The organism is Natronococcus sp. A-GB7 (assembly GCF_029688865.1).
Taxonomy (GTDB): Archaea; Halobacteriota; Halobacteria; order Halobacteriales; family Natrialbaceae; genus Natronococcus.
This window is the reverse complement of record NZ_JARUKV010000012.1, coordinates 1-56,924: the sequence shown is the minus strand read 5'-3', so window position 1 is coordinate 56,924 and position 56,924 is coordinate 1. Positions and strand designations below refer to the sequence as shown.

Below are 56,924 nucleotides of genomic sequence, written 5' to 3'. Positions count from 1 at the left end.
GGGAGTCGGGAGAGCTGTTCGAGACTCGTCTTCTCACCGAGTGCAACGCCCAGATGGAGAAACTCGAGGATGCCGTCTCGGCAGAACGAGGGGTCGGGAATAGTTTTTGCGACCGTTGTGGAGTCGGTACCGAACACGCGAACTCCCGGGGCATCGGTGTAGAAACACTCCCGCGAACGGATCGAATCCGTCGCAACGAACGTCTCTTCGGGCGTGTCGAGAACCGCCAGATAGGAGCCATTGAGCCGGTTTAGCGCCTCGGAACCGTCGCGTTCGTAGGCGTCGAGGAGCCAGCGAGCGGCGTTCGTTTCCTGACCGGGTACGTACACCTCGCCCCAAATAGCACAGCAACCAGTTTCACCGTCGTAGCTCGCCGTCCAGCCGGGGGTTCCGAGACCAAAATCTCTGATCCCGACGGTTATCGACGGCCCAACGAGTACCTCGTCGAACTCGTCCGTCGACCGAAGCCGGGTGAACGCTTCTGTACCGCCAAATACGCCGAAGAGTTCCGTATTCATCTCGAGACCATCTCACTGCGTGACTGTGGCGTGGGGTCGCGACCGGCAACGCCAACCGGAAGGACGTGAGCACGCACACGTCGAACTACAACACACTGGGAGCGAGCCACCATTAACTATAGTTCCACTAAGCGGGTCACAAAGTGAATCAGGTGTGTGCCACCAATAAACAGATCTCGATCGAGACGTCGTCGGGTCGTCTAGTGGCTCTATCAGCAGTATTCGCCGGGGCTAACCCTCATATAAGATTCTCAACTCGAGGATTCCGGGAGCCTATTGGCTCCATAATAATACCATTGCTGTCGCTAGCCGGAGTCAGCAATGACCCAACGACGGAACACCCGACGGCGGTTCCTCGCAGCATCCAGTGCAACGGCGTTCGCAGCGGCTATGGCCGGCTGTACGGATTTCCTCTCCGACGAGGATGACGACGACGGCAACGGTGACGACGACGGTAACGGCGACGACGGTAACGGCGACGACGGTAACGGCGAGAACGGCGACGAGTACGACTCGCCCGAGCTCCAGGTCGAAACCGAGTACAACAGCCGCGAGGAGTTCAGACAACCCGGCGACCAGCTCAACGACTTCGAGACCGACGACGACTGGGCGGTCCTCGAAGGAGAGGCCGAGATGGATGACGAGTTCTCCTTCGACGGCGACCAGAGTATTCGCCTCATGGCCGAGGACGAGGACAACGCCGTCGTCGCGACGGAGCTGGACGAGGCGACCGACATGGAAGACCTCGACCTCTCGGTGGCCGTCCAGACGACTACGCCCCACAACATTGCTCTCGAGATCCAGGTTCGAGACATCTACGGGGGGTACGCGAGCTACATGCTCCAGTCGATCTCCTACGGTGACGAGAACCCCGGCTGGTTCCGGATGTGTCCCGGCTTCGCCGACGAAAGTACGACGCCGGTCGAACAGGACGCGATCGACGAGGTCCGACTCGTCGTCCACAACACCGGCGACGAAGCCGAAGTGTGGTTCGACGACCTGCGTACCCACGAGAAAGCCGACGAGGGATACGTCATCCTCTGCTGGGACGACGGGTTCGACGACTTCTACGAGCCGGCCGGTGATCTCCACGACGAGTACGACGTCAACGCCGTCCAGGCGGCCGTCCGTCAGTGGACCAGAGACCAACGCGACGGGATCATGACGATCGATCAACTCCTCGAGCGCCAGGAGGCCGGTGATCAGATCGTCGCCCACGGAACGCACACCAGCTGGACCGATATCGACGACGAGGAGCTCGATGACACCCTGAATACGGACAAGAACTGGGCCGTCAACAGCGAACTCGAGGGCGGACACTACCTCGTCTTCCCCCACAACGACTTCGACCAGCGGGTTCTCGATATCGCCTCGAACTACTACTACGCCGGCGGATTCAACCAGTCCGGGAGTCCGAACCTCACGGGCGTCCACGGTTTCGACCCGCTGGTGATGCCCCGGACGATCGGCCACGACCTCGACATCGCGATGCAGTGTGTCGACGCAGCGGCCGAACACAACCAGTGTACGATTCTGAACTTCCACGCCTTCGATCTGGACAACACCATGGACGTCGACGACTACGAGGAACTGCTCGAGTACATCAACGAGTCGGACGTCGAGGTCATCGACTTCGACGACCTCTGGACGATGCGCCGGAACGGCCACTGATCGGCGACGGCGATCGCTCTTTGTGTCTCTTCTCTATTGCTTTTCCGACGCCGAGAGCACTCTCTCGCGTACGATCCGACCGACATCGATTACGCGCTACGAGTGACCGAACTCCCCGTAGCCGCGGCCGATACGACTGCGCACCTGTCCTCACCAGCTCTCGAAAGCGTGCGAACCGGTGAGCTGACCACCGTCTCGAGCAGTCACCAGAAACGCGAAAACCGAGAGACTCTTCGAACTGATTCGTCGAGACGGCGGAAATGTGTTCGTCCTCAGGAACGAAGGCCGATCCACCCAGCGATCAGGGCGACCGTGAGGACGAAGGCGGTAGCGAGAAACGGGAACGGACGCCGTCGGGCTCCGGAGACGGCCGACCAGAGGACGCCCGGTACGTGACGCAGTTCGGGCCCTGCACGGAGGAGGTGCCAGCAGCCGCGAGCCGGACGCCCCTCGCTGAAGTAGCTCTTCGCGAGCACCAGGTGGTGGCTCGAGCGGATCTCGTACCCCTCGTCTTCGAACCGGTCGACTTCCTCGGCGTACAGCGACAGATACTGTTCGTCGGCTCGTCTGATCGTATCAGCGGGTGGCGTCCCGGTCTCCTCGCGGACGACGAGCGGTTCGTCGACGTAGGCGAGCTTTCCGACCTCGAGGATCCGCAGGACGAACTCGGGGTCCTGGAACCGGTCGAGCGTCTCGTCGAACCCGCCGACCTCTCGCGCAACGTCGGTTCGAACGATCAGCGTCGAGCCAGCGCCCGTGTGAACGTTGTCGGCGAGAATCTCGCCGACGAGTTCCTCCCCACCCTCCATGCGCGGCCGGTCGTCCGCCTGGGAGAGAACGCTGGCGGCTAGACCGCGGAACCTGTCGGAGGCGCTGGTGAGTTCGAACGCGAACCCACAGTAGGCCGCGACCCACTCCGCGGAGCGCTGCTCGAGAACCTCGAGCTGGGCCTCGAGTTTCTCCGGGCGCCACTCGTCGTCGGAGTCGAGGAAGGCGATGTACTTTCCCCGGGCGTGTTCGATGCCCGTGTTCCGCGCGACGTTCGCCCCCTGATTCGTCTCGTGGCAGATCGGCCGCACCCGGTCGTCGTCGTAGGATTCGAGAACCGACGCGGTTTCGTCGGTCGATCCGTCGTCGACCACGAGCACCTCGAGGTCGTCGTGTGTCTGTTCGAGGACGCTGTCGATCGCTCTCGAAACCGTCTCCTCCCGGTTGTACGTCGGAATAATGACGCTAACCAGTGCCATTTCGTTCGACACGGGCCTACCCGCGCTTTATTATCGACGGACTAACCGCGTTTCGATCGGCTCGAGAGGGATCGAGCAACCGTTCGGCTACGGTTTCCGACAGGATCGGCTTCCGCCGGGGTCGGACGGTTCCTACCCGAAGATTGGGACTCCCGTATCCGGCCCGAACGTCGCGAGGAGAACACCCGATAATAAAAGCGTCACGCCGGCCAGAAACAGCATGCTCTGGAACCAGCCCACGACGGTCAGGTCACCGTTGACGCCCTCGAGCCGCTCGCGGATGGGTGCCGCTCGGGACCCTACCGGTGACGGAAGCTCGGCGAGAAGCTCGAACGGCTCGGCGGGTTCTATCGAACCCGTGAGGACGGCGAAGACGAGGTGAACGAGAAGCCCGAACGGAGGGACGAGAAGCAGCGCCAGCCACGGGTTCGTTACGACCGTCGCGAGGGCGAACGTCGGTACTGCAGCGAAAGCGGTCGTCGCCGCTACTCGGCCGAGTCGCGCGTCGGCGAGTGGGTCGAAACCGATCCGCTGTGCCGAAAGCCAGTGAAAGACGAACATCGATCCGTAGCCGACAGTGGTCGCGAACGCCGCACCGTGCATTCCGTACCGCGGGATCAGCAGGTAGTTGAGCGCGACGTTGATCCCCGCGGCGCCGGCGGTCGCAAGAACCGGATACCGGGGCGTGCCCCGGTCCTGCGAAATCACGAGGATGGGCCGTGCGAGAGCGAATCCGAGCGCGCCGGGCAACAGCAACAGCGCCGGACCGATCGCCGGCGTCGCGTCGGGACCGAAGTAGATCGGGACCACGACGTCGGCCAGTGCCGCGATTACGACCGCCACGACCGCAGTCAGCAAGAGCGTGTAGCGGGTCGTCTTCGACGCGAGGGCGGTGATTTCGTCGAGCCGGTTTCGCGACCATAGCTCGGACGTCGGGAGGGCGTAAACAGTCTGGAGGGCGATCGGGACGAACCAGAGGAATTCGGCCAGGAACAGCGCCGCTCGATAGTTGCCGACCGCCGAGCTCTCGCGGAACTGCTGGAGCATCACGATATCGACGTGGTAGAGCGAGGCGAGCAGAAAGAGGAGCGCGACGCTCGTCGAGGTGGACGTTAGCAGCTTCGTTCGCGGGAACTCCCGCGGGGGTATTCGAAACACGCTCGAGAGCGACACGCGCTGGTGGATCACCGTCAGTCCGGCGATGCCACAAACGATGCTCGAGACCGCGTGACCGGCCAGGGCACCCGGAACGCCGAAACCGAGGTAGACGAGCGGGACCGAGACGCCGACGAACACGACTTTGTCGAGAGCGCCGAGGAAGCCCGAATAGCGCTCGAGACCGAATCCCTGGAGTGTCTTTCGCGAGTAGGTCTGGAACTGGACGGAGAGCACCAGCAGCGCGAGCCCGTAGAAGTAGCTCGTGTACTCCTCGCCGAACAGCGCCGAAACGAATCCGTTCCGAGAGCCCAGAAACAGGACGAAGGCGCCCGTAAGCGCGGACAACACCGCGAGTCGCAGGTAGTAGCCAACCACATACGGCTCCCAGTCGGGCGTCGAGCGATCCTCCGTCAGGAACGTCCGGACGCCGTCTGCGATCCAGGAGCTGACGAAGATCATGTAGATCGCGAACACCGACATCAGAAACGCGTAGTCGCCGAACCCGGCCGGACCGAGCAGCCGGAACAGAACCGGTATCGAGACGAATCCCACGAGAAGAGCGACTACGTTAGCAGTACCGACAGAGAGATCCTCGGCGGGGTAGTTTCGGTTCACAGATACCCCCGAGAGCGACGTCGTCTGACGGCTCCCACAGCTAGTAGTAGACCGGTGACACCCACAGTGTTCGGAACTCTGGGTCGGGATGGCCTTATTATAACCGCATTAAGATCAGGTCAGCTACCGTACGAGAACGACTGGTAGCGGGCTCGAGAAGCGTCAGCTTCCCTCACGCTGTCGGAACGTCTCGAGCGAATTCCACCGGGCGAGCAGACACTGCAGTTAACCGAGAGATAAATAGGTGGGTAGAACTATCAACTCTCACCGATGAACGAGAAGGCAACGCGCCGAGTGCTCCTCGGCACCATCGGTGCCGGCACGCTCGGAGCGACCGCGGGCTGTCTCGACAGCCTCGGCGGAGACGAAGGTGATGAACCGGACGAGGACGACGAGAACGGTTCGAACGGAGACGACGACACGGACCAGCCCGACGAGGGTGGCGAGACGGAGGAACAGGAGGAAGGGGAGGACGTTCCGGACATCGACGGTGGGGCCGTGGTGTTTACCTACGACGACGGACCGATGGAGGACTACGAGCAGGCGTTTCCCGTCCACCAGGAGTTCGACGCTCCCGCGAGCGCGGGCATCGTCACCGAGTGGGTCGGCCGCGAGGACTTCAACGACAACGACTGGATGGACGTCGAGCACCTCGAAGAACTCGCCGAGGCCGGCTGGGAAATCAACTCCCATACGACCGCACATACCGCACTGAGCGAGTTCGAACTCGTCGAAGACGTCGAACCCGACGACGTTCGTATTTATCCCGAGGAGCGAAACCACGGCTTCCATCTGGAGTACGATATCGAAGTTACAGATGGAGAGAACTCCGTAGTGCGAACCGTTGTCGCCTCCGACCACGACGAGACCGGTCCGTACTTAGAGTTCGACGAGCCCGTCGGCGAGTCCTTCGCAGCGGGCGAAACCGTCGAACGGTATCCCGAGGAGCTCATGCACGAATTCCTCGGTGATTCGAAGGCCCAGCTCGAGGAGTGGGGGTTCGAAGTCGACACACTGCTGGCGCCGTACGACGTCTGCGACGAGTGGACGATCGAGTTCGCCAGCGAGTACTACGACGGCATCGCGAACGTCAACCCGGGGTCGCTGGTCAACGAGCGGGAATCGTTCGATCCGTTCGATACCAACCGCGGGTACTTCATCGAGAACGCCGATCCACTGGATATCCAGGCACAGCTCGACGAGGTCGCCGCCCAAGAGGCGATCGGTATCGTCGGCGCCCACACGTTCATGGAAGAGGTCGATCAGGAAGGGATCCGTGAGATGCTCGAGTGGATCGAAGAGCGAGAGCTGACTGTTGTGACGCTTACGGACGCGTTCAGTGCTGTCGACGCCGAGCAGTCGTGACCGTGACCCCGCAGTACCGGAGGGGGCTCCTGCCAGTCACACCTCGTGATCGGTGATCAGGGCGACGCCGATCAGTTCATGTAGCCGAGATCCGCCAGTCGGTCCGTTACTTCCTCGTCGACCTCGGACTGAGTCGGTTCCGCCTCGCCGTCGTAGGCGGGGTACGACGTCGACTCGGTCGGTTCGACGACCGGAATCACGCTCCCGTCCATCCGGTCACTGTAGGGTAGGCCGAACGAAGCCATGATCGTCGGCGCGACGTCGAACAGGTGGGCCCGCTCGAGCGATTCGTCCTCGTCGACGCCCTCGCCCGCAGCCGCGAACACCCCGTCGAGCTTGTGGTTCCAGGGCTCGGCCGGACCGAAGTACTCCTCGCCCAGCTGTTCGGAAATGGCGTGATCGAAGTCGGCTGGAACGGTCACGATGTCGACTGCGTCCTCGGCGTACTCCCCGTGGAAGTACCGCTCGCGCGGCGCGACGGTCTCGAAGATCGGGTCGCCGTCGGGCGTTTCGACGTCCTCGAGTTCGCGGATGAGCTCCTCGCGGACCTGTTCGTAGTCGTCCGGCGAGACCATCCCCTCGGGATCGCGCCCCTCGAGGTTGATCCGGACGCCGAGTTCGGTGCGGGCCCGGACGTAGGCCCGAGAGTTCTCGAAGTCGACCTGTTCGTTCGCGGTCCGTGCAACTCCGCCCGGGGCGAACTTCTTGACGGTCTCGGCCAGACCGACGCGTTCCAGGGCCGCGCCGACGTCCCGTGCAGTAATCCCGAACCGCTCGGCGGCGACTGCCGCAGCGCGCTCGGTGAAACTGGGTTCCCAGGTCTCGGACTCCTCGCCCTCCCGGAGCTTGCGACGCATCGGCGTCCAGGACGGCATTCCCTTCCCGCTCGTCGTCGTCTCGACGTAGCCGCGGTCCTGGAGGAACTCGTTGACGCGGAACTCGTAGCCGTCGTACTCGCCCATTCCGTGGTCACTGGCGACGAACACGTGGTCGGGGTCGAACCGTTCCAGGATCGCTTCGATCTCGTCGTCGGTCGTCTCGTAGACCGATCGGACCTTCTCTTCGTCACCGAAGAACTCGTGGAAGACGGTGTCCGTCTTCTGGAACTGGACGAAGCCGAAGTCGGGATCGTACTCCTCGGCGAGGTATCGAAACGCCGCGCCGCGCATTCGGATCAGATTTCGGTACTCCGTCATCTTCTCGGAGTCGGGGAGCGTGTCGTCGCCACGGGAGTACGACGGGTACACGCGGTAGTCGCCGATCGCGTCGCGGACCTCTTCGAGGAGTCCGTCGGGATGACAGTCCGGATCCTCCGGACCGATAAAGCCGGGGAGCAAGGCGCCGTCGAACTCCTCCGGTGGATGGGTGATCGGCGCGTTAACCACGACACTCGAGTAGCCGTGGCGGTCGAGTAGCGACCAGACGGTGTGTTCGTTGACGTCGTCGGTGCTGGTGACGTGCCAGTCGTAGCCGTCGTAGCCGACAAAACCGAACGCGCCGTGCTTGCCCGGGTTCGCGCCCGTGTACATCGATGGCCAGGCGCTCGGCGTCCACGGCGGAATCTGGGACTCGAGGGGTGCGCTCGTCCCCTCCGTGCAGAGCCGGTGGATCGTCGGGATCTCGGTGTCCGCATCGAGATCGTCGAAGACCGAGAGACTTCCCGCGTCGATCCCAATCAGTAGCGTGTTCATGCCGCTGGATTCGTCGTTCGATTCCGCATCGTCGTGGTGAGAGGTCCGCGCGCTCCGTTCCATGTTCTAATATCGAGGTGTTCGTTCATCGCAGACCGATATCGATCCGGACCACCGTTTCGCTTCGAAGGGTGGATCCGGAACACCTTATTATCTTCCGATTAACAGCGTCTGGCGGGTTGAAATTGTCTTCTACAACAATTTTCATATATAGTGACTGATACGTTAATCGAACTTTTCCAGGAGGTCCGCGTAGAACGATCCCGCTCGAGTCGACGCTCCACCGTCCGACTCTGAGCGGGTCTCCGTCGATTCCTCGGCGAGTTTCTCCACGATCAACTCCGGTGTCGAGCGAGCCAGTCGATCCTTCACCGGGGAACGGTTCACCTCGAGTTCGCCGTCGACCAGTCCGACCGCCTCGATCCCGTCGACGGTCACGTCGAAGCCGGCCATCTCCCGAATCTCGCCCGCGAGGTGCGAGACGAACACCGCCGTCGCGCCGTTCTCGGAGAGCGCCTCGAGGATCCCGGCGATAATCTTCGCGCTGGCGCCGGGCTCGGTGATGCTCTCGAGTTCGTCGACGAGCACGAGCGAGCCCTCGCCGCTCTGGGCCAGCTCCGCGAACTCCCGGACCGTCGACTCGAAGGCGCCGGCGTCGAGGGTCCCCTGGGTCTTGGCGTGGTAGTGGAGGTCGTCGAACCGCTGGACGCGTGCGTTCTCCGCGGGAACCGGTAGCCCCATGTGTGCGAGCACGACGACGCTCGCCACGAGGTCCAGCGTCGACGTCTTCCCCCCGCTGTTGACGCCCGACAGCAGGGCGACGCCGGACACCTCGTAGTCGACGGGATCGATCGCCTCGGTCGGCTCGTCGAGCAGCGGGGAACGTCCCCCTTGGATCGCGAACCCGACCTCATCGTCGACGACCGCCGGCATCGTACACTCGAACTCGCGGGCGAATCGGGCGATCGCGAGCTCGACGTCGAGTTCGAGCGCGTCGCGGACGAGCCGGCGAGCCCCCTCGCGCCGGTCGGCGAGGTCGGCCGCGAGCTCCCGTTTGAGGCGATTCGCGCGCCGTTCCTTGGCCGTCGTCAGCTCGGTTCGAAGCCGACCGAGCGCGTCCTCGTCGCGTTCGACCGGAAACGTCGGCTCGTCGGTGAAGAGTCGACGGGCCAGCTCGTCCTCCCCGGACTCGAGGGCGAGCGCGTCGATCACGTGGTCGCGGGCGGCCTCGACGGCCGCGGCGTGCTCGTCCGCCAGCTCCCGGGACAAAAGCGAGTCGACGCCCGCTCCGCGTTCGACCAGCGAGAGCAGGTCCGACCCCTCGATGGTGACGTCCTGTTCGCGGATCGCCTCCCGCAGGTGGTCGTTCGCGACGTTTTCAGCCGTTCCCGCCGCGGCGTCGACGTCGGCTGCGGCCGCTGTCAGTCGGTCCAGTTCCGCGTCGCCCGCGACCGTTCCGTCCTCGTCGAGCCGGGAGAGCCCCGCCTCGAGCGCGTCGAGGTCGCAGTCCGAACCGAGATCGGCGGTGCGGTCGACCTCGATGGCGGCTCGAAGCCGATTTCTGTTGCGCGCGAAGAACGCCAGCGACCGCTCGGGGACGATCTCGGCGGGGTTCTCGAGCGCGCTCGGCTCGACTCGGACGTCGCCCTCGACGGCGATGCCGGCGAAGGACTCGTCGATCGCGATCACCGTCGCGTACCCTCGGGCGAGTTCGGCGAGCCCCTGTGCGTCCTCGACGATTTCGACCGGCAGCTCCGGGATCGCCTCCTTGGCCTCGGCGTAGCGCTCCGCGTCGGTCGTCGCCAGACAGCGCTCGCGCACTCTGACGTCGCCCGGCTCCCGAAGCGGTTCGACCCCTTCGAGGGCCTCGAGCACCTCGGGGCCCGGCTCGCGCTCGATCGCCTCCTCGGCGAAGGTCTGGACCTCCTCGATCCGCGAGCGGCGAGAGCTCGGGTACAGGGTCTCGAGTCGCTGGGCGGCGTAGTCGGTGACGGTCCGCTCCTTGAGCAGCCCGAGCACGTCCCGGTAGACCTCGCGGGCCCGGTCGGTCGCGAGGAACGCGCCCGGATCGTCGTGCTCGTGGCGGATCGCCCCGCGCGCGATGCGGGCGGCCCGGCCCTGCGAGATGCCCGGTGCTGCCGCGATCGCCGCGACGTCGCCCGTCCGCAGCGCTCGCTCGGGATCGTCGAGGGCCGACAGCGACCGGGCGGTCTTCTCGCCGACGCCCGGAATCGACTCGAGGTCCATCGTTCTCGAGCGGCGTATCAAAGCGGAGCGAGAAAAAGCTCCCGTCCGCGGTCCCGGTCGGGTCGCCGACGGCTTCGGGGGAGTGTGTGATGTAACTCGATTAATCAAAACCCGCTGTTCCGTGAAAATGTGGGGGGATGAACAGCTCTCGGCTCCAAGTGCAGTCGATGAGGAAAGAGAGCTACGACAGGGTTTTCGAGGCGCTGGCGAGCGAGCAGCGGCGACGGATCCTGTTCGCACTCTTGGACGAACCGCTCTCGCTCGAGGGCGACGGCGGCTCGCTGACAGGAGAACGTGCGATTCCAGACGCCGTTCTCCTCGAGCGACGTCACATCCACCTCCCGAAGCTGGAAGATTACGGGTTCGTTCGGTGGAATCCGGAGAGAGAAGGCGTCGAAAAGGGGCCACAGTTCGAAGAGATAGAACCGGTTCTGGCGCTCCTCGCCGATCAGCAACCGGAGCTCCTGGTCGGCCCGCACCGATAAACAGGTCCGCGAATGTTTCGACTCCCTCACAGCCACGATGCAGACTGACGGCCACCACCGGGACGTCGACGAACCGATCGACGTGCTTCTGGTCGACGACAACCCCGGTGACGTCCGGTTGACCCGGGAGGCGTTCGAAACGGCGCGAACGACCGTCGAGACGAAACTCCACGCCGTCAACACGGGAGACGACGCGCTGGCGGTTCTCTCCCGAACCGACGAGTGCACGGGTGTTCCGCCGCCGGATCTCGTCCTCCTGGATCTGAATCTCCCCGGTTGCGACGGCTGCGAGCTCCTCGAGCGAATCAGAACCGACCGGTCGCTGCGGCGACTGCCGGTGTTGATGCTGACGAGTTCGGCCGACGAGGACGATGTCTCGAGGTGTTACAGAGCGAACGTCAACGCCTACCTGAGGAAACCCGTCGATCCAGACGAGTTCGTCTCGACCGTCGAGGCCATCGATCGATTCTGGTTCGGACGGACGCAGTTCCCGCCGGAGCAGTGAGTCGACTGCGTTTGCCGTCGCTGTCGGCTCGCTACGAGCCGCTCCGTCTCGCGAGAAACGTATCAGCGAGCCCCCGTCGTGGTTGGGCCAGAACGGGGACTCGCCACTCCCTTCTTTCGGGCGTGTACCCAAGTAGCTTGTGTGATTATTCGGGTGAAACCGTCCAGGACCGGCACCGTCGAAACGGTACCGAACCTGAATTCTTTTCCATCCGTGCGCCGTATAGTGGATGTTCGGGTATCCGAATTCGTGGTTGGGCCATGACTCAGGACAGAACAACGGACGAAGCGATTAGCCTGTTGCAGGACCTCGGGCTACAGGAGTACGAAGCGCGCTGCTTTATGGCGTTGAACAAACTTCCCACCGGGACGGCAAAGGAGATCCACGAGATCTCCGAGGTTCCGCGAACGCGAGTGTACGACGCGATCCGCGTCCTCGAGTCACAGGGGCTGGTCGAAGTCCAGCACTCGAGCCCGCAGGTCTACCGCGCCGTCGGGACCGACGAGGCGACGCGGATCCTCCGTCTGCGGTACAACGATCGGGTCGACACGCTGGAAACCCATCTACAAAACACGAAGACCGAGACGGTCGAGGACGACAACTACGTCCAGGAGGTGTGGTCGCTGTCGGGGCACGACGCGATCGAGTCGCGGACGCTCGAGCTGATCGGGGAAGCCGACTCCGAGGTCGCGCTCCTGGTCGTCGACGAGGGGATCCTCTCCGAGTCACTGTTCGACGCCCTCCGGACGGCAACGGATCGCGACCTCTCGGTCGTCCTCGGCGGCCAGTCCGAATCGGTCACGAGGTCGCTCGAGCGGACGCTTCCAGGAGGTCACGTGTTCGAAACGGGACTCGACTGGCTCACCGGGGCCGAGAGCGACGACGAGGTCGCGATCAGTCGGATTCTGCTCGTCGACCGGGAGACGCTCCTGATCGGCTCGTACTATCCAGGATCCGAGGTCGACGACCCCGCGGAGCAGGCGGTCTTCGCCAGAGGGTTACAGAACGGCGTCGTGGTTCTCCTTCGACGGCTGCTGACGGCGGGATTGCCCCCCGTCAAGGACCCCGGCCAGTAGCGTTCGGCGTAGAACGGTTGCGGACTTGCGCGCTCCAGGACGGTCGTTATCCGGCCGACGCTGCAAGAGGAGGTATGGTACTCAAGAGGCTTCTCGGTTCGACGGCGTCGCGGTCGCTCGTCGTCGTTTCGATACTCAAAAGCGTCAAGCGAGCGGTCGACCGCGGGAACTACGTCCGCGCCGGCCTGATGCTCGGCGTCGCCGTGCTGGCCTGGAAATGGGTCGTCGTCGGCATGGTCGCGCAGGGAATCGTCGGCCTGCTTCGGCAAGACGACTCCGCGGACGCCTCGGGGTCGAAACCCGCATAATTCGGACGATTCGCCCGATTCGGGTCCCGAGACTGTCGTCCGCGAGCCCGTAGACGGAGTCTTCGACCGCACTGACCCCTGTGACCGTCGCTCTTGATCGTCCGTAGAACGTTTCGTCCAGCCGTTGGTGCACGTCCTCGAGACACGGGTCGATCAGCCGCGGGCGAGTAGCGCTGTCAGATCGGCTACGTCGCGGTCCTCGAGCGATCGAACCGTCTCGACGATCCGTTCGCGCCGCCCGTTCTCGAGTTGGCCCTCGGTGACGGAGTCGAACTTCGTCTCGACTTCGTCCCACCCCATCGGAGCCGTCGAGTGGCCCCGGAAGGCGTCCTTCTCGATCCTGTAGGTAGTCCCGTCGTCCATCGTCACGTCGACGACGGCGGGTAGCTCGCCGTTCTGGAAACGCTCGGTCAGGTCGGGGTCTGCGGTGACGTCGACTATTCGGAGGAGGTCCTGGACGTCGTCGGCACCGATTCGGTCGGGCTCGTACTGCGCGAGCGAGAGGTCGCGGTCGAGCAGCGCCGTGGCGAGGACGTACGGCAGCGAGTGGGTCGCCTGGGCGCGGTCGGCGACCTCGTATCGGTTCCCCTCACCGCCCCCGAGAAGGCGCTTCGCCTCGGCGAACGTCTCGAGCTTGATCCCCGCGACGTCGCCGGGGTTCAGATTCCGGCCCTCGGCGAGTTCGACGATCCCCTCCGCCGCGGACTGAGCGTAGGTCTCGGCGACGTACCGTCTGGTGGTGACGTCCCGAACCCGTTCGCCGGGAGTCGGATCGAACTCAAACGGTCCCGAAACCACCGCCTCCCAGCCGCGTCGTCCATCGACGGTACCTCTCGGTCCGGCCATCCCGCGCTCGGCGAGCATCGCCGCGTAGACCGCGTTCCGCGCGGCGCTGGCCGAGGCGACGCCGCTCCAGTCGGTGATCCGTCCAGTCCTCGTCACACCCAGAGCGTTGTGTCCCGTCGCCGCGACGGCGATAGCGTCTCGCGTCTCCTCGAGGTCGAGGTCGAACAGTGTCGATGCTCCCGCGGCGGCCGAGACGACCGCGTGGGTGACGTGGTCGAACCCGCGGTCACGGACCGGAGCGTTCCAGGCCAGTTCGCCCTGGATCTCGTAGGCGACGGCGAGAGCGGCGAGCAGCTCCTCACCGGTGGCGCCGGCGTACTCGCCGGCCGCCACGAGCGCCCCGGCGGTATCGCTCGGGTGGGACGTCTCCTTCGGCGCGAGATACGAGTCCGCACAGCCCGAAGCGGCGACGAGTGCCGTGTTGTGCATCGCCGCTTGTACCGGTGACGCACCCCTGTCCCGTCCCCAGAGCGTACAGGGACCGTCCGCCTCGAGGTCCGCGATCGTCCGATCGACGACCGTCGGCGAGCCGACGTCAGCGGCGGCGATCCCGACCCCAACCGAATCCAGCAGCCGGCGTTTGAGGGCCTCTCGAACGTCCGGTGATAGGTTTTCGTAGCGGACCTCGGAGGTGAACTCCGCGAACTCGAGCGTCGTAGCCATAGCCGGCGCTTCCACGAGGACCGTCAAACCCCTTGGCGTGGTCGCCGGGTATACGGCAGGCTGGTGCAGGCACGACTGCTTCTGGGAGACGGGCCCTCGTTCCGACGAAGAGGATATCGTATCGAGCTCGATACGGTCGTACCGAACCGAGCAGCTATCTGCGCCTCTCCACTGAGAATGAATACGAGTCTCGAGGTCGAGTACTGGGTGATCGACAGCGACGGCGAGCTCACCCCGCCGGAATCGCTCGCGAACATCTCCGAACGCACCGAACGGGAGTTCGTCGAACCGCTGTTCGAACTGAAGACCCCTCCCTGCGGGTCGGTAGCGGAGCTTCGGACGACGTTCGTCGAACAACTCGAGGAGGTACTCGCGGAGGCTGAACGGGCCGACAAGGGCCTCGTCCCGCTCGGGACGCCGATCAACTGCGACGGGATCGAGCGCCGACCCGGCGAACGCGGGCGGATTCAGAAGGCGGTCATCGGCGAGGACTTCGATTACGCGAACTACTGCGCCGGTACCCACGTCCACTTCGAGAAACGCAACGTCACGGATCAGCTCAACACCCTCATCGCGCTGGATCCGGCGCTGGCGCTCGTCAGCTCCTCGCCGTACTTTCAGGGCGAACCCGTCGCGGACAGTGCTCGGGCTCACTGCTACCGGAAAAAAGGGTATGCGGAGTTTCCCAGACACGGCCAGCTCTGGAACTACGTCGAGAACGTCGGCGAGTGGTCCCGCCGTCTCGAGCGGTGTTTCGAGGAGTTCGAGCGCGAAGCGCTCGAGGCGGGAATCGACAGGGCGGCGATCGATGACAACTTCTCGGTCGACGACGTCGTCTGGACGCCGGTTCGACTGCGCGACGAGATGCCGACCGTCGAGTGGCGCTCGCCCGACGCCGCGCTGCCAAGCCAGCTACTCCGACTCACCGAGGAGCTGTACGCGGTCATGGAGACGATCCATGGAACCAACGTGCAGATCGACGACGACGGCGGCGGGAGCGCGGCGGGCCACGTCACCAGCGAGGGAGTCCGACTCCCCGACTACGAAACCGCGTTCGATCTCGCCGGCGAGGCGATCCGAGGCGGTCTCGAGTCGGCCCCCGTCGCGAACTACCTCGATCGAATGGGGTTCTCGGTCGCCGACTACCACCCGATCACGACCCAGATAGACGGTCGCCAGTACGTCACCAAAAGCGACGCGCGCGAACTCCGACTCGAGTACGCGAGCCGACTCGAGTCCGACGTCGAGCAGCTAGCTGCGACGATCGACTAGAGAAGACCCGTGATGAACGCCAGTCCCATGCCGATCAGCACGACGGCGGTGATCGTCGGCAGGTACGGCGTGAGTCGCTCGATTCGCTCGCGGTAGTGCTCGTAGCCCGCGATCAACAGCAGCGTCGGGACGATGATCGCGACGATGACGGCCAGCGAGTAGACGAGCATGAGCTCGAGGCAGGCCTCCGTTCCGACGCAGATCGCCAGTATCTGGATCGGCTCCTCGTGGGCGAACCCGAGCAACAGCGCGGTCGTTCCGAGCGCGACCAGCCCTCGCTCGGCGTGTTCCTCGCTCAGGTGCTGGTGGCCCCCGCCCCCGGGAAGCGCGGCGCGAACTCGCTCGAGGAGGCTGCGATCGGCCCCGTGATCGTGGTCGTCGTGGTGAGTGTGGTGTCCCGACTCGAGGGTGTCGACGCCACCGTTTGTGTGGTGGCTGTGATCCGTGCCGTGGTCGTGTTCCGCGTCGTGCTCGTGGCTATGGCCGTCACCGTGGTCGTGATCGTGGTCCTCGCCGTGTTCGTGTAGTCCGTGTCCGCCGTGGCGATACTCGTGGATACCCAGCAGGATCAGCAGGGTTCCGGCGACGTACCGGAGCCACGGTCCCTCGGCGAACTCGGCGAACGTGCTGAACCAGAAGTACGCGAGCACGAGCACGACGCTGCTGATCAGGTGACCGATCCCGAGGATCGACGCCGCCACCAGCCCGGCAAGCCAGCGCCGGTTTCGGTTCAGCGCGTACGTCGCCGCGATCGGCCAGCCGTGGTCCGGTAACACGCCGTGGACGAAGCCGATCAGAACGACGCCGGCGACAAGCCCCAGTTCCATACTGCCGCTGGACCGCCGACGGGTATACTGGTTGTTATGTTCCGAACCGGACGACCGTAATACGACTGCTAAGGCTTGTTAAGGCGAGTTTCGAGAATAGCAACGCTCGAAGCGATCAGTTCCCGTCGTCGTACTCGTACTCCTCCTCGGGGTCCTCGACGCCCTCGGTCCGCGAGCCGACCCAGGCGCCCAGCGAGATGCCGTAGACGAGGTGGGCGGCGTGGAACAGCGCGAGCTCGTCGGAATCGAGGCGGATGTCCAGCAGCTCCTTGAGCATGATCTGGGAGCCGAAGGCCGACAGCCCCATTCCGAACACCGAGCCCCAGACGAGGCCGCGCTGTTCGGGTTCGATCGAGCGGTCGGCGTCGAACAGGGCGAACAGTGCGCCGAAGATCATCCCGCCCTGAATCCCGTACACGAGGTGGAGGAGCAGCCCGATAACCGGGTGATCCTCGGGATCGTTGCCGCTGACGTACGTCGACCAGAAGTTCGCCGACGGCGGCAGCGACCGGAGGATCGGCAGTCGGAACGCGGTCATGATCAGCGTCGCGACGAACCCCGCCTGGATCCCGCGGACCGCCGCGCGCGTGGCGTGCTCGGCTCGTGACTGCTCGGCCGTCGCCCCGGTGACGTCGGAGGAACCCTTTCTCGACCGTAGTCGTCGAATTCGTTCGGAGACGGTCATAGTGCTCTTCTGGTACCTACCGCAAACACGGACTTAACAGCCCGGCGTGCAGTGGACGGCCCTCCCGGGTTGGCGAGCGCTCGAGCGGAGCTCGCGACTGCCCTCGGAGGCTCGAGCGAGGAGCGACGGGGCTGACTCGGTCCGCGACCACCGTGCCGTCCGAACGACAACGCGTTTTTGCCCGTCCGGTTCGAACGAGGGGCCATGACAACGCTCGAGGCGAAACTCGAGGCCGCACGCGCCGACCTCGCGGAGCGCGACGGCGTACTGATCGCGTTCTCCGGCGGGGTCGACTCGAGCGTCGTGGCCGCGCTCGCTCACGACGCCCTCGGCGAGGACGCGGTCGCCTGCACCGCGCGAAGCGAGACGCTCCCCGAAGCCGAACTCGAGGACGCAAAACGGGTCGCAAGCGAGATCGACATCCGCCACGAACTCGTCGAGTTCTCCGAGCTCGAGAGCGACGCGTTCGTCGAGAACGACGACGACCGGTGTTACCACTGCCGGACGATGCGACTGGGCGAGATGATCGAGACCGCCCGCGAGTTCGGGATCGAAACGGTCTGTGACGGGACTAACGCCGACGACCCGGGCGCCGGCCACCGACCCGGCCTGCAGGCGGTCGATGAACTCGAGGTCCACTCGCCGCTTCTGGCCCACGACATCGACAAGGCGGAGGTCCGGGAGATCGCCGACCGCTACGGACTCTCGGTCGCCGACAAGCCGTCGATGGCCTGTCTCTCCTCGCGCATCCCGACGGGACTGGAGGTCACCGAGGAGCGACTCAGCCGCGTCGAGCGCGCCGAGGCCCTGCTTCGCCAGTGGGGGTTCGACCAGTTCCGCGTGCGCGATCACGACGGACTGGCCCGGATCGAGGTCGCACCGGACGAACTCGAGCGGGCGCTCGAGACGGCGTTCGTCGAGACCGTCCGCGAGGAACTTTCGGAGATCGGGTTCGACCACGTTACCCTCGATCTGCACGGCTACCGCACCGGAAGCGTCAGTCCCGCCTCGGAGGCTGACGTCGACGACGGGACCGTCGAGGGCGACGTGTTCGCATCGGAGTCGTCGTAACGACCCGAGCCTGCAACTGATCGAATCCTCTCGAGTGAACCCGTCTGAAAACGTGAGAAACAGTGATCCGACAGGACGTGCGAACTATTCGCACGACGAATGCTTTCCGTAGAAACGACGGATCGACGGCTGTCGGCCTACGACGATATCCTCGATTCGGAACGACGGACCGGTATCCGCGACCGGGCTGATCGACTCGAGGGTGAACGAATCGCCCACGTCAACACGACCGCCGACGGCGGCGGCGTCGCCGAGATCCTGCACGCGCTGGTTCCCCTCTCGAGGGACGTCGGCGTCGACGTCGACTGGTACGTCATGGACGCCCCCGACGAGTTCTACGACGTCACCAAGGCCATCCACAACGGACTGCAGGGCCACCACACCTCGCTTACCGACGAGATGCGCGACACCTACCGGCGTGTCACTCGCGAGAACGCGACCGCACTCGAGGAACGATACGACGCGATCGTCCTCCACGACCCACAGTCTCTGGGGATGGCCCCGACGCTCGCCGATCGGTACCCCGACGCGAGCCTGCTCTGGCGGTGTCACATCGACCTGACGACGGCGGCCGATACCTATCTCGAGTTCGTCCGCTCCTGGCTCGAGCCGATCGACCGCACTATCGTCAGCCACCCGGCGTACGCCGAGGCGCTTCCCAACGAGGAGACCGCGATCGTCCACCCCGCGATCGACCCGTTCACGGAAAAGAATCGGTCGATCGAGGAGCTCCCGGCCGATCTCGAGGGGAGCGATCCGAGCGAGTACCCCTTCGATACCGATCGACCGCTGCTGGTTCAGGTCTCGCGGTTCGACCCCTGGAAGGACCCGCTCGGGGTGGTCGAGGCCTACCGGGACGTCCGCGAGACGGTACCCGACGCTCAGCTCGTGCTGGCCGGCGGAATGCCCGACGACGATCCCGAGGGGATCGAGATCTACCGCGAGGTCGCGGCCGAAACCGAAACCGACGACGACGTCCACCTCCTGACCGACCTGCCGGACGTCGGTATCAACCTCCTCCAGCGGAGCGCCGACGTCGGCGTCCAGAAGTCCCTCCGGGAGGGATTCGCGCTGACCGTCTCGGAGACGCTGTGGAAGGAGACGCCCGTCGTCGGCGCGAACGTCGGCGGCATTCCGCTCCAGGTCGAGGACGGCGAGAACGGCTACCTCGTCGAGCCCGAGGACGTCGACGCGACGGCGGATCAGATCGTTCGGCTGCTCGAGGACGACGAGCTGCGAGAGCGGTTGGGCGAAGGGGGTCGGGAGACCGTCCGCGAACGATTCCTCCTCCCCCGGCTGCTCGAGGAGTACCTCTCCCTGCTCGCGAGCGAGATCGGTCGCTGATCGTGCAGTAGTTCCGCGGCTCGGAACCCGTTCGTCCACTGTATAATCGGATTCGGGGCTGAAAATTCGAAACCGAGTGGTTTTCACTCAGTTGTCCGGAAATATTGCACAAGGCGACACGGACGTAGCCTTTCGGCGGGTAGCAACCGCCGATGGACGACGAGGACGTGCCGTCCCCCTGGAGAATCGAAACCGAACGGAACTACAGCCCGGCCAACAGCGACCGGGAACTCCGGTACCTGACCTACCGCCACGAGTCCGACGATCTGCGAGTGAAGGTCGCCCCCGCTTCCCTCGATGGCGACTCCCATCCCGGCTACGCGCTCACGGCGACGAGCTACCCGGGCCTGGAACTCTCGGAGACGAAACCGGTCAGAACCGTGCTCACCTTCGATCGCTGCAACCGGATCGCACGGGAGTTCATGCAGCTGTTTTCGGCGCGCTACGACGGACCGGGGACTCTCGAGGAAGCGCTCGAGTACGCACACCGGCGAACGGCCGATCACCGGTAGCCGACGTCTCGCGGGAGGGAACTGGAAGGCAGCGTCGATCAGTCGTCCGACGGAACCATCGAACTCTTCGCGGTCGCTTCCGCCAGCGACTCGGACTCGGCGAACGGGTACCAGGACTGCTTGGCGTCAGCCATATACGGCGCCTCGAAGTCGGTCTCTTCGGGCTCGCAGAACTCGATCAGCGCCTCGGTTCCGGTCGCCTCGACCCACTGACGGAACGTCTGTCCCCCCTCGCGGTGAGCGGCGAACGCCTCGAGCAGGTTCTTGATCGCGCCGGGGGCCTCGTCGGCGGGCACCCGCTGTTGAACCCACTCGATGAACGACGGCTCCTCGCCGACGCCGCCACCGACGCCGATATCGAACGCCTCGACCATCTCGTCGTTCTTGCGGGCGCGCATCCCCTGAAGTCCGATGTCGGCGGTCATGGCCTGCCCGCAATCAGCCGTACAGCCCGAGTAGTGCATCTTGATCGTGTCGACGTCGTCGGGCAGGTCGACGGTCCTGTTGAGCCAGCGCAGCGTCCGGGCCATCCGGGCTTTCGTCTCGGTAAGCGCGATCGAGCAGAACTCCGTCCCGGTACAGGCCATCGCGCCGCGTTCGAAGGGACTCGGCTCTGGGCGATACTCCTCGAGCAGTGGTTCGGCGAGCAGCTCCTCGAGGACGTCCTCGTGAACGTCGACGATCACGGGGTTCTGGCGCCGCGTGAGCCGCAGCTCGCCGGAGCCGTACCCGTCGGCGAGATCGGCGAGCTCGAGGGCGTCCTCGGCGGGCATGCGGCCGACCGGGACCGTCAGTCCGACGTAGTGCATCCCATCGCCCTTCTGGTCGTGGACGCCGACGTGGTCGCGCTTGCCGTCGTCGGCAGATCTCCCGGCGTTGTAGGTGTACTCCTCGCGGAAGCTCTCGCCCGCGGTCTCGAGCTCGAAGTCGACGTACTCCTCCTGGAGCGTTTCACGGATCTGCGCTTCGCCCCAGTCCTCGACGAAAAAGCGCGTACGGTTCTTCGAGCGGTTCTGACGGTTGCCGTAGTCGTGGTAGAGTTCGACGAAGCCGCGGCCGACCTCGTAGGCGTTCTCGGGACGGACGAAGACGTCGAGCGAACTCGCGGCACGAGGTTGACGACCGCCGAGACCCCCACCGACGCGGACGTTGAACCCTTTGACGGTCTCCCCGTCGATCTCCTTGCGGGCCGGTTCGAACCCGACGTCGTTGAGGGTGTCCTGTGCGCAGCCCGATTTCGAGCCCGTCACGCTGATGTTGAACTTCCGGGGCATGTTCGCGAGCGCGTCGTCCCCGCGGAGTTCCTCCTGGAACCGCTCGAGCAGCGGGCCCGAGTCGACGTACTCCTCGACCTTGCCGTGGAGGGCGCTGCCGGAGATGTTACGCATCGTATCCCCGCCTGCCGACCGAGAGGAGACGCCGACCGATTCGAGTTTCTCCCAGATTTCGGGGACGTCCTCGAGTTTCAGCCAGTGGAGCTGGATCGACTGCCGGGTCGTCAGATCGATCCAGCCGTTGCCGAACTCGGGATTCTCGACGGGACCCGTCGCGTAGTCGCGGGCAACCTCGGCGATCGCCCGCAGCTGACCGGGCTCGAGAACGCCGCTGGCATTGGTCAGGCGCATCATGAAGTACGACTCCTGGCCGTCGCGCTGGTGGAACAGCCCCCAGAACTTGAACCGGGTGAACCACTCCTCGCGGTCGTCCTCCGGAATCGCCTCGTAGCCGCCGTCCTCGGCGAACTCGAGGATGTGTTCGCGAACCTCGTCGCCGTAACACTCGGCCTTCTGATCCTCTTTCTTATGCGCCACCGCCGATCACCCCAGGATGACGGCCGTCATAAAACTCTCCGTTTTTCTCGTCGAACATGACCGAATTCATGTTTCATCCGCACGTTCCTAACTCGTATAACTGTAATCGTTTACATTTATTCTATTTTATCCATTTTTCAGTGGCGGACGTCGGATCTCCAATCGACCTCAATCTGTATAAGGAGATATGTGCGAACGAACGTTGCGCTCGAAAGACGATTCTCAACGGACCAGACGGAGCCGAACGGACGAACCGCACCTCGAGAAGCCCGTGGCGGAGTGAGAGCCGGGAGCGACCGAACCGGGATCGCGGGGGTTCGGTGAGGATTCAGTGAGGACGGGCTACCTGCCGGTCCACTTCAGCAGTAACAGCGTCCCCTCGAACAGCAGGATCATCGTGATCGCGACGAGGATGGGCGCCATCATCGTCGGGTCCACGGTAAACAGGAAAGCCAGTCCCGCGAAGCCGGCCCAGAAGTACAGCCGCTTGTCCGCGAGCCATCTCCGGGTCGTCACGCCCATCATGATCGCGAGCATCATGAACAGCGGGATCTGAAAGACAATCGCGAGAAAGCCCGTTAGCGTGATGATCAGGTTGAACGTGTCCCCGAGCGCGTAGGCGATCCCCGCGCTCCCCTCGGCGTAGAACGTGAAGTACTGGAAGAGGATCGGCAACACCAGCAGGTACGAAAAGATCATCCCCAGCCCCGCGAGGACGACGCTGGTCGGAACCGCTGCGAGGTAGTACTTGCGCTCGTTGGGGTACAGCCCCGGCTTCATGAACAGGTAACACTGGTAGACGAACATCGGCAGTGCGACCATGATCCCCAGCAGCGCCGAGAGCTTGATCCGAGTCAGCCACAGTTCGAGCGGGTGGTAGATGTGTGGCGGGGGAACCTGCTCGAACTGGGAGGGGAAGACGTTGTTCCAAACGTGCTCGATCGCCTGGGACGCCCACAGCAGTCCGATCGCGGTCCCGGCCGCACCGATGAGCAAGACGACCGCCAGCCGGAGCACCATCTCCTCGATGTGGTCGGCCAGCGGCATCTCCTCGTCGTCCGGCGGGGTCGAGATCCCACCGACGTCCTCGTCGGGGTCGGGGTAGGTCGTATCCGACTCCTCCGGTCGGTCGCCGACGACTCCCTCGCCGTCGGTCTCGAGTTCGGGCTCGTCGTCGTCGGCCCGCTCGAGCGCACCGTCGTCGTCGGTGTCGGGATCCGAATCACCGTCGGTCGTCTCGTCGTCGGTGTCGGGCTCCGGATCCGCGTCTGCGTCAGGCTCCATCTCGTCGTCGGTGTCGGGATCCGCATCGGCGTCGCTCGAGACACCGTCCTCGGAATCGTCCCGCGACTCTTCGGGGGGTTCGACGTCCCCATCGGTCGCCGACTCGTCCGACATCTATCGAGATATAGATACCCCGCCAGTTATAGGCCTTTTCTTACGGTCACCCGAAACCGCAGACAGGCCGCCGTCGTTTCGCGAGACGGCCGTTTCGTACACGAAAGGTTGATAACCGGATGTCAGCTACAATCCACCAGTAAATGAGCTCTGCCGTCGACGAGGACACGGCCCGCGCTATCAACACTGGCCGGGAGACGATCGGCGCGATGCTCTCGAGCCTCCAGACGCACCTCCAGAAGGTGTTTATCGTCTTCGTCCTCGGCTTCCTCGGATCCTTCTACGCCCTGCGGGTCTGGATCTGGGACTTCCTCGAGCGGACGGCGACCTCGGAGATGAACCAGGTCGTCGCCGACGCGACCGAGATCATTACCCGGACGCCGTTCGAGGTTATCCTCCTCCAGGCGAAGATCGGGATGCTGGTCGGAATCATCGTGGCGATTCCCGCCCTGTTGTACTTCTCGCGCCAGAAGCTCCGCGAGCGCGGCTTCCGGTCGACGGTTCCGATCTCGCGGCTCCACATGGCCGGCTTCGCGGTGACCTCGTTCGTGCTGTTCTGGGTCGGCGTCTTCTACGCCTACGCGATCTTCTTCCCGTTCGCGTTCGACTTCCTCGGTGCCGTCGCGTTCGACGCCGGCGTCAACCCCAGCTGGGGGATCACCGAGTTCACCGAGTTCATCGCGCTGCTGACGCTTTCGTTCGGTCTCGCGGCTCAGATGCCGCTGTTCATGGGCGTGCTCTCCTACACGGAGATCGTCTCCTACGAGACGTTCCGGGACAAGTGGCGCCACGCGGCGGTCGCCATCACGGTCTTCGGGGCGATGTTCTCCCCGCCGGACCCGTTCACGCTGATCATGTGGGCGATGCCGCTGTTCGCGCTGTACGTCTTCAGCCTCGGACTGGCGAAGATCGTCACCAACGTCCGTCGTCGGGGTGCGGCGGAACTCGACACCGGAACCGGACTGATGAAGCGGCGGCTCCTCCAGTTCCTCGGGCTTATCGTCCTCGTTGCCATCGGTGCGATAGTCTTCGTTGCGCAGGGCGGGTTCGCGTTCGTCAATCAGGAAGTGTATCCGAACCTGCCGGCGTGGCTCCAGCCCGAGGGCGGAACGATCGGGTTCTGGGAACTGTACGTCGACTACGGCGCACTCGGTCTGCTGGCGATCGCCGCGATCGCCGCCACCACTGTCGGCGGACTCATCCTGCTCGGCTACACGGTGAAGGTCCTGCAGTCACCCGTCTACCCGCGTGAGGACGATATCCGGACCGCGGAAACAGCCGAGGACATCGACTTCGAGACCCTCGCGGCCGACGACATCGAGGACGTCCCGGCGACGGTCTTCCTCGAGATGGAAGAGGACGAAGCCCTCGACCAGTCCCGGCAGGCGATGTACGACGACAACCGGGAGAAGGCCCAGGCGATCCTCGACCGGTACGACGGACTAAAGAAACAACAGCAACAACAGCAGCGCTCCGACGACGGGCCGGGCGCCGACTCGAACGTCGGTGCGGGTGCCGGGGGCGCTGCCGCCGGCAGCGCCGCCACAGCGGACGAAGGAGAGGACGAGGGGCTGTTCTCGAGTACGGCCGCCGGAATGCTCGACGCCTTCACCGAGGAGGAGACGACCGAGGACGACGTCGGCGGCTACGCCTACGACCTCGCCTTCATCTTCAACAGTCTCACCTCGAAGATGTTCTACATCGTCGGCGTGTTCATGGTCGTGCTCGGCGGAACGTTCGTCGCGCTCTATCAGGGCGGGTTCGGCGTCGTCCTCACCCAGTTCGTCGACCGCGTGCCGGACGCCGCTCTCGCCGAGGTGACCGATATGAGCGAGGAGGAGATCGCCGCCGCGAACACGACGGCGGAGATCACGGAGATCCTGAACGAGGCGGGACTGGTCATCGCCTTACATCCCGTCGAGGTGCTGATCTTCATGGTGAAGGTCAGTACGATCCTGGCGATCATCGCCGTCGCCCCGCTGATCCTGTACTGGGCCTGGCCCGCCGCCAGGGAGCGCGGCCTCGTCCGTGGTGACCCGCGAGTGATGCTCCTCTGGGGCGGCGCGATGATCGGCGGGTTCGCGATCGGCCTGTTCCTCGGCTTCTACTGGATCGCGCCCGCGGTGATCTCGTATCTGATCACCGACGCCGTCACGAACGGGATGCAGGTCTCCTACCGGATCAACAGCTTCTCGTGGCTCGTGATCTACACGACGCTGGGTGTCGGCTTCCTCTTTAACATCATCGTCACGATGGCGCTGTTCCACGTCGGCGGCATCGTCAGCTACCGCACGATGCTCAAGCGCTGGCGACCCATCGTCGTCGGGATCTTCACGGCCGCCGCGTTCTTCAGCCCGAAGGGGATCCTCACGATGTTGCTGGTGGCGATCCCGATCGCGTTGACCTACATGCTCGGGCTCGCCGTGTTGTACGTGCTCACGGGCGGCGGCCGCTTCTTCGGCGGTGGCGGCGGCAGCTCCGACCCCGGACCCGAGGCCACGCCGACGCCCGAGTAGCCAGGACGGAGCGCCGAGGGCTGAGGCGGTCTGGCGTACCGAGATATTAGCGAGGGGACGGGACAGCGGGGTTTTGCCGGAAACGGCGTACAGTAGCCCGTATTAAGGGAGTTGCCTGCGAATCGCCATCCATGCCGAAGATCAGCGTCGAAATCCCACAGGAACTGCTCGACGACCTCGACGACCACGTCGGCGACGACGGCAAGTTCGTCAACCGCAGCGACGCGATCCGTGCCTCGGTCCGGAAAACCCTCGATCTCCTCGACGAGATCGACGATCGGCAGGGTCGACTCGAGACAGACGAGCGAGAGCGGTCGTAATTACCGATCCCCAGAACCAGATTGCTTATGGGGGCTCGGCGGTGTACCCTGTGCCATGACGCCCTCCACGACTGAACAGGAATCCGACACGTCCGACGGAGCCGTCGAACTTCCGGCGACGGAGGCGGTCCAGCGCGCGCTCCACGAGGCGACGGCCCACCTCTACGACGAACTCGCCGTCGCGAAAGCCGAACGCGCCGACGGAGCGGCGGAGCTGCCGCCAGAGGTCTTCGACGACCTCGAGGAGCTGTACGTCGCCACGGCCGAGGAATCGGTGACGACGGTTCGGATCAGCTACGAGCGAGAGTAATCATACTGATGGACAGAACTACGTGAAGCCGATCGTTCTGCTGGGGTCGTCATCGTGGACGACGACCCCGAATTCACGACCGGCTCCGTACTGATTTCCGTCCGACAGTCTCAGTCTTGGTCGATCCGTTCGGCGAACCCGAAGTTCGGTTTGACGTCGTCGACGCGAATCTCGACGACGTCTCCCTCCTCAGTGTCGGGAACGAACAGTCGGTATCCCTCGATCGACGCGATTCCGTCGCCCTCGCTGCCGACGTCGATGATCTCGACCTCGAGTTCGTCGCCCTCTCGGACCGGTCCCGTCAGCCGCCCCTTGGCGATGAAGTACAGCTCCGAGGACGATTCGCGGGAGGCGTCGGGCGCCGTCGCCCGGACGTACTGGAACTCCTCTTCGAGGTCGGCTCGAAGGGCGTCGACGTCGGGGCCGTCGAACACCTTCACGAGGAAGTTTCCGCCGCTGTCGAGCAGGTCGAGCGCCGTCTCGAACGCCTGTCGCGCGAGGTGTAGCGACCGGGCCTGGTCGAGCGAGTACTCGCCGGACATGTTGGGCGCCATGTCCGAGACGACGACGTCGACGCTGCCGCCGGCAGCGTCGGTGACTCGATCCCGGGTTCGGTCCTCGGTCATGTCGCCGCGGATCGTCTCGATTCGATCGGTGCCGCCGGGCATCTCGAGCTCTTTGATCCGCTGGAGGTCGACGCCGATAACCCGACCCTGCGGGCCGACCCGTTCGGCGGCGACCTCGAGCCAGCCGCCGGGTGCCGCCCCCAGGTCGACGACAGTGTCGCCGCCGGAGATGACGTTCTCGAGATCGTCGAGCTGTTTGAGCTTGTACGCCGCTCGGCTGCGGTACCCCTCCTGTTTCGCCTTGTTGTAGTAGTGATCTTTCCGTGTCATGGGTTCGATCGCGCCGATCCGGTCGACGGCGACATCCGAGTCTCGCGACGGATCGGCCGGTTCGTAGCGCCGGTAGGGGACAGAAGCGGAAAGACCTGCTGAAAGCGATCCGTGACGAGTGCGCTGCGTCCTCGCGAGACCGTGAGTCCGAGCCGATGGCTCGAGACGAACGAGACGACGGCAGATCGGAAGATCAGTCGGCCGACGGTGCGGACTCTCCGTCCCCACTCGAGTCCTGTTCGATCCGGTTCGCCCGCGTCCAGGCGAGGTCGCGGTCGGTCAGCACGTCCAGTAGACAGCGGACGTTGAGCGCGTCGTGGAACTGCTTGTAGCCGACGACGAGCAGCGGCGCGTAGACGAGCAGTCGCCAGTCCTCGCCCTCGATCTGAATGCCGAGGGCGGCGATCAGGAAGACGATACTCGTAAAGAAGACGAACACGGCGAGGACGGTCGTCACGTACCCCGTGAGGACGAGCCACCCGATGTACGCGAGGATGACGAAACTCGCCAGCGGGAGGAAGAACATCTCGACGAGTCGGAACGGCAGCGCGATCCGGCTGAGGTAGCCGTAGGACGAATCCGTGACGATCGACCAGTGTTTGAGGACGGTCATGTAGTTGCCGCGGTACCAGCGCAGGCGCTGGCGGTAGAGATCTCGCCAGGTCGCCGGCGCCTCCGTGTAGACGCGGGCGTCGCTGACCGAGACCCGGTGGCCGGCCCGGAGTACCTTCATCGTGACGTCGAAGTCCTCGGTGAGGGTGTCGGGATCGTAAGCGAACACCTCCTCGAGCACCTCCCGCCGGTAGGCGCCCAGACAGCCGGGCACGACCATCACGATGCCGAAGTAGTCCAACGCCCGTCGGTAGATGTTGACGCCGATCGTGTACTCGAGTTGTTGACAGCGGGTGACGATCGAGTCACGGTTCCAGATCGTGACGTTGCTCGCGACGGCGCCGATCTTCGGGTTAGCCTCGAAGGGAGCGACGAGTAGTTTCAGGGCGTCCCGGTCGACGATGCTGTCGGCGTCGACGGTGACGACGACGTCTCCGTCGGCGAACAGCAACCCGTAGTTCAGCGCGGAGTACTTCCCGCCGTTTGCCTTGCTGACGACCGAGACCCGCTCGGAGGCGGCGGCGAACGCGCTCGCCTCCGCGAGGGTTCCGTCGGTCGAGCCGTCGTCGATCGCGACGATCTCGAGGCGATCGGCGGGGTAGTCGGCGTCGAGCAGCGCCTGGATCGTCCGGCCGACGTACCCCGCCTCGTTGTACGCTGGGATCAGGACGGTCAGATTCGGGTACGGCGGCTTGGGGACGTACTTCGAGCGACCGATCTGGTCGTGGAAGAACGCGATGAACGCGATGAACCAGTAGTACGCGAAGATCAACACGACCGCACCCAGATGGACGACGGCGATCGGCGAGGGGGTGAGCCAGCCCAGCCAGACGATCGTCGCGAGATAGCCGATCCCGCCGACCGCCAGCGCCCGGATTCCGAACAGGGACTCGTACCGGGGGTTGCGCTCGACGACGTAGTAGCTCCAGAGCAGGTAGAGTACGAAGAGCCCGCCCAACAGTGCGATCGCGTACAGCGTCCCCGCGTTCATCACGTTGATGAGCAGGCCGAACGGCACCAGCGCCGAGAGAAACAGCGCGACCGAGCGCCACTTCACGGCCCGGAGTCCACGCCCCATCGTCCGTCCGAGACGAATCGCGCCGCCGACCCGTCGTTCGACGCTCATCGACTCACCGCCGGGGTCGGCTCGAGGACGCGCCAGCCCTCGTCGGTCTCCTCGACCGATCCGTCCTCGAGTCCCTCGGCGAACTGTTCGACCGTCAGGAAGCCGACGTCGTCCCCGCTTTGCATGTGTTCGATCAGCGACTCGAGCTTCTCGAGTCGGTCGTCGCTGGTGAAGTACTGGTAGTGAAGCATCACGACGTGAACGCCGTTCTCGTCGTGGCTCGCGTCGAACGAGTCCGTCAGCGTCTCGAGGTCGTGAAACGGCACCTCGTCACCGTTCCCGCCTTCCTCCTCGTACGCGGTCCAGTTCTCGAACGCCTGGGTCTCGGGGACGTGAGTGAGTCCGCCCGCTCGGAAGTACGTCTCGTTGTCGGTCTCGTAGTACTCGTCGGTAAACCACTGGCCGCCGGAGACGGCGGTGTAGTTCGACTCGGCGAGCACCTCGACGGTCGTCGTGTCGTAGGTGTTCATCGGGGGAACGAACGTCGACGACGGCGAGTCGACGCAGTCGGCGAGCAGCGCCTCGCCCTCTGCCAGTCGCTCGCGTTGCTCGGATTCCGGAAGGCCGCCGAACTCGCTTGCGCCGTAGAAGTCGGTCACCGGTTCGTGGGTGGTCCCGTGGATCGCCATCTCGAACTGTCCGGGGTGATCGGCTTCGAGCGATTGCAGGTAGTCACAGAGCTCCGGGTCGTCGGTCAGGGCGCCGCTCCCGTTCGTGTCCGGGATGATCCCGAGCGTGACCGGGACGTCGTGTTCGATGAAGACCTCGTCGACCGCACGCAGCTCCTCCTGGTTGTACCACGGCTGGATATCGTCGTTTCTGAAGATCACGATCGAGTCGTACTCCGTCCAGTCGGCGTCGACCGACGCCTCGCCGGCCGGCTCTCCCTCGAGCATGGGTGTCACGGAGACGGCACCGGCGATTCCGGCGACGAGCACCATCGCGATGAGCGCAGTGCTGAGAACGCCCCGCCTGAGTCGCGACTCCGGGACGAGCCGGGCCGGGATCCAGCTGAGGTTCTGTTCCGGGGTCGGAAGCGTCGGAAAGGAAACCGCAGGCAGGGGACCGATGCTCCCCTGATCGGGCTCTAGGGGCGAGCGGTGGCCACACTCCAGGCAGCGCTCGACCGTCTGCAGGTCGGCAAGCGTCTCGGCGTCGGCCCGACGGCCGCACTTCTCACAGCCGTCGTCGAACGCGTCGAGCGAGGCGACGTGTCCGCAGTCGTGTTCGACGATTCGCTCGTCCGTGACCGACTGTGTGTCACACCGAGAACAACGGGTCGGATACGCAGTCATTACTGCACGGAGGGACTATCCGAACGACTACCCGCGGCGAGTCGAAGGTATCCAGGTCGGGTTACCTCGAGGTTACCATCCCCTCGTTACCACCGCGGGCGTCCGATTTATCGTTTCGGGGACGGTACGTATCCGAAGCGCGAGACGACTACCATGACGGGAACGCCGAATCCGGCACAATCGGTCGCGGGCTCGCTACTCGGCACCAAGTGGAAACCACGGCTGATCGTCGCCCTGGCGACCGAGGGACGACTCGGCTTCGGCGACTGCAAGCGCGAACTCGAGGGGATCTCGAGCAAGGTGCTCTCGGACAACCTCGACGACCTCCGTGAACACGGCGTCGTCTCGCGGGACGTCATCCAGGAGCGACCTCGTCGCGTCGAGTACGAACTCACCGGTGCGGGCCGAGAGCTGTACGCGATCCTCGAGTCGATGGCGGAGTGGGACGCAGCCCACGTAACGGGTGCCGGCGCACCGACCGTGCTGCTGGCCGACGACGACAGCCGACTGCTCGAACTGTACGCGCTGTGGCTCGCGACCGACTACGACGTCGTGACGGCGACCAACGGCCGAGAGGCGTTTCGGCGCCTCGGGGAGTCGGTCGATATCGCAGTTCTCGATCGGTCGATGCCGGGAAAGAGCGGCGACGAGATCGCGTCGTCGATCGCTCGAGTCGGGCAGGAAACACCGATCGCCGTCCTCACGTCGATGCAGGTGACACCGGCGGACGTCTCGCTACCGGCGGATCGACTGCTGCGAAAGCCGATCACCGAGGGCGAGCTACGGACGGCGATCGAGGAGCTGAACCGACTCCCCGACGAGGCACCGATCGCCCGCGAGGTCCGGGCGCGACGCCACAGACTCGAGTTCGTCGAGACCCACCTCGGCTCGGCCGTTCGATCGACGGCGCCGTACCGCCGCGCGAGGGCGGAACTGGAGCGGATCGAGGCCGACCGGGCGGCCGCGGTCGAGACTCGCGAGCCGTGGCGCCGACTGCTCGAGGAGGGAACCGATCACGAGACGGGAACGTCACCCTCCGACGAGGACGCTCCCTGATGCGGGTTCGGCCAGAGGAGCTTTGAGAGCCCGCTGCCTGGAGATGGTATGGTCGCTGAACAGTCTCTTCCCCACACATTACTGCTCGTCGAGGACGACGACCTGCAGGCGCGGCTCTACCGGACGATGCTGTACCGCGAGCGGGGAACGGAGCCGGTGACGACCGGCGAGGGGGGACACGAGACGGGCACGACCGTCGAGACCGTCCGAACGCTCGAGGACGCACGGACGGCGCTCGAGGACGACGCCGAGTCGTTCGATCTGGTGTTGCTCGACCTGAACCTACCCGATTCGCTGGGGCTCGAAACGCTGGATTCCGTTCTCGAGACCGTCGACGGGACGGGGGTCGTCGTTCTGACCGGGATCGACGACACCGAAATCGGACGAAAGGCCGTCGAACGGGGCGCGGAGGACTACCTGGTGAAGGATCGGGTGACGCCGCGACTGCTCGATCGAACGGTCACCTACGCCGTCGAACGGCGACGCCGAACGGCCGAGATCGAACGTCAACGAAGCGAACTGGCGGTGTTGCACTGGCTGGTGCGCCACGAGATCAGAAACGACGCTGCCGTCGTCCTCGGCTGGGCGTCGGCGCTCGATACGACGGACCCCGAGTCGGAACGGATCGTCTCCCGGATCGAGGAAGCCGGCGAGCACATCGTCGAACTCACCGAGTCGGTCGGGACGATGGTGGAGTCGCTCGAGGAGCCCCGGACCGAGCTCGTACCGATCGACCTCGTTGCCGTAGTCGAGGAGGAGATCGATCGGCTCGAGGCCCGGCACGGGGACTGTACGGTGACGTTCGATCGTCCCGAGGGGACGGTTTCGGTTCAGGCCGACCGATTTCTCAACGTCGTCGTCCGAAACGTGTTGACGAACGCGGTCGTCCACGGCGATGCGGAGGAAACGATAACCGTGACCGTCTCTCGCGGAACCGACGGCAGCGCGGAGTTGACGGTCTCCGACGGCGGGCCGGGCCTCTCGGCGACCGATCGTCGACGGGCTACCGAACGCGGCTACACCACGGACGAGGAGGGAATCGGCGTGGGCCTGTACCTCGTGCGAACGTTCGTCGATCGCTACGGCGGAAGCCTGGCCATCGAGAGCGCCCCGGAGCGATCGCCAGGAACGACCGTTCGGATCCGCCTCGAATCCGAGCGCTGACACGGCTGCGGGCGTCTACGCGCCTCGACGCCTCGACCGGGGTTCGGGCACGCAACGTTAACACGTCCGGTGGCGTTTCGCACACTGACGGGAGAGCGGAGAATCGATCAGCGTGCTCTGTATGGACGACGAGGCGGCACCCCGGACGGCGACGATCCTCGAGCGGCTTCGCCAGGGTGAGTACGACTGTCTCGTCTGCGAGTACGAGCTGCCGGGAACGGACGGGATCGAACTCCTCGAGGAGGTCGACACGAGGAGGGGGATCGACCCGTCTGAACCCTCGGTGAGTCGTCGTTTCCGACGGTCGGAGTTTTCGATTCGTCCAGGGACAGGTGCCGGGTCCCTCTCGCGAATATCTTCTTCGCGCCCGCGTCACGCTCGCGCGTAAAGAGTGCATTTTTATGGCGACCGTCCGTACCTCGATTCATATGTTCAAGGCCATCGTGAGCGCGGAAACGCTCACCAGCGCGCTCGATTCGGTGAGCGTGCTGGTCGACGAGTGCAAGATCCATCTCGAGGAGGAGGGGCTCGAAATCCGGGCCGTCGATCCCGCGAACGTCGGGATGGTCGACCTCTCGCTCGAGGCAACGGCGTTCGAGTCCTACGAGGCCGACGGCGGACTGATCGGCGTCGATCTCTCCCGACTCGAGGATATCGCCGGGATGGCCGACTCCGGGCAGCTGATCCAGCTCGAACTCGACGAGGAGACCCGCAAGCTCCACATCCAGATCGACGGGCTCGAGTACACCCTGGCGCTGATCGACCCCGACTCGATCCGCCAGGAGCCCGACATCCCGGAGCTCGACCTGCCCGCACGGGTCGTCCTCGAGGGGAAGGACGTCAACCGCTCGGTGAAAGCCGCGGATATGGTCTCCGACCACATCGCCCTGGGTGTCGACGAGGGCGAGGAGTACTTCTACGTCGACGCGGAGGGCGACACCGACGACGTCCACCTCGAGCTCACACAGGGAGACCTGATCGACCTGCAGGTCGGCCCGGCGCACTCGCTGTTCTCGCTCGACTACCTCAAGGACATGGACAAGGCGATCCCCGGCGACGCCGAGGTCACGCTCGACCTGGGCGAGGAGTTCCCGGTCAAGATCTACTTCGGGTTCGCCGAGGGGCAGGGACAGGTCACCTACATGCTGGCGCCGCGGATCCAGAGCGACTGACGCCGCCGTTTTCGGACCGTCACGTCCGATACCCACTCCTTCGCGTGCGACTGTATCTCACCCGAACCAGTATTTAAAAGGTCGATATGGTAAGCACCGCCCCTACCAGTTCCCTCCGTGTAGGGAAGACGCGCATGCCCTCCACCAGCGACCCCAGCGATAGCCGATACGAGGCAACGTTCGATCCCGCCGGTGACAGCGCCAGCGAGGCCGTCCTCGACGCGGTCGGGACCGCCGCCGACGTCGATCCGCTCGAGCTCGAGCCGCTGTACGCCGTCATCGATCCGGACGCGCTCGACTCGCTGTGTTCTCACGCCCGCCGAACGGACGGAAATCGAACCCACAGCCTTCGGTTCTCTTACGCCGGCTTCGACGTCGACGTTCGCACGGACGGCCGGATCCGCGTCACCGATCCCTCGAGCGCCGGCGTGTTCGTCGGTGGCGACTGAGACTACCGGACGGAACTACTCGAGAATCGGCCGCGACCGGCGGCCGTCCCTCTGGCGACGGCCACACTCGAGCGCCCGCCTTCGAGAACGAGTTTGTAGCCGGCAGGACGGCTTACTCGTGCTCCTCGAGGAACGAGCGTAGCGTCCGGTTGACCAGCTCCGAGTCCTCGATGAAAAAGGAGTGCGAGCCGCCCTCGACGAGTTCGAGGCGCGCGTCGGGAATCTTCTCGCCGAGCAGCTTCCCGTTCGCGACCGGGAGGACCCGGTCGTTGGTCCCGTGCATGACCAGCGTCGGCACCCGAATGCGCTCGAGCCGATCGCTCACGTCGAACTCGAGGGCGGCCGCCGCCTGGGCCTCGCGGGCCGGCGCGTCGGCGTCTTGCTCTAAGCGCCACTCGATGATGCGGTCCATCAGGTGCGGATTCCGGTTGGTGAACCGCTCGTTGAACGCGGGCCGCATCCGGTGACGGATGACCTCCCGTTCGCTCGCACCCTTTGGGGTGTCGAATATCTGCTCCTGGGTCTCGTCGGGAATCGGGACCGCGTCGACCCCGCCGTGGGTCGTACAGCAAAGCGTCAGCGTCTTCGCCCGGGAGTACTCGAGCGCGTAGCGCTGGGCGATCATCCCGCCCAGGCTCGCCCCGACGATGTGGGCGTCGTAGATGCCGACGTCGTCGAGGACCGCCTCGAGGTCGGCGGCCAGTCCCCCGATCGAGTACCCGGCAAACTTGAAGATCAGAGGAGCACGAAGTCTTCGGGGTAGTCGGCCCACGAGCGGTGGGAGGCCGGCCTCGGAGCGACCCGTGCCTCGGTTGTCGGGGGCGATGACACCGTAGTCGTCGGCGACGGCCTCCCGTTGCCAGCGCCACATCCACCGTCCGTAACCGAGTCCCTGCAGGAAGACGACCGGTGTCCCCTCTCCCTCGTCGCGTTCGTAGTAGATCGACACGCCGTCTCGAGTGACCCGTGGCATACGCGTGCCGACGCATCGGACGCCCTTGAAATCGACCCTCGAGGCAGAGCCGGCCCGCGAAATCGGTAACAGTGTGTTACCGACAGTAACATCGGTTTAGCTCCGAGCGCCGAGACGGCCGGACAATCAGGGCGCTTAACCTCCCCGAGTAACACTACGTTACCGATGGAGCGACTGCACGCCCGGTACCCGTTTCTCGAGGCCGCCCGCGAGGCCGTGGCGACCGAGGCCGTCGACCTGGCGACGATCGTCGAACAGGACGGGGCGGTCGTCGAGCGGGCGACGCAACGCGTGAGCACCGCGCTCGAGGACGGCGAAATCGGTGACCCGCACCGCGATCCCCGCATCGAACTGCTCTCCTACCCCGTCGCCCGCGTGCTCGTCTCGCTGGTCGACGAGGGGATCCTGATCCGCAAGTACGCCCGCGCCGAGTCGACGGCGGCCTTCGAGCGGTTCACGGCCGACTTCGAGGAGACCGTCGAGCTCAAAAGCGTCAGCTCGACTGGGCTCGATCTCGACGACCTGCTCGAGGAGTTCGACCTCACAAACGCCGTCCGACCGGTGGACGACGGGTACCGGATCGGCGTTGGCCGCTACCTCCCGCTGGCGGCGGGGCTTCGCGACGACCGGTGGCGGCTGGTCAACCGGGCGCTCTCGGGCGGCGAGGTACCGATCGAGGAGGACGAACTGCACACGCTGCTCCGGGAGGCGATCCGCGAGCGAATCGAGGAGGGACTTCCCTTCCAGGTGCCCGACGCGATCGCGACGACCCTCGAGAACGAGGCCGAGGAGATCCGTGAGGTGCTGGCCGAACTCGATCTCACCCGCGAGATCGACACCGTCGTCCCCGACCTGTTCCCGCCGTGTATGAAGGCGCTGCTCGACGACATCCAGAAGGGCGAACACCTGCCCCACCACTCTCGCTTTGCGATCACCGCCTTCCTGACGAGCATCGGCATGTCGACCGACGAGATCGTCGAACTCTACCGGGTGAACTCCTCGTTCGGCGAGGAGATGACCCGCTACCAGACCGACCACATCGGCGGCGAGACGTCGCCGACGGAGTACTCCCCGCCCTCCTGTGCGACGATGCAGTCCTACGGGGACTGCGTGAACAAGGACGACCTCTGCGAGCGCATTCCCCACCCGATGGCCTACTACGAGAAACGCATCGATCAGACCGACGAGGACGAACTCGAGGACTGGCGCGAGGGAACGGAGGAGTCGGCCGCCGGGGACTGATCGTCCGAACCGCCCGTTTCGGCAACCAACACCCACCTCCGGTTTCGGGTGCCGGGACAGAAGGAAGGCGGCGAATCCGCGGCCGAACACGTCGGTCCGAACGCAGTTTTATGTGAGATCGACCGATAGTGACGGCACGATGATACTCCAGGTTCCCGGTGGTCCGGAACTGCTCACGATCCTGTTACTGGCGGCGTTTTTCCTCGGGATCCCGCTGTTGCTGATCATCGGTGTCTACGAGTATCTCGACAGAAAGCGCGGCTACGAGCGACGGATCACGGCCCTCGAGCGGCGGGTCGACGAACTCGAGGAGGAGTAGTCAGGAAGCCGAGTCCTCGGCTCGCCGGCGGCTACGGAGGGTGAGTGGTTCGAGGCAGGACCCGTTGCCGCCTACGCTGCGTTCTGTGCGTCCGCGTCGTCGTCGAGGCCGTCGGCCGGATCGTTCAGCAGGTACGCCAGCCCGATCCCGACCGCGGTTAGCAGGAAGATGAAGCCGATGATGACGCCGACGAGCATCTCGCCGCCCTCGGGAGAGAGGGCGCTGTCCGCACCTCCGTACTCGCCGCCGATGGCGATCATGGCGCCGAGCATCAGGAGGACGGAGGTCACGGCCACGACGATTTCGATGATCCGCTCGCGCTCGAGCATTACCCGACGATTCCCCCGGCCCGTGCAAAAACGCTTCGAAGCGCCGCTCGAGCGGCGCCAGCCGGACCAGATCTCCCGTCTCTGAACGGGCCCCAGAGGCGTCGGATCCGGCGAAATCGGAACGTTATATATAAATCTCGAGCAGGAGCTTGCAAGCGGTCCGGTTATTTCCGTCGCTCGCCTATAATCGTCGAACAGCCAGTCGACCACGGAGCCGGCCGTTAGCCGGCGAATCACTACCGACGCACCCATGAAAACAACAGCGTCACCGAAGACACCGCTTCCAGTACCGTCCGACGACGCCCTCGAGGAGCGCTCGCGCCGCGCCCGCACCGAACCCATGTCGGTGCTGGCGCTCGGCGAGGGGCTCTACGAGGTCGAGTCCGCGAGCGACCACACCTACCTCGTCGACCTCGAGGGCGGGCGCTGTACCTGCCCCGATCACGTCTTCCGCGGGGTACGGTGCAAGCACGTCCGCCGCGTCGCCATCGAGATCAACGAGGGGCGAACGCCCCCGCCCGGCGAGCGAGCCGTCGACTGTCACGACTGCGACGAAACCGTGTTCGTCGACGAGAACGCGACCGGGCCGGTCTACTGCGACCGCCACGCGATCCGATCGGGTGATACCGTCGTCGACCGCGAAACCGGGGATCGACTCACGGTCGTCGACGTCTCGGACCTGCGGGCCGACGCGGTCCGGATCCAGGCCACGGGCGAGTCGGTCGCCGACTACGCGACGAACGAGAACTACGCGCCCGACGTCCCCGTCGTCGGTGCCGTCTACCCTCACGCGACGGTCGCGCCCAACGGCGTCGTTCCCGAGTCGCTACGGGTGTACGTCTTCCCTCGCACGCGACTCGAGAAACGCGTCCTCGGCTGGAATCGCCCCGCGACGGCGTAACAACGCCCGACAACGGGAGACCGGTTGGATAGCTTTCGTTTTTTGATACTCGAGACCGAGTGTCAGGGTATGGACGACGGGATCGACTACGGCCGCTACGAGGAAGGCCGGAACGTCAACTACTGGGAACTCGACCGGACTCTACAGCGCGAGGTCCGTCGAACGTACGCCGACGATGCGTTCGCGTGGGCCGAACCCCGCTTCGAGGCGTTCGGCGAGACCGTCGGCCACCTGATCGCCGACAACGCCGACTACATCGACGATCACGGACCCGAACTCGAGCCCTACGACAAACACGGCGAGATTCAGAATCGGGTACGCTATCCCGCCGAACAGGTCGAGAACGAACGCCTCGCCTACGAGGCCGGGATCGTCGCCGACGCCTTCGAGGCTCCGCCCGGTCGCGAGGAGCCAATGGCGCTGTCGCACAACCTCGCGATGCAGTACCTGCTGTGTTACGCCGATCCCGGCTTCGACTGTCCGGTGGCGATGACCGCCGGCGCGGCACTCGTCCTCGAGAAGTTCGGCGACGAGAGTCTCGAGCCCTACCTCGAGGCCCTGACGAGCCGCGACTACGACGACCTGATCGAGGGGGCGATGTTCCTCACCGAGAAGCAGGGCGGCAGCGACGTCGGGGCCAACGAGACCCGCGCCGAGTACGACCACGACGCGGAGTGCTGGCGCCTGTACGGCGAGAAGTGGTTCTGCTCGAACGTCGACGCCGAGGGGACGCTCGCGCTCGCGCGGACCGCTGGCGCGCCCGAGGGGACCGCGGGGCTCTCGATGTTTCTCGTTCCTCACGCCGACCCCGACCGATTCGACGGCCCGGTGACGAAGGGCGACCGGCTCGAGGACGGACCGCTCCCGCCAGAGAAGGTCAACGACCAGCTCTACCGCCGCCTGAAGGACAAGCTGGGAACGATCTCGGTGCCGACGGGCGAAGTCGAGTTCACGGGCGCGGCGGCGATCCTCGTCGGCGATGAGGAAAACGGGTTCCGGCAGATGGCCGAGATGCTCAACCTCGAGCGGCTGTCGAACGCCGCCGCGTCCTGCGGGATTATGGGTCGGGTGCTGCTCGAGAGCAAGATCTACGCCGCGAACCGGGAGGCGTTCGGGAAGCCGATCGACCAGCACCCGCTGATGCGGGCGGATCTGGTCGACATGGCCGTCGACCACGAGGCCGCGACGACGTACGTCTTCGAGGCCGCGCGGCTACTGTCGGAACGAGAACGGGCGGAACGGACCGGCAAGGACGGCGACGAAACCGACGGCGCCTACCGGCTGATGCGACTGCTGATCCCGATCGCGAAACTGCGCACCGCTCGGATGGCCGTCGACACCGCCTCCTACGGGATGGAGGTCCACGGCGGTAACGGCTACGTGAACGAGTTCGTCACCAACCGGATGCTCCGGGACGCCCAGGTGCTTCCGATCTGGGAGGGGACCGAGAACGTCCTCTCGCTGGACGTGCTGCGGGCCCTCGAGCGAGAGGACGCCCACGAGCCGCTGCGGGAGGCGATCGAAGAGCGCCTCGAGGGTGTCTCCCACCCGGCGCTCGCCGATCCCGTCGAGACCGTCGAGAGCGAGTACCACGAGCTGCTGGGCGCACTCACGACGCTGGCCGGCGAGGACGGCGAGTACGCCCAGCTGTCGGCCAAGCGCCTGGCCCACTACGTGTTCGACGTGTTTACCGCCACACTATTGCTCGAACGGGCTCAGGAAAGACTCGAGAACGGGAACGGTCGGACGGCGCTCGTCGCGATTCGGTTCGTCGCGAACGAACTCGAGCGCCCGGAGGGCCGCGGGATCGCGGACGGGGAGCGGTTCGCGCTCGAGGCGTTCGAGCCGATCGTTCGGTACGCATCAGTCGACCCCGAGCGGCTCTCGGGTATCAGCGGTGTCGAAAACGCGCCGGAAGGAGCTTGGAACGATCGGGGGTAGCGGTCGCGACAATCGGCTCGAACGGGAGGAGCGCGTTTGCCACTGTCCAGGTCGTCGTGGCTATCGTGGTGCTGTCGCCAGGCGGAACGTTCGGACTGTTCCGCCTCGAGCTTCCGATCGGACTGACCGGACCCACGTCCGTCTCCATCTTTGTGGTGTCGACTGGGCGAAGCCGGATTCGATTCGAGGAGTCCATGCGCGACACGACCGGACTGATGGGAACTGATCGACGGAGCCGCGGAAACCTTCCTCGAGCGGACGCGCGTTTCGGCGGTCGTCTCGAGAACGTACTGTTCTGTTCGCTCACTATACTATACTATCGTACAATAAATTCATTGGCTCGTGAATCCGAAACAGAACGATGGGAGAACAGCGTTCGGATACCGTCGGCGGAGCCCGGAGAGCGCCGGCGGGAGAAGTACGCCGCACCTTCCGACGACGAAGAGGGTAGCCGTGTACGGGGTGACCGATTCGGACGTCATCTGGGCGAGCCACCTCGTAGCCGCGGGACTGATGATCGCGCTTGCGGTCTACGTCGGGCGCAGCCACTCGGAGAAGCCGCTCGGTCGCCTGTTCGTCTGCATGGTCGTGGCCGTCGCCGTCTGGGTCGTCGGATCGATGGCCCGACTGTTCACGCTCGATCCGACGGCGTACGTCGTCCTCACCGCCGTGAAGTACCTCGGCGTCACGACGGCACCGATCTGGTTCCTGCTGTTCGTACTGCGGTACTCCGGACGGGACCGTTGGGTGACTCGTCGACTCGCCGCGGTCCTGTTCGTCGGGCCCGTACTGACCGTCCTGGTCGTACTCACCACCCAGAGCCACGGGCTGTTCTACGCCGAGTTCGCCGTCGCCACCGTCGGGGAGATGGCAGTCCTGGAACGGAGTCGAGGGCCGGGGTTCTGGCTGTTCGCCGCGTTCGGATGGGGACTCCTCGCGCTGGGGACCGTACTCCTCCTGCTGACGGCGATCGGGCAGCCCGCGATCTACCAGAAGCAGTCGTTCGTCATCGTCCTCGGTATCGTCGTCCCCTGGATCGTCGGTATCGCGTACGTCTTCCGCGGCTGGCCCCATCCGACGGTCGATCCGACGCCGATCGGGTTCGCTGTCACGGCCGTTCTCTTCGGCATCGGTATCTTCACCACCCGTCTCATCGACGTCGTCCCCGTAGCCCGGTCGCGACTGCTCGACGCGCTGGACGACGGCGTCGTCGTCGTCGACGCCGACGGCCGTCTACTGGACGCCAACGCCACCGCGCGGGAGTTGCTCGGCGACGAGACGGTCGGAACCGACATCGAAGTGGCACTCCCGCCCGAGTTCGACGTCGACGGCGGCGAGCACGTCCTCGAGACGGAGGCCGGCCGACGGGTGTTTCGGCCACGGACGATCGAACTGACCGACAGTCTCGGACGGAACACCGGACGGGTGATCTACCTGGACGACGTGACGGAGCTCATCGAGCGCGAGCGACGCAGCGTGCTTCAGCGCGTGTTTCGCCACAACATCCGCAACGACCTGAACGTGACCGTCGGCTATCTCGACCTCCTCGAGGAACGGGTTCAGCCGGCGGACCGCGAGTACGTCGACCGGGCTCGAACGAGCGCGACCCGCGTTCTCGAGTTAAGCGAGAAGGCCCGGCAGTTCGAGCGGGCGATCGACTCCCAGGACGGCCGGACGACTGCATCAGCCACAGCGGTCGTCGAACGGGTAGTCGAGGACGCTCGAGGCGAGTATCCGCAGGCGCAGTTCACCGTCGATCTCGACGGCGGGGCCGGCCCCGTCACCGTCATCGACGAGGAGAGTTTCCGGACCGCGATCGCGAATCTGATCGAGAACGCGGTGCTCCACAACGACACGGAGCGACCTTCGGTCTCCGTTCGCGTCGTCGACGGGGACGACGCCGTGCGGATCGAGGTCGCCGACGACGGGCCCGGGATTCCAAAGCAGGAACTCGCTGCGCTCCAGGCCAACGCGGAAACCCCCCTCGAGCACGGGAGTGGGTTCGGACTCTGGCTGGTGAAGTGGACGGTCTCGCTGTCGTCGGGTGAGCTCTCCTTTTCGGAGAACGAGCCCCGGGGCAGCGTCGTCACGGTTCGGCTCCCGGCCGCCGACTCCTAAGGGCTACTCGAGCAGCTCCGCGGCCTCCTCGACCTCCATCACGCCCTGCTTGACGGCGTTGAGCACGCGGACGACGTCCTCGTCGGGGGCGGCATCGGGCTGGTCGACCTCCTCGAGAGTGACCTTCTCCGAATCGCCGACGAACTCGGGGAAGTCGGTGCCGTCGGCGAGCGCGGTCTCCTTCTTGACGCGGTAGTTCCCGCCGTCGGTGACGTGGAGATCCGCGGGGTGGAAGAAGTACCAGTCCTCGCGGTCGAAGCGAACGCCGATGCGGGGTTTCGCGCCGAAGTTCTGTGCGAAGTACGTCAGCGCCTCGACCTCCTCGCCGGTGAGGTAGATCGGATCGCCTGCGCTCGATTTCGCCTCGATCGCGTAGAAGGTGTCGCCGTCACCGGCGAGCACGTCGGGAAGTTCGCGGTCCGTCGCTGCACCGCTCGCGGGCGCGCGCATCACCGCGAACCCGGCCTCGTCGAGCGCGTTGACGAGCTCTCGTTCGCGGCGGCCGCCCTTCGCGTGGGACATACCGGTGAGTCACCGGTCGGGAGTAATAAACGGGGCGAAGCTCAGAGCGCGACTGCAAGCGCGTCGAGGCCGACGGCCATCATCTGCTCGAACTCTTCGGGCGCGAAGCGCAAGACGAGATAGAGGATCGCGAACTGGAAGGCGTTGAACGCGGCGTGGGCCGCCGTCGGCACGATGAGGTTGTCCGTTTTCGCGTAGAGGTAGCCGAAGATGACCGAGCCGAAGAACACGACTGTCAGCGAGACGCCGATCGCGCCGAGCGGAGCGAGCCCGCCGTCGGCCGCCAGCGCGTAGGCGGGGATGTGGACCAGGGCGAAGATGACGCTCGTGACGACGACGGCGCTCATCCGCGAGAAGGCGGCGTAGAGGCGCTTCTGGATGACGTTCCGGAAGAGGAACTCCTCGGCGGGCGCGTTGAAGAGGAAGACGACGACGATCATGAGCAACACCATGTTCGGATCGTCGCCGACCAGTTCGACGACCTGATTCTCCGAGGAGGGAAGCTGGAGCACCGTCGCGACGATGTTGACGAGCATCACGAACGCGATGCTGCCGACGATGCCGGCCAGTACGTATCCCCAGCCGCGCCGCGTCGGCATCCGGAGGTCGAGCCAGTCCCAGCCGCGTTCGGTCCACCAGAGGTAGAACCCGCCGACGAGGAAGAATCCCAGGAAGTTCAGCGTCAGCAGGACGAACGTCGCTGTGTTCGATGCCTCCGCGGGCGACTCGAGCAGCGCGGGATCGAGCAGGAACGCCGGGAGCGTCGTAAACTGCGACGCGACGATCGCGGCGACCGAGAGGAAGACGGCGACGAGGAGCGATCTAACCTGGCCGTCCGCCCGGTCTACTGTTGCCATGTGCCGGCCTAGGGGTAGGCCACTCTTGGGCGTTCCTCTTTCAGCTGAAACCAATATGAAAAGAGCAGGAGCCAGAGGCGGTCATCGATCAGCCGAGCAGGTACCGGAGTTTCGGGTAGCGCTCGACGATCGGGTGGCTCTCGAGGTAGCGGTCGACGCCGAGGATCCGTCCCGCGGCGAGGGCCCCGAGGACCAGGAACACGGCGGCGTAGACGAGCTGGTCGTTGACCAGTCCGCCGGCGACGTCCCAGCTGCCGAAGTAGAACATCACCATCTGGATCGAGGCGCCCAGCGCGGCCAGACGGACGAACGCGCCGGCGAGCAGCGCGACGCCGATCAGCACCTGGGTGACCGGGACGATCACGTCGACGGCGGCCATCAGCGTGCCGTTCGCCGCCATCGCGCCGAAGACGGCGCTGGCCGGGCTCGCCGGGTCGACGTTCGCCAGGTAGCCGTAGGCGCTGAAGTCGCCGACGAGTTTGCTCCAGCCCGCCGCGAGCATAACCCAGCCCATGAGCAGGCGCAGTCCGAAGACCGCCCAGACGCCCAGCTGGTGGGGTCGTCCGTCTATCGTTACGCCTCCGAGGCGGCTCTCGAGTCGGTTTGTAGTGGGTGTTTGCATGATCGTTCTCCTCGTACAGCTATACGTACGACGGACAACGACGTATATATCGCAGCTGATTCCCACCGTCAGGGAAACTAACTACAACTGTTGAAAGGTTCCCTTATTCCGGGTGACGAGAAAATCGTCTCGGGAGAGCTCGAGAGAGGGGAGTAAGAAACTTACGTCCCGTGGTCCCAGCTATCCATGTACTCGCGCTGGGTGTCGGTTAGCGCGTCGAAGTCGACGCCCTCGGCCTCGAGTTTGATCTCGGCGATCTCCCGATCCAGGTCGTCGGGGACGTCGTGGACGCCCGCGTCGTAGGCGTCGCTGTTCTCGAGCATCTCGCGAACGCAGACCGCCTGAATACCGAAGCTCTGGTCCATCACTTCGACGGGGTGGCCAAGCGAGATCGGCGCGGCGAGGTTGACGAGTCGACCCTCGGCGACGACGTTGAGTCGGCGACCGTCCTCGAGTTCGTAGGCCTCGACGCCGTCTCGAGCCTCGTAGCGGTCGACGGCGAGCTCATCGAGCGCCTCGAGGTCGATCTCGATGTCGAAGTGGCCCGCGTTGGCGAGCAGGACGCCGTCCTGCATGTTCTCGAAGTGCTCTTCGACGATGACGTCCCGGTTTCCGGTGGTCGTCAGGAAGACGTCGCCCGTCTCGGCCGCGTCGGCCATCGGCATGACCTCGTAGCCCTCCATGTGGGCCTCGAGCGCGCGGCGGGGTTCGACCTCGGTGACGATGACGTTCGCGTTCTGGCCCGACGCCTTCCGGGCGACGCCCTTGCCGCAGTAGCCGAAGCCGGCGACGACGACGTCCTTGCCCGCCCACGAGAGGTTCGTGGTCATCGCGATCGAGGCCAGCGAGGACTCGCCGGTGCCGTGGACGTTGTCGAACAGCCGCTTCATCGGCGTGTCGTTGACGGCAAAGACGGGGTAGTCGAGCGCGCCGTCCTCGTCCATCGCGCGCAGGCGGTGGACGCCCGTAGTGGTCTCCTCCGCACCGCCGACGATGCCGTCGATCAGTTCGGGGTAGTCCTCGTGGATCGCCGCGACGAGGTCCATCCCGTCGTCGACAGTGACGGTCGGCTCGTGGGCGATGACGGCCTCGATGGCGTCGTAGTACTCCTCGTCGTCGACGCCGCGTTTCGCGTAGCTCGTGATCGACTCGTGGGCGTCGAGCGCCGCCGAGACGTCGTCGTGGGTCGACAGCGGGTTGCAGCCCGTTACCGCAACGTCGGCGCCACCCTCGGCGAGCGTCTCGACGAGCATCGCGGTCTTGGCCTCGACGTGCATCGCCATCGCGATGCGTTCGCCCTCGAAGGGCTGGTCGTCGACGAACTCCTCGCGGACGTGCTCGAGGATGGGCATGTGCTGGGCGGCCCAGTCCATCTTGCGACGACCCTCCTCTCGTGCGGACTCGAGGTCGTCCAGCTGATCGCTGATCGGCGGATACTCGGTCATGTGTCGGTGGAGGGCCAGGGCGGGGAAAACGCTACCGAAGTGCCGAGGGAGCGGTGTCGATCACCAGCCGACCGTTCGGTGGCGCTCGTCGGCGAGCCGAAGCGCGATACTGCCTACCAGAAGGCCGATTCCGAACGCGGGAATCCGCGCGGCCTCCGCTTCGGTGCCGGCGACGGCAGCCCCAGCGGCCCAACTCGCGGCCGCGGCGACCACCGATAACGCGACGAGTCCTGCGAAGCCGACGCTCGGGCGGTTCGTTCGGCGCAGGATCATCAGCAGCAACGGGCCGGTCGCGACCCCGGCGACGAGTGGGATCGCCGCGCCGATCGACGCGAACGCCCGAACGTCGACGACGAAGAGATGCGTGCCAGTCAGCAGAACCAGTCCGAGAACTAGCTCTCGGAGTAGTAGACTCGAGGGCGCGTACGCCGCGTCGGTCGAGCGCGTTCGCGACATGTGTCAATTCGATTGCTATTATGTGTCAGTAAACTATTCGGTCTCGTCCGGGTGAGCCGCCGGCCGACAAACCGAACGGCGGCCACAGAAACAGGGCAGAAACGGTCGATCCAACCCGTCGCGCTACTCCTCGGCGCGAGCAACCAGCGACTCGGCTGCCTCGCTCGCCCGCTCGAGCACCGCGTCCTCCTCGAGGGTCAGCACCTCCCGGTCGCGCATGAGGACCTGTCCGTCACAGATCGTGTGGCGGACGTCGGACGCGGCCGCGGCGTAGGCGAGGTGGCTCACCAGGTCGTGAGCCGGCGTCAGGTGGGGCTCCTCGAGGTCGATCACGGCGAGGTCGGCGGGCGCGCCTTCCTCGAGGCGACCCGACTCGAGTCCGATCGCGTCGGCCGTGCGGTGGGTGAGCATCTCGGTGACCCGTTCGGCAGACACCGCACTCGCGTCCTCGGCGGCGAGCTTGCCGATCATCGCGGCGTCACGGGCCTCGTCTAACATCGAGAGGTCGTTGTTCGAGGCCGCGCCGTCGGTCCCGAGTCCGACCGTCACGCCCGCCTCGAGCATGCGCTGGACCGGGGCCATCCCGCTGGCCAGTTTCATATTCGAGGCCGGACAGTGGACCACGCCTGTCCCCGCTTCCGCGAGCAGGCCGATCTCGCTCTCGTCGACGTGGACGCCGTGGGCGACGAAGTCCTCGGGCTCGAGCATCCCCAGCTCGGCGGCGTACGCGAGGGGGCGAACGCCCTCGGACTCGACGATCGGCGTCACCTCGTCGGCTGTCTCGTTGGCGTGGTAGTGAATCGGGACGTCGGCCTCGCGGGCCTTCGGGACGAACTCCTCGAGGTACTCCCGGCCGACGGTCGTCAGCGAGTGCGGCATAAACGCCGTCGAGATCCGGCCGTCCGCGGCGCCGTCGTACTCGCGGGCGAACGCGAGGCTCGTCTCTAAGTCCTCGCGGGCCCCCGCGTCGTCCTTGACGACGGTGACGACGCCGTGACCGAGCCGCGCGCGAAGCCCCGCTCGGTCGACGGCGTCGACGATTTCGGGCATCTCGAAGTACATATCGGCGAAGGCGGTCGTCCCGCCTTTGATCATCTCGAGCAGTCCCAGCTCCGCTCCGGTCCGAACGTCGTCAGGAGTGAGTTCGCCCTCGGCCGGCCAGATGTCCTCCCGAAGCCAGCTCTCGAGCGGTTTGTCGTCGGCGTACCCCCGCAGGAGCGTCATCGCGACGTGGCTGTGACCGTTGACGAGCCCGGGGGTCACGAGCGCGCCCGAGGCGTCGAGCGAGTCCTCGGCCTCGAGGTCGGCCCCGACCTCGAGGATCTCGCCGTCGTCCCGGTCGATCAGTACATCCGCGCGCGTCACCGTCCCGTCGGGCAACAGCACCTGTCCGCCGGTGATCGAAAGCGTCGCCATCGGTTCGGATTTCTCGTCGGCCCGCCTTAGCGTGTCGATTCGACGAGCGGGCTCGAGGGGCACAAACCTTGGCCCGCCAACCGTTTCACAGTGACAACGCCGCCTGCCACCACTTATCACGATGATAGCGAACGCTGCCGTCGCGACCGAACGAGCAACGATCGCCGCAGAAATCGCACCCGGGAGCGGCGTCGGACCGTTCGCGGAGCGAAATCGGGCGCCTTCGCGAGGCGGATCGATCGAACGGCAGGCAGCTGCCGGCCGTGATAACGCCGTTCGACTACTGTAACTCGAGCGAACTCTTTACTCGGCTTTCGGCCACTACAGCGGGGTTCGAACGGCGAGAAACCGTAGTAATATTCGGACTTTTGCTTAACAGATTAAACACTATACCCGGTAAAACCCACGCTCCGACAGAGATGAATCGTCAACAGTACGCGGCGAAGGGGCTGCAGGTCGGCCGTCTCTCTGCGCTACGCCGGGCGAGCGATGGATGCTCGCGAGCAACCACCGTCGCGGATACGCTCGGGTGATACGATGGGGAAAGTAGTCATCTCTCTCGACGCGGAACTCGGCTGGGGGTTTCACGACAGGGAGGTTCCGGAGTCGCTGCTCCGGAACACACGCGAGAACTGGCTTCACCTCCGGGACCTGTTCGACGCCTACGAGGTTCCGGCAACCTGGGCGGTCACCGGCCACCTGTTTCTGGACTCCTGTCCGCGCTGTCACCGGGACCACCCGGCCGGCGAGCGCTGCTGTCAGCACGCGGTCGGCGACCTCGAGGCGAACGACGTCTGGTGTGCGGACGAACTCGTCGGGGAGATCGCGGACGCCGCCGTCGACCACGAGATCGGTGGCCACGGCTTCACCCACGTTCACCTCGAGCACGAGCGGATGAGCGAGGAGTTCGCGGCCCGTGAAATCGAAAACTGCACCCGGGCCGCGGCTCAAAAGGGGTACGACCTCTCGTCGTTCGTCTTCCCGGTCAACAGGGTCCGCCACCGGGACCTGCTCGCAGAGCACGGGTTCGAGTGTTATCGCGGCGTGAACCGGCTGCTCGAGGAGCGTGGGACGATCGGCCGACAGCTCACGAAGGTCTCGAGTGCGGTCGTCGGGAAACCGACGCCGCCGATCGTCGAACCGCACGTCGACGAGTACGGGCTCGTCAACGTTCCGGCGTCGATCTACCTGTTCAACTTCGGCCAGGAGTACGAGAAACCGTTCGCCGCGCTCGGGAAAGATCCGGTCCTCAGACAGGTCAAAGCCGGGATCGACGAGGTCGCCGAGACCGACGGCGTCTTACACCTCTGGCTACACCCCCACAACCTCCGGACCCCCGCCCACCACCGGCGACTTCGGTCGATCGTTCGGCATATCGACCGTCGGCGCGAATCCAGTGATCTCCGCGTCGATACGATGGGCGGCATCGCCGACGACGTGCGGCGGGCGGAACGCTCTCGACCCGTACGCGCGAAGTCGTTGTAACTACACACGATGTCCGACCCGTACGAGATCCGGCGATACGAACCGGCCGACAGAGAGCCGTTCCTCGAGCTGTTCGAGGAGGTGCTCGGCGGACGGATGGGAACGGACTGGTTCGCCTGGAAGTACGAGGCGAACCCCTACGTCGACCACGTTCCGATCGTCGTCGCCGAGCGCGACGGCGAACTCGTCGGCGCTCGATCGTTCTTCCCGCTCCGGGTCGCCGCGGGAGACGACCGGTACGACGCCTTCGAGCCCTGCGACTCGATGGTTCACCCCGACCACCAGCGACGCGGGCTCTTTACCCGGATGACCGAACGCGCGATCGAACGCTACGAGGACGACGTCGACCTCTTCTTCAACTTCCCGAACCACCGCTCGCTGCCGGGTAACCTCAAGCTCGGCTGGCGGGTCGTCGGCGAGCGGGAGACCTACTACCGGATCCAGAACCCGACCGCATGGCTCCCGGCTCTCGAGCCCGTCGAGGCACTCGCCCGGACCGCCGCGAGCAGTTACGGCGCGCTCAGGGACCGCCGCGCCGACTCGAGCGACGCGGTCGATCGGTCGCGGTACGACGGGGTGCCGGCTGCGACGCTCGCGGCGCTGGCCGACGCCGAGACGGTGTCGGCGTTTCACGTCGTTCGCGACGAGCCGTTCTACGAGTGGCGCTTCGAGAACCCGCTGTGGAGCTATCGGACCGTTCTCGCGACCCGCAACGGGGACGCCGTCGCAGCGCTGGTCTACGGCCGGCGAGAGCGAGCCGACGGGCCGACGACCGTTCGGATCGTCGACGTGCTCCCGCTTGCGGCGGGAACCGAGGCGTACCGAACCGCGATCCTGTCGGGACTGCTCGAGGACATCGTTCGGGAGAACGCGGACGCCGACGTCCTCGTCACCCCCGGCTCGGTGATCCCGGACGGTGCGCTCCGGGCGCGCGGGTTCCACAGCGATCAGCGACCGCCCCTGACGTGGGCTACCTCCTCGTCGACCCACGTCGTCAGACCGTCGGGAACGGAGCCGACGGACTGGACCCTCTCGGGCCGTCGGCTCACGGACGCCTCGAACTGGCGGCTCGCGTTCTGCGAGGTCGACAGCGGCTAGCGATCGCGTCGTCTCGTGGCACGGCTACCGGAGGCTCGAGCCGAACTGGCCGATCGGGTCCGGCGCCGACTCGAGGAAGTCGACGATTTCGTCGACGTCGACCGCACCGAAGAGGATCGAGAGTCCGAAGAAGACGATCGCGCCGACCGGCGGGACGACGATCAACGAGACGGGGAGGTCGAAGACGACCAGCGGGATGGCCGAGCCGCCGAGGAGCTCCGTCAGGAGGAAGATCGGAATCGCCGCAGAGACGCCCACGAGTATCGCCCGCGGGATTCGGGCGTCCGCGGCCGGATAGAACCCGATCGCCCTGGCGCTCCAGAGATGGAACACGAACATGAGCCCGTAACTGATACTGGTTGCAACGGCGGCGCCGTACATCCCGTACGGAGGGATCAGCAGTCCGTTGAGTGTAACGTTGATTATCGCTGCCGCACCGGTCGCGACGATCAGCTTTCGGAGGTCGCCTTTCCCCTGACCGATCGCGAGGACCGGTCGTGCCAGGGCGAACCCGACGCAGCCGGGGAGCAACAGGAGGATCGGCACGTAGCTCGCGATGTAGTCGTCGGGGTAGATGATCGGTAGAGCAACCGGCGCGAGCGCCGCGAGACCGACCGCCAGCAGCAGGGTGAACAACAGCGTGTACCGCGTGATGCGGGCAGCGAGCGAGTTGATCCGCTCGCGGTCGTTGTTCGCCCAGATGTTCGACGTCGAGTGCAGGAGGACGTTCTGAAGCGCCAGCGGGACGATCCAGAGGAACTCCGCGAGAGTGAGCGCGATCCGATAGTAGGCGGTTTCCTGGGCAGTGGTGAAGAAGCCGAGCATCACGACGTCGACCTCGTACAGCGACGTCAGAAACAGGATCAGCACGATGCTGAGCCCGTTGTACGCGAAGAGTTCACGGCGCGGAAACTCCCGCGAGGGAATCTTGAACAGCGCCTTCGTCAGCGGTACCTGCCGGTGGATCGCCGCCAGACCGATCAGCGACGTTACCACCGCACCGGTCATGTGGCCGATCAGCACGCCAGGAATGCCGTATCCGACGTATGCGAGCCCGACGCCCACGGTGATAAACAGGATCTTGTCGAGAAAGAGCAGCGGTTCGGAGTAACGCTCGAGGCCGAATCCCATCAGCGTTCGGCGCGTGTACTCGCGAAACTGGGAGGTGAAGACGAGCAGCGAGAGGAGATAGAAGTACGTCTGGTAGGAGGCGCCGAGGTGGTTCTGAATGAAACCGGATCGGGCCGCCAGTGCGAGGAAGAAACAGCCGATGGCGGCGAGCAACAGCGCCAGTCGGAGGTAGAACCCGACCACGTGTTCGTCCCAGTGAGGAGTGTCGCGTTGTTCCGCGACGTACTTCCGTACGCCGTCGCCGACGCCCGTGCTGACGAAGATCATATAGATCGCGAAGATGGACATCAGGACCGCGTAGTCGCCGTACCCTTCCCCGAGGAACCGGGTCAGCAGCGGTGAGGAGAGAAAGTCGAGACTAATGAGGAGAAACTTCACGCCGAGGATCGAGAGAAAGCCGCTGGTGATGCTCCGCTTCATTCGTTAGGGGGTGTTTCGAACGCTGCCCGAAGAGTGCATCGTGTTCCGATCCCGATCGACTTTCTCCCCTTTCGCTCGATCGGAGCGTCCGCCAGGGAGACGGCGGTCGAATCGACGCCGAGGACGGCACCGAAGTCGTGTTTCCGATTTCGTATCGACGAGCTACCGTTCGAACGCCGTCGTACGGCCGACCGGCAAAGCGGGAAGAACGACGACCCACAGAGCAGAACCATCGATCGGTCGTACCGACGCTCGAGGGATTATTATACGGTAAATAAGCGACGCGGTCGCCGGAGATCCCGGCTCGAGCGGCCCGTAGACCGCGTTTCCGTGCCTGTTGTTCCGTGTAATCACTCCCCGCGGAGCTCACAGCGCCAGTACGTCTCTCGCTCCCGAACCTGGTAGCCAACGGCCTCGAGCGCCGCTCTCGTCTCGGCCGGGGCGTCGTCCTCGAGCCCCTCCCGATGGATCTCGACGAACACCGTCGGTTCGTGTCGCTCGAGGACCGCTCGAGCGCCGCGAACCACCGCGGGTGCGGCCCCCTCGACGTCGATCTTGATCGCGTCGGGCGCCGGCAACCCCGAGACGAGATCGTCTAGCCGACGAACCGGAACCGGTCGGACGTCGGCGACCGAGGCCTCCCAGCGGGTGGCGCCGGCCCGGTCGAACGCCGAGAGCTCGGGGTACGTCGAGACGTAGAACGGACGGTCGCCGCGCTCGTCGCCGATCCCACAGGCTCGGACGTCGATCCGATCCTCGAGCCCGTTCAGTCGGACGTTCGCGCACAGTCGGTCGGCTGTTCGCGGTGCGGGTTCGAAGGCGACGACCCGTCGATCCGGCGCGTCGGTCGCCAGCGCGAGCGCATAGATTCCGACGTTCGCGCCGACGTCGTAGACGACCGCCGAGGGACCGCAGCAGGCCTCGAGCTCCGCGAGCATTCGGTCGTCGCCGTGGCGGTTGAGCGGTTCGTAACACCGGAACGTTCCCGCAGGCGTCCGGTTCCGGCGCAGGAACAGCTCTCGATCGTAGTTCGAGGCCGCCAGCCGGTAGTAGGCGCCGTAGCCCAGCCCACGGAGGGTCCGAAACGCTCGCGTCCCGAGATCGGATCGCTCGAGCCGCTCGAGGACGGTGCTCACGCGGGGACGACGGCCAGCCCCGTGACGCCGTCGATCCCGAGGGTCTGGGAGCGCCACTCGCCGTCGGTCGCCGCGAGGAACCGGCCGTCGGCGGTGACGGCGTAGACCGCGTCGGCGTAGCCGACGTCGACGATCTCCCCGGGCACATCGAGCTCGCGCCACTCCCCGACCTCCTCGCCGTACTCGTAGACACTCGTCTCCGAGACTGCGTGTGCCCGGACGAGACTCCCCGGCTCGGATCGGGGGTCCGCAGCGACGACCTCGAACGAGCCCTCGAGAACCTCCATCCAGCCGTTGCCGAGCTTGTAGAGGCCGTCGGCGGTGGCGGCGAGCGGAACGCCCGCGGCCGACACGTCGCGGACGTCGGTAAGCCCGGCGTGATCGAGCCCGCCGTCGTGGACGCGGTAGACGCCTCGATCGGTCGCGAGGAGGTCGCCGTCGATCGCCCGAACCGTCGGTTCGAACCCGTCGGAAAGCGTTTGCCACTCGTCGTCCTCTCGATAGGCGACCCGTCCGTCCGGGCCCGCAGCGAGCAGCCTGGACCCGTCGGCGCCGACCGCGACGGCGGAACCGAACCCGGTTCCGACGAGCTCGGCGTCGCTCGCGTTGGCCGCGGGCTCGAGCAGTTCGACGTCGTCGTCGGTCGCGACGGCGATCCCGTCTGCGGTCGCGGCGACGTCGACGGCGTCACGGCGCTCACAGAGCCCGAACTCGCCGACCGTATCGCCGGCGACCCGCACGCGGACGACACCGAAGGAACTCGCGACGTAGATCTGAGTAGCGCCCTCCCGATCGCCGTAGACGCGTTTCTCCTCGATCGAATCCATGATTCGAGGATCGGGACGGCGAACCGAAAGCGTTCCGTCTGTCCGTCGGCTTCGGAACCCATTTGGGGGGGCCAACCCGACTACTACGTGATGCAAGTATTCGGATCGAGCGGGACGCGGGGCGTCGCCAACGAGGAGCTGACGCCCGCGTTCGTCCTGCGCGTCGCGAAGGCAGCGGGGACGGCCTGGGGGGTCGGCCGTATCGCGATCGCGCGCGACACGCGATACACCGGCCAGATGCTCGCCGACGCCGCCGCGAGCGGGCTGGCGAGTACGGGGACCGACGTCGATCGGCTCGGGATCATGCCGACGCCGGGCGCACAGGCGTACGCCGAACGGGAGGGAGTCCCCGTCATGGTCATCACGGCCTCGCACAACCCGCCGCAGTACAACGGCGTCAAGCTCGTCGACCGCGACGGCGTCGAACTCGCCGTCTCCGACCTCGAGTCGATCGAGGAGACGCTGCTCGCAGAGGCGTTTACCGTCGCCTCCTGGGACGAGACCGGGCGCGTCCGCGAGGTCGAGGGCGCCAGACGCGAGTACGTCGACGAACTGCTCGAGGCGGTCGACCGCGAGCGGATCGCCGACGCCGACCTGACGATCGCGCTCGACCCCGGCCACGGCGCCGGCTCGCTGACCAGCCCGGAGTTCTTCCGTCGGCTGGGCTGTCGGGTCGTCACCGTCAACGGCCAGCCCGACGGCCACTTTCCCGGTCGCGATCCGGAGCCGGTGCTGTCGAACCTCGGCGATCTGGGCCGGCTCGTCCGGTCGACCGACGCCGACATCGGAATCGCCCACGACGGCGACGGCGACCGCGCGATCTTCTTCGACGAGACCGGCGAGTACGTCGAGGGCGACGCCACGCTGGCCGCGCTCGCGGCGGCCGAACTCGGGCCCGAGGACACCACCGTCTCGGCGGTCAACGTCTCCCAGCGCCTGGTCGACGTCGTCAACGAGATCGGTGCCGAACTCGAGTTGACTCCGATCGGATCGACGAACATCATCACCAGGATCCGAGAGCTCGAGGCCAAGAACAAGCACGTCCCCGTCGCCGGCGAGGGGAACGGCGGGATCTTCTTCCCGAACTACCGGCTCACCCGCGACGGCGCCTACACCGCCGCGCGGTTCCTCGAACTCGTCGCCGAACGGCGGGTCAGCGAGATCGTCGCCCCCTACAGCGGCTACGCCAACGTCCGGCGTAACATCGAGTACGAGTCGACGGCCGAGCGCGACGCGATGCTCGACGCCGCGGCCAACCACGCCCAGGAAGCCGACGCCGAACTCAACACGCGCGACGGCTACCGACTCGATCACGGCGACGCGTGGGTGCTGGCCCGACCGTCCGGAACCGAGCCCCTCGTCCGCATCTACGCCGAGGCCCGCGACGGCGACCGGGCGAACGGACTCGCCGACGAGATGTACGAGGCCCTCTCGGCGGCGAAAAACGACGCCTGAACCGGAGCGGCTGCCGGCAGCAGTTCTTTCGGCCTCGAGGACCCATCGATCGAACGGATGGGGGACGAGTCGACACAACGCCGCCACGAGGTCGCCGACGAGGACGACACGCCCCAGTCCCAGCCCGATCCGCTCGTTGGAGCGGAGTCACGGACCGACGCCTGGCTCCACTGGCTCTACCTCCACGGCGACCGGCGGGCCGTCTCCGGACTCATGCTCGTCGCCACGTTCGTCGCCTCCCTGGCGTTGATCCGGAGTTCGCTGATCACCCCCGCTGCGGCCGACGACGTCGTCGCGATCTCCTCGACGCTGATCGGCGGGATGCTGCCCTTTATTACCGTCGTGCTGGCGATCAACCAGCTGATCCTCTCCGAGGAGTTCGGGACGACCGGGGCCTTCTTCGAACGCATCGAGGAGACCGCCGACTTCCGGAAGTCGATCGAATCACACACCGGCGTTCGGCCCAGTCCCGCGGAGCCGTCCGCGCTGTTGCGGACGCTGATCGAGGCCAAGCGCCGAACGAGCCTCGGCCTCCGAAACGTCTGTCTGGATGCGGAAGCGGAGCTGCGCGAGGACGTCGAGGAGTTCGTCTCGGCGACGATCCCGCGGGACGACGACTCGATCGACTCGCTCGGGGAAACCACGTTCGGCACCTTCGAGGTGATCTCGGTCATCCTCCACTACAACGATCCCTGGCAGCTCCAGGAGGTCAGAAAGATCAGCGAGTACCACCGGTTCGAGCTCTCGGCGGCTGCCGACGACCAGCTCGAGCGCCTCGAGGAGCTGCTGGGCGATATCCACGTCTGCCGGCAGTACTTCAAGACGGTGTACATGCAACAGGAGCTGGCGGATCTCTCGAAGATCCTGCTGTACGTCGGCTTCCCGACGCTGCTGGCCGGGGCCTTCATCGTCCTCTCGTACGGCAACCTGCTCGCCCTCGAGTTGCACTCCTACGTCTACGTCGTTGTCGTCGCCGCGACGATCACGGCGCTGTTCAGCCCGTTCGCCGTGTTGCTTGCGTACGTCCTCCGGATCGCGACGATCGCACGGCGGACGGCCGCAGACTTCGGTCCGTTCGTGCTCCAGCAACAGCTCCCCCGCGAGGACCTCGAGACGAGCGACGCCGGTGACTGATGTGGATCGCTGTACCGATGTACCGCCCAACCGCGACCCGGATCGGGGTTGTGCCGGAGATAGCCTACAGTAAACCGTCTGAGCTACGGTCGCAGCTCTTCGCCGTAGCGCGCGCCGACGCGCTCGGTCGCCAGCAGCAGCCGGTGGACGACGACGAGCAAGACGACCGCGAGCACCATCAGCGTCCCCTCCCACAGCGTCGAGAGCAAGCCGAGCGAGACGATCAGCGTCGTCGCGCAGGCGGGCGGGTGGCGTGTGTCGGTCGCGAGCATCCCGCCGACGGTCAGCATCGTCGCGACGACAGCGCTGGCCGCGAGCTGGAGCCCTGCGAGCGATCCCGGTGCCGTCGCCGAGGTCATGCTGACGCCACCGGCGAACGCGTGGTAGGCGATCAGTCCGGCGACGACGCCGATCGCGTGGCCCCCGATCACCCGTCGCGGCGAGGTCGCGTCGCTGTCCTGGAACAGCGCCAGCACGAACGCGGACGGACCGAGGCTCGGAAACACCATCGGCAGCCCCGAGAGCCAGGCGACGCCGGCCGTCGTCAGGATGAGCAGGCCGGTGTGAAGCGTCGTTCCGGTCCGATCGTCCATACCCGTCCCTCCGAGAGTCGCCATGAAAACCCCGCTGGTTCCAGCTCGCTTACCGTTCGGACGGGACGATCGTGACCGGAACCGGCGACCGCCGGGCGACCTTCTCGGCGACGCTACCGAGCAGCATCCGCGAAACGCCCGATCTCCCCTCGCTTCCCATGACGATCTCGTCGACACCGGCCTCGACGACGTACTCGAGGATCGCGTCGGCGGCCTGACCCTCGAGAACGCGGGTCTCGATTCGCCGTCCGTGCTCCTCGGCGAGCCGCGTGG

The 56,924-nt window shown here is 65.5% G+C and carries 53 protein-coding genes (1 of these 53 running past the window's edge); 27 read left to right on the top strand and 26 right to left on the bottom strand.

Features of this window, described 5'->3' with window-relative positions:
- Positions 1–518: the beginning of a hypothetical protein gene (locus tag QA609_RS12475; protein ID WP_278302940.1), read on the bottom strand. Its footprint begins 1,171 nt before the window's first position; the window shows 518 of its 1,689 coding nt (coding positions 1–518); it begins with the start codon at positions 516–518; the stop codon falls past the left edge of the window.
- Positions 519–839: 321 nt separating this feature from the next.
- Here QA609_RS12475 and QA609_RS12470 point away from each other — a divergent pair, with 321 nt between their 5' ends.
- A complete protein-coding gene (locus QA609_RS12470; protein ID WP_278302939.1) occupies positions 840–2,189 on the top strand; it encodes a polysaccharide deacetylase family protein in 1,350 nt (449 codons plus the stop codon).
- A gap of 272 nt (positions 2,190–2,461) precedes the next feature.
- Here QA609_RS12470 and QA609_RS12465 read toward each other — a convergent pair whose 3' ends face one another.
- Together QA609_RS12465 and QA609_RS12460 are read right to left on the bottom strand one after the other, a co-directional pair.
- Positions 2,462–3,436: a glycosyltransferase family 2 protein gene (locus QA609_RS12465; RefSeq protein WP_278302938.1), complete on the bottom strand. Its 975-nt coding sequence runs from the start codon at positions 3,434–3,436 to the stop codon at positions 2,462–2,464.
- A 132-nt stretch (positions 3,437–3,568) separates the two neighbouring features.
- Positions 3,569–5,209, bottom strand: a complete 1,641-nt coding sequence (locus QA609_RS12460) for a polysaccharide biosynthesis C-terminal domain-containing protein (RefSeq protein ID WP_278302937.1) — start codon at positions 5,207–5,209, stop codon at positions 3,569–3,571.
- Positions 5,210–5,479: 270 nt separating this feature from the next.
- Between QA609_RS12460 and QA609_RS12455 the strand changes: the two genes are divergently transcribed.
- Entirely contained in the window at positions 5,480–6,574 is a 1,095-nt protein-coding gene (locus QA609_RS12455) for a polysaccharide deacetylase family protein (protein ID WP_278302936.1), read from the top strand.
- A gap of 71 nt (positions 6,575–6,645) precedes the next feature.
- Here the strand turns inward: QA609_RS12455 and QA609_RS12450 are convergent, their stop codons facing one another.
- Positions 6,646–8,328 (bottom strand): alkaline phosphatase family protein, encoded by a 1,683-nt coding sequence (locus QA609_RS12450; RefSeq protein WP_278302934.1) that lies wholly within the window; start codon positions 8,326–8,328, stop codon positions 6,646–6,648.
- 162 nt (positions 8,329–8,490) lie between these two features.
- Positions 8,491–10,512 carry a helix-hairpin-helix domain-containing protein gene (locus QA609_RS12445; protein ID WP_278302933.1) on the bottom strand — a complete coding sequence of 674 codons (2,022 nt, stop codon included), beginning with the start codon at positions 10,510–10,512 and terminating at the stop codon, positions 8,491–8,493.
- Between the two features lie 167 nt (positions 10,513–10,679).
- Between QA609_RS12445 and QA609_RS12440 the strand changes: the two genes are divergently transcribed.
- The 4 genes from QA609_RS12440 to QA609_RS12425 all read left to right on the top strand — a co-directional run bounded on the left by QA609_RS12440 (position 10,680) and on the right by QA609_RS12425 (position 12,886).
- Positions 10,680–10,997 (top strand): hypothetical protein, encoded by a 318-nt coding sequence (locus tag QA609_RS12440; RefSeq protein ID WP_278302932.1) that lies wholly within the window; start codon positions 10,680–10,682, stop codon positions 10,995–10,997.
- Positions 10,998–11,034: 37 nt separating this feature from the next.
- A complete protein-coding gene (locus QA609_RS12435) occupies positions 11,035–11,502 on the top strand; it encodes a response regulator (protein ID WP_278302931.1) in 468 nt (155 codons plus the stop codon).
- A gap of 260 nt (positions 11,503–11,762) precedes the next feature.
- The gene (locus tag QA609_RS12430; RefSeq protein ID WP_278302930.1) at positions 11,763–12,578 is read left to right on the top strand and encodes a helix-turn-helix domain-containing protein; all 816 of its coding nucleotides are present in this window, start codon (positions 11,763–11,765) and stop codon (positions 12,576–12,578) included.
- Positions 12,579–12,652: 74 nt separating this feature from the next.
- A complete protein-coding gene (locus QA609_RS12425; protein WP_278302929.1) occupies positions 12,653–12,886 on the top strand; it encodes a hypothetical protein in 234 nt (77 codons plus the stop codon).
- A gap of 153 nt (positions 12,887–13,039) precedes the next feature.
- Here QA609_RS12425 and QA609_RS12420 read toward each other — a convergent pair whose 3' ends face one another.
- Positions 13,040–14,395 carry an MmgE/PrpD family protein gene (locus QA609_RS12420; RefSeq protein WP_278302928.1) on the bottom strand — a complete coding sequence of 452 codons (1,356 nt, stop codon included), beginning with the start codon at positions 14,393–14,395 and terminating at the stop codon, positions 13,040–13,042.
- A 177-nt stretch (positions 14,396–14,572) separates the two neighbouring features.
- On the opposite strand from QA609_RS12420, the gene QA609_RS12415 reads away from it, so the two are divergent.
- On the top strand, positions 14,573–15,667 hold the full coding sequence (locus tag QA609_RS12415; protein ID WP_278302927.1) for a glutamate-cysteine ligase family protein: 1,095 nt from the start codon (positions 14,573–14,575) through the stop codon (positions 15,665–15,667).
- Here QA609_RS12415 and QA609_RS12410 read toward each other — a convergent pair.
- Together QA609_RS12410 and QA609_RS12405 are read right to left on the bottom strand one after the other, a co-directional pair.
- Complete coding sequence (locus tag QA609_RS12410; RefSeq protein ID WP_278302926.1) at positions 15,664–16,494, bottom strand: ABC transporter permease; 831 nt, start codon at positions 16,492–16,494, stop codon at positions 15,664–15,666. The genes QA609_RS12415 and QA609_RS12410 overlap by 4 nt on opposite strands.
- 115 nt (positions 16,495–16,609) lie before the next feature.
- A complete protein-coding gene (locus tag QA609_RS12405) occupies positions 16,610–17,179 on the bottom strand; it encodes a DUF6789 family protein (RefSeq protein ID WP_278302925.1) in 570 nt (189 codons plus the stop codon).
- Positions 17,180–17,383: 204 nt separating this feature from the next.
- Between QA609_RS12405 and larE the strand changes: the two genes are divergently transcribed.
- From larE to QA609_RS12390, 3 genes are all read left to right on the top strand, one after another.
- On the top strand, positions 17,384–18,250 hold the full coding sequence (gene larE, locus QA609_RS12400; protein ID WP_278302924.1) for an ATP-dependent sacrificial sulfur transferase LarE: 867 nt from the start codon (positions 17,384–17,386) through the stop codon (positions 18,248–18,250).
- A 99-nt stretch (positions 18,251–18,349) separates the two neighbouring features.
- Positions 18,350–19,594: a glycosyltransferase gene (locus QA609_RS12395; protein ID WP_278302923.1), complete on the top strand. Its 1,245-nt coding sequence runs from the start codon at positions 18,350–18,352 to the stop codon at positions 19,592–19,594.
- Between the two features lie 152 nt (positions 19,595–19,746).
- On the top strand, positions 19,747–20,106 hold the full coding sequence (locus QA609_RS12390) for a hypothetical protein (protein ID WP_278302922.1): 360 nt from the start codon (positions 19,747–19,749) through the stop codon (positions 20,104–20,106).
- Positions 20,107–20,144: 38 nt separating this feature from the next.
- On the opposite strand, the gene QA609_RS12385 is transcribed toward QA609_RS12390, so the two are convergent.
- Positions 20,145–21,917, bottom strand: coding sequence for a ferredoxin--nitrite reductase (locus tag QA609_RS12385; protein WP_278302921.1), 1,773 nt, complete (start codon positions 21,915–21,917; stop codon positions 20,145–20,147).
- 342 nt (positions 21,918–22,259) lie between these two features.
- Positions 22,260–23,315, bottom strand: coding sequence for a twin-arginine translocase subunit TatC (locus tag QA609_RS12380; RefSeq protein ID WP_278302920.1), 1,056 nt, complete (start codon positions 23,313–23,315; stop codon positions 22,260–22,262).
- 143 nt (positions 23,316–23,458) lie between these two features.
- Here QA609_RS12380 and QA609_RS12375 point away from each other — a divergent pair, with 143 nt between their 5' ends.
- The 3 genes from QA609_RS12375 (at position 23,459) to QA609_RS12365 (ending at position 26,461) form a co-directional block, all read left to right on the top strand.
- Positions 23,459–25,831, top strand: a complete 2,373-nt coding sequence (locus QA609_RS12375) for a twin-arginine translocase subunit TatC (RefSeq protein ID WP_278302919.1) — start codon at positions 23,459–23,461, stop codon at positions 25,829–25,831.
- Positions 25,832–25,962: 131 nt separating this feature from the next.
- Entirely contained in the window at positions 25,963–26,151 is a 189-nt protein-coding gene (locus QA609_RS12370) for a CopG family transcriptional regulator (protein ID WP_278302918.1), read from the top strand.
- Positions 26,152–26,206: 55 nt separating this feature from the next.
- On the top strand, positions 26,207–26,461 hold the full coding sequence (locus tag QA609_RS12365; protein WP_278302917.1) for a hypothetical protein: 255 nt from the start codon (positions 26,207–26,209) through the stop codon (positions 26,459–26,461).
- Between the two features lie 110 nt (positions 26,462–26,571).
- On the opposite strand, the gene QA609_RS12360 is transcribed toward QA609_RS12365, so the two are convergent.
- The 3 genes from QA609_RS12360 to QA609_RS12350 form a co-directional block, all read right to left on the bottom strand.
- A complete protein-coding gene (locus QA609_RS12360; protein ID WP_278302916.1) occupies positions 26,572–27,357 on the bottom strand; it encodes a 23S rRNA (uridine(2552)-2'-O)-methyltransferase in 786 nt (261 codons plus the stop codon).
- 193 nt (positions 27,358–27,550) lie between these two features.
- Positions 27,551–29,095 (bottom strand): glycosyltransferase family 2 protein, encoded by a 1,545-nt coding sequence (locus QA609_RS12355; protein ID WP_278302915.1) that lies wholly within the window; start codon positions 29,093–29,095, stop codon positions 27,551–27,553.
- Entirely contained in the window at positions 29,092–30,390 is a 1,299-nt protein-coding gene (locus tag QA609_RS12350) for a DUF2334 domain-containing protein (protein ID WP_278302914.1), read from the bottom strand. The genes QA609_RS12355 and QA609_RS12350 overlap by 4 nt, the downstream gene beginning before the upstream one ends.
- 153 nt (positions 30,391–30,543) lie before the next feature.
- Here QA609_RS12350 and QA609_RS12345 point away from each other — a divergent pair, with 153 nt between their 5' ends.
- From QA609_RS12345 to QA609_RS12325, 5 genes are all read left to right on the top strand, one after another.
- A complete protein-coding gene (locus QA609_RS12345; protein WP_278302913.1) occupies positions 30,544–31,446 on the top strand; it encodes a winged helix-turn-helix transcriptional regulator in 903 nt (300 codons plus the stop codon).
- A gap of 48 nt (positions 31,447–31,494) precedes the next feature.
- A complete protein-coding gene (locus QA609_RS12340; protein ID WP_278302912.1) occupies positions 31,495–32,610 on the top strand; it encodes a hybrid sensor histidine kinase/response regulator in 1,116 nt (371 codons plus the stop codon).
- A gap of 121 nt (positions 32,611–32,731) precedes the next feature.
- Positions 32,732–32,998 (top strand): hypothetical protein, encoded by a 267-nt coding sequence (locus QA609_RS12335; protein WP_278302911.1) that lies wholly within the window; start codon positions 32,732–32,734, stop codon positions 32,996–32,998.
- Between the two features lie 40 nt (positions 32,999–33,038).
- A complete protein-coding gene (locus tag QA609_RS12330) occupies positions 33,039–33,782 on the top strand; it encodes a DNA polymerase sliding clamp (RefSeq protein WP_278290661.1) in 744 nt (247 codons plus the stop codon).
- Between the two features lie 134 nt (positions 33,783–33,916).
- Positions 33,917–34,231, top strand: coding sequence for a HalOD1 output domain-containing protein (locus tag QA609_RS12325; protein WP_278302910.1), 315 nt, complete (start codon positions 33,917–33,919; stop codon positions 34,229–34,231).
- A gap of 112 nt (positions 34,232–34,343) precedes the next feature.
- Here QA609_RS12325 and QA609_RS12320 read toward each other — a convergent pair whose 3' ends face one another.
- Positions 34,344–35,204 carry an alpha/beta hydrolase gene (locus QA609_RS12320; protein WP_278302909.1) on the bottom strand — a complete coding sequence of 287 codons (861 nt, stop codon included), beginning with the start codon at positions 35,202–35,204 and terminating at the stop codon, positions 34,344–34,346.
- Between the two features lie 165 nt (positions 35,205–35,369).
- Here QA609_RS12320 and priL point away from each other — a divergent pair, with 165 nt between their 5' ends.
- Together priL and QA609_RS12310 are read left to right on the top strand one after the other, a co-directional pair.
- A complete protein-coding gene (gene priL, locus QA609_RS12315) occupies positions 35,370–36,446 on the top strand; it encodes a DNA primase regulatory subunit PriL (protein ID WP_278302908.1) in 1,077 nt (358 codons plus the stop codon).
- Between the two features lie 139 nt (positions 36,447–36,585).
- Complete coding sequence (locus QA609_RS12310; RefSeq protein ID WP_278302907.1) at positions 36,586–36,765, top strand: hypothetical protein; 180 nt, start codon at positions 36,586–36,588, stop codon at positions 36,763–36,765.
- Between the two features lie 71 nt (positions 36,766–36,836).
- Here QA609_RS12310 and QA609_RS12305 read toward each other — a convergent pair whose 3' ends face one another.
- Positions 36,837–37,094, bottom strand: a complete 258-nt coding sequence (locus QA609_RS12305; protein ID WP_278302906.1) for a hypothetical protein — start codon at positions 37,092–37,094, stop codon at positions 36,837–36,839.
- Positions 37,095–37,344: 250 nt separating this feature from the next.
- Here QA609_RS12305 and QA609_RS12300 point away from each other — a divergent pair, with 250 nt between their 5' ends.
- From QA609_RS12300 to QA609_RS12290, 3 genes are all read left to right on the top strand, one after another.
- Complete coding sequence (locus QA609_RS12300) at positions 37,345–37,995, top strand: SWIM zinc finger family protein (RefSeq protein WP_278302905.1); 651 nt, start codon at positions 37,345–37,347, stop codon at positions 37,993–37,995.
- Between the two features lie 69 nt (positions 37,996–38,064).
- Positions 38,065–39,936: an acyl-CoA dehydrogenase family protein gene (locus QA609_RS12295; RefSeq protein ID WP_278302904.1), complete on the top strand. Its 1,872-nt coding sequence runs from the start codon at positions 38,065–38,067 to the stop codon at positions 39,934–39,936.
- Positions 39,937–40,389: 453 nt separating this feature from the next.
- Complete coding sequence (locus tag QA609_RS12290) at positions 40,390–42,054, top strand: histidine kinase N-terminal 7TM domain-containing protein (RefSeq protein ID WP_278302903.1); 1,665 nt, start codon at positions 40,390–40,392, stop codon at positions 42,052–42,054.
- Between the two features lie 3 nt (positions 42,055–42,057).
- On the opposite strand, the gene hjc is transcribed toward QA609_RS12290, so the two are convergent.
- From hjc to QA609_RS12260, 6 genes are all read right to left on the bottom strand, one after another.
- Entirely contained in the window at positions 42,058–42,576 is a 519-nt protein-coding gene (hjc, locus tag QA609_RS12285; protein ID WP_278302902.1) for a Holliday junction resolvase Hjc, read from the bottom strand.
- A 41-nt stretch (positions 42,577–42,617) separates the two neighbouring features.
- A complete protein-coding gene (locus tag QA609_RS12280) occupies positions 42,618–43,433 on the bottom strand; it encodes a CPBP family intramembrane glutamic endopeptidase (protein ID WP_278302901.1) in 816 nt (271 codons plus the stop codon).
- 88 nt (positions 43,434–43,521) lie between these two features.
- Positions 43,522–44,055 (bottom strand): DoxX family protein, encoded by a 534-nt coding sequence (locus tag QA609_RS12275; protein ID WP_278302900.1) that lies wholly within the window; start codon positions 44,053–44,055, stop codon positions 43,522–43,524.
- Between the two features lie 161 nt (positions 44,056–44,216).
- On the bottom strand, positions 44,217–45,500 hold the full coding sequence (locus QA609_RS12270) for an adenosylhomocysteinase (protein ID WP_278302899.1): 1,284 nt from the start codon (positions 45,498–45,500) through the stop codon (positions 44,217–44,219).
- A 60-nt stretch (positions 45,501–45,560) separates the two neighbouring features.
- Entirely contained in the window at positions 45,561–45,956 is a 396-nt protein-coding gene (locus QA609_RS12265; protein WP_278302898.1) for a hypothetical protein, read from the bottom strand.
- Positions 45,957–46,079: 123 nt separating this feature from the next.
- Positions 46,080–47,372, bottom strand: a complete 1,293-nt coding sequence (locus QA609_RS12260; protein WP_278302897.1) for an amidohydrolase — start codon at positions 47,370–47,372, stop codon at positions 46,080–46,082.
- Between the two features lie 537 nt (positions 47,373–47,909).
- Here QA609_RS12260 and QA609_RS12255 point away from each other — a divergent pair.
- Both QA609_RS12255 and QA609_RS12250 read left to right on the top strand, forming a co-directional pair.
- Positions 47,910–48,857 (top strand): polysaccharide deacetylase family protein, encoded by a 948-nt coding sequence (locus tag QA609_RS12255; protein WP_278302896.1) that lies wholly within the window; start codon positions 47,910–47,912, stop codon positions 48,855–48,857.
- Positions 48,858–48,866: 9 nt separating this feature from the next.
- Positions 48,867–49,955: a GNAT family N-acetyltransferase gene (locus tag QA609_RS12250; RefSeq protein ID WP_278302895.1), complete on the top strand. Its 1,089-nt coding sequence runs from the start codon at positions 48,867–48,869 to the stop codon at positions 49,953–49,955.
- Between the two features lie 24 nt (positions 49,956–49,979).
- Here the strand turns inward: QA609_RS12250 and QA609_RS12245 are convergent, their stop codons facing one another.
- The 3 genes from QA609_RS12245 to QA609_RS12235 all read right to left on the bottom strand — a co-directional run bounded on the left by QA609_RS12245 (position 49,980) and on the right by QA609_RS12235 (position 53,469).
- Positions 49,980–51,506 carry a polysaccharide biosynthesis C-terminal domain-containing protein gene (locus QA609_RS12245; protein WP_278302894.1) on the bottom strand — a complete coding sequence of 509 codons (1,527 nt, stop codon included), beginning with the start codon at positions 51,504–51,506 and terminating at the stop codon, positions 49,980–49,982.
- Positions 51,507–51,856: 350 nt separating this feature from the next.
- Positions 51,857–52,642, bottom strand: a complete 786-nt coding sequence (locus tag QA609_RS12240) for an FkbM family methyltransferase (protein WP_278302893.1) — start codon at positions 52,640–52,642, stop codon at positions 51,857–51,859.
- Entirely contained in the window at positions 52,639–53,469 is an 831-nt protein-coding gene (locus QA609_RS12235; protein ID WP_278302892.1) for a hypothetical protein, read from the bottom strand. Before QA609_RS12235 ends, QA609_RS12240 begins: the two co-directional genes overlap by 4 nt.
- A gap of 90 nt (positions 53,470–53,559) precedes the next feature.
- Between QA609_RS12235 and glmM the strand changes: the two genes are divergently transcribed.
- Both glmM and QA609_RS12225 read left to right on the top strand, forming a co-directional pair.
- On the top strand, positions 53,560–54,924 hold the full coding sequence (glmM, locus tag QA609_RS12230) for a phosphoglucosamine mutase (protein ID WP_278302891.1): 1,365 nt from the start codon (positions 53,560–53,562) through the stop codon (positions 54,922–54,924).
- A 57-nt stretch (positions 54,925–54,981) separates the two neighbouring features.
- Entirely contained in the window at positions 54,982–56,058 is a 1,077-nt protein-coding gene (locus QA609_RS12225) for a hypothetical protein (protein WP_278302890.1), read from the top strand.
- An 83-nt stretch (positions 56,059–56,141) separates the two neighbouring features.
- Here the strand turns inward: QA609_RS12225 and QA609_RS12220 are convergent, their stop codons facing one another.
- Both QA609_RS12220 and QA609_RS12215 read right to left on the bottom strand, forming a co-directional pair.
- On the bottom strand, positions 56,142–56,651 hold the full coding sequence (locus tag QA609_RS12220) for an HPP family protein (RefSeq protein ID WP_278302889.1): 510 nt from the start codon (positions 56,649–56,651) through the stop codon (positions 56,142–56,144).
- Between the two features lie 49 nt (positions 56,652–56,700).
- Positions 56,701–56,924 (bottom strand): universal stress protein (locus QA609_RS12215; RefSeq protein WP_278302888.1); only part of this gene is annotated, 224 nt, incomplete at its 5' end.

Excerpts from the sequence above, each read along its gene's own strand:
- QA609_RS12470 (WP_278302939.1), top strand. The coding sequence starts at position 840 with ATGACCCAACGACGGAACACCCGACGGCGGTTCCTCGCAGCATCCAGT.
- QA609_RS12465 (WP_278302938.1), bottom strand. The coding sequence starts at position 3,436 with ATGGCACTGGTTAGCGTCATTATTCCGACGTACAACCGGGAGGAGACG.
- QA609_RS12455 (WP_278302936.1), top strand. The coding sequence starts at position 5,480 with ATGAACGAGAAGGCAACGCGCCGAGTGCTCCTCGGCACCATCGGTGCC.
- QA609_RS12450 (WP_278302934.1), bottom strand. The coding sequence starts at position 8,328 with ATGGAACGGAGCGCGCGGACCTCTCACCACGACGATGCGGAATCGAAC.
- QA609_RS12445 (WP_278302933.1), bottom strand. The coding sequence starts at position 10,512 with ATGGACCTCGAGTCGATTCCGGGCGTCGGCGAGAAGACCGCCCGGTCG.
- QA609_RS12440 (WP_278302932.1), top strand. The coding sequence starts at position 10,680 with ATGAGGAAAGAGAGCTACGACAGGGTTTTCGAGGCGCTGGCGAGCGAG.
- QA609_RS12435 (WP_278302931.1), top strand. The coding sequence starts at position 11,035 with ATGCAGACTGACGGCCACCACCGGGACGTCGACGAACCGATCGACGTG.
- QA609_RS12430 (WP_278302930.1), top strand. The coding sequence starts at position 11,763 with ATGACTCAGGACAGAACAACGGACGAAGCGATTAGCCTGTTGCAGGAC.
- QA609_RS12425 (WP_278302929.1), top strand. The coding sequence starts at position 12,653 with ATGGTACTCAAGAGGCTTCTCGGTTCGACGGCGTCGCGGTCGCTCGTC.
- QA609_RS12420 (WP_278302928.1), bottom strand. The coding sequence starts at position 14,395 with ATGGCTACGACGCTCGAGTTCGCGGAGTTCACCTCCGAGGTCCGCTAC.
- QA609_RS12415 (WP_278302927.1), top strand. The coding sequence starts at position 14,573 with ATGAATACGAGTCTCGAGGTCGAGTACTGGGTGATCGACAGCGACGGC.
- QA609_RS12410 (WP_278302926.1), bottom strand. The coding sequence starts at position 16,494 with ATGGAACTGGGGCTTGTCGCCGGCGTCGTTCTGATCGGCTTCGTCCAC.
- QA609_RS12405 (WP_278302925.1), bottom strand. The coding sequence starts at position 17,179 with ATGACCGTCTCCGAACGAATTCGACGACTACGGTCGAGAAAGGGTTCC.
- larE (WP_278302924.1), top strand. The coding sequence starts at position 17,384 with ATGACAACGCTCGAGGCGAAACTCGAGGCCGCACGCGCCGACCTCGCG.
- QA609_RS12395 (WP_278302923.1), top strand. The coding sequence starts at position 18,350 with ATGCTTTCCGTAGAAACGACGGATCGACGGCTGTCGGCCTACGACGAT.
- QA609_RS12390 (WP_278302922.1), top strand. The coding sequence starts at position 19,747 with ATGGACGACGAGGACGTGCCGTCCCCCTGGAGAATCGAAACCGAACGG.
- QA609_RS12380 (WP_278302920.1), bottom strand. The coding sequence starts at position 23,315 with ATGTCGGACGAGTCGGCGACCGATGGGGACGTCGAACCCCCCGAAGAG.
- QA609_RS12375 (WP_278302919.1), top strand. The coding sequence starts at position 23,459 with ATGAGCTCTGCCGTCGACGAGGACACGGCCCGCGCTATCAACACTGGC.
- QA609_RS12370 (WP_278302918.1), top strand. The coding sequence starts at position 25,963 with ATGCCGAAGATCAGCGTCGAAATCCCACAGGAACTGCTCGACGACCTC.
- QA609_RS12365 (WP_278302917.1), top strand. The coding sequence starts at position 26,207 with ATGACGCCCTCCACGACTGAACAGGAATCCGACACGTCCGACGGAGCC.
- QA609_RS12360 (WP_278302916.1), bottom strand. The coding sequence starts at position 27,357 with ATGACACGGAAAGATCACTACTACAACAAGGCGAAACAGGAGGGGTAC.
- QA609_RS12355 (WP_278302915.1), bottom strand. The coding sequence starts at position 29,095 with ATGAGCGTCGAACGACGGGTCGGCGGCGCGATTCGTCTCGGACGGACG.
- QA609_RS12350 (WP_278302914.1), bottom strand. The coding sequence starts at position 30,390 with ATGACTGCGTATCCGACCCGTTGTTCTCGGTGTGACACACAGTCGGTC.
- QA609_RS12345 (WP_278302913.1), top strand. The coding sequence starts at position 30,544 with ATGACGGGAACGCCGAATCCGGCACAATCGGTCGCGGGCTCGCTACTC.
- QA609_RS12340 (WP_278302912.1), top strand. The coding sequence starts at position 31,495 with ATGGTCGCTGAACAGTCTCTTCCCCACACATTACTGCTCGTCGAGGAC.
- QA609_RS12335 (WP_278302911.1), top strand. The coding sequence starts at position 32,732 with ATGGACGACGAGGCGGCACCCCGGACGGCGACGATCCTCGAGCGGCTT.
- QA609_RS12330 (WP_278290661.1), top strand. The coding sequence starts at position 33,039 with ATGTTCAAGGCCATCGTGAGCGCGGAAACGCTCACCAGCGCGCTCGAT.
- QA609_RS12325 (WP_278302910.1), top strand. The coding sequence starts at position 33,917 with ATGCCCTCCACCAGCGACCCCAGCGATAGCCGATACGAGGCAACGTTC.
- QA609_RS12320 (WP_278302909.1), bottom strand. The coding sequence starts at position 35,204 with ATGCCACGGGTCACTCGAGACGGCGTGTCGATCTACTACGAACGCGAC.
- priL (WP_278302908.1), top strand. The coding sequence starts at position 35,370 with ATGGAGCGACTGCACGCCCGGTACCCGTTTCTCGAGGCCGCCCGCGAG.
- QA609_RS12310 (WP_278302907.1), top strand. The coding sequence starts at position 36,586 with ATGATACTCCAGGTTCCCGGTGGTCCGGAACTGCTCACGATCCTGTTA.
- QA609_RS12305 (WP_278302906.1), bottom strand. The coding sequence starts at position 37,094 with ATGCTCGAGCGCGAGCGGATCATCGAAATCGTCGTGGCCGTGACCTCC.
- QA609_RS12300 (WP_278302905.1), top strand. The coding sequence starts at position 37,345 with ATGAAAACAACAGCGTCACCGAAGACACCGCTTCCAGTACCGTCCGAC.
- QA609_RS12295 (WP_278302904.1), top strand. The coding sequence starts at position 38,065 with ATGGACGACGGGATCGACTACGGCCGCTACGAGGAAGGCCGGAACGTC.
- hjc (WP_278302902.1), bottom strand. The coding sequence starts at position 42,576 with ATGTCCCACGCGAAGGGCGGCCGCCGCGAACGAGAGCTCGTCAACGCG.
- QA609_RS12280 (WP_278302901.1), bottom strand. The coding sequence starts at position 43,433 with ATGGCAACAGTAGACCGGGCGGACGGCCAGGTTAGATCGCTCCTCGTC.
- QA609_RS12275 (WP_278302900.1), bottom strand. The coding sequence starts at position 44,055 with ATGCAAACACCCACTACAAACCGACTCGAGAGCCGCCTCGGAGGCGTA.
- QA609_RS12270 (WP_278302899.1), bottom strand. The coding sequence starts at position 45,500 with ATGACCGAGTATCCGCCGATCAGCGATCAGCTGGACGACCTCGAGTCC.
- QA609_RS12265 (WP_278302898.1), bottom strand. The coding sequence starts at position 45,956 with ATGTCGCGAACGCGCTCGACCGACGCGGCGTACGCGCCCTCGAGTCTA.
- QA609_RS12260 (WP_278302897.1), bottom strand. The coding sequence starts at position 47,372 with ATGGCGACGCTTTCGATCACCGGCGGACAGGTGCTGTTGCCCGACGGG.
- QA609_RS12255 (WP_278302896.1), top strand. The coding sequence starts at position 47,910 with ATGGGGAAAGTAGTCATCTCTCTCGACGCGGAACTCGGCTGGGGGTTT.
- QA609_RS12250 (WP_278302895.1), top strand. The coding sequence starts at position 48,867 with ATGTCCGACCCGTACGAGATCCGGCGATACGAACCGGCCGACAGAGAG.
- QA609_RS12245 (WP_278302894.1), bottom strand. The coding sequence starts at position 51,506 with ATGAAGCGGAGCATCACCAGCGGCTTTCTCTCGATCCTCGGCGTGAAG.
- QA609_RS12235 (WP_278302892.1), bottom strand. The coding sequence starts at position 53,469 with ATGGATTCGATCGAGGAGAAACGCGTCTACGGCGATCGGGAGGGCGCT.
- glmM (WP_278302891.1), top strand. The coding sequence starts at position 53,560 with ATGCAAGTATTCGGATCGAGCGGGACGCGGGGCGTCGCCAACGAGGAG.
- QA609_RS12225 (WP_278302890.1), top strand. The coding sequence starts at position 54,982 with ATGGGGGACGAGTCGACACAACGCCGCCACGAGGTCGCCGACGAGGAC.
- QA609_RS12220 (WP_278302889.1), bottom strand. The coding sequence starts at position 56,651 with ATGGACGATCGGACCGGAACGACGCTTCACACCGGCCTGCTCATCCTG.